Genomic DNA, 56,991 nt, shown 5'->3' with positions numbered 1-56,991 from the left:
ACGGAGGTCAGCCAGGCGGCGTTGCCCGCCTCGGCCTCCGCGCGGAGCAGTCCGCCCTCGGCGGTGATCCCCGCCGCGCGCAGGGTGGCGCCACCGCCGCTGGCCTGCGGGTTCGGGTCGGCCACGGCGTAGAGCACGCGGGTGACGCCGGCCTCGATCAGGGCCTGGGCGCAGGGGCCCGTGCGGCCGGTGTGGTTGCAGGGTTCGAGGGTGACGTACGCGGTGCCGCCGCGGGCCGCCGCGCCCGCCTGGCGCAGGGCGTGGACCTCGGCGTGCGGGCCGCCTGCCCGTTCGTGCCAGCCCTCGCCCACGACGGCGCCGGAGGGGTCGGTGATCACGCAGCCGACGACGGGGTTGGGGCTGGTGGAGCCGAGGCCGCGGGCGGCGAGCTCGATGGCACGCCTCATGGCGGGCACGTCGGTGCCGTGTACTGCGTTCGCGTCGGCGTGGTTCGCCACCGGGTCCTCCTGCCTCATCGGGCACGGACTCCGGGGCCTGTCGGGATACGACAGATGAAGCGGGTGAGCACACGCGGGAACGCCGAGGCCGGGAACACGGTCCGTCTGACACGTGTCCCTTGGGGAAACGCCGATGGACCGCCGACGGCGGCGTACCGGTGACTGGCCCGCCGCGCACTGCCTCCCATCCGGACTTTAACCGTCGGTCCAGGAATTTCACCTGGTCAACCGGCCGCTGGATGCGGACGGGTCGCGGACTATACCGCCGGTTCGGAATTACACCGACCCCGGAGTGCGCTGCTACTGGTACTACGGCCAGTGTGCCACGGGGGATCGGGGGCCATGCGGGTGAAGCGCTGTGGCCTGGGTCACAAACCAGCCGTTCTTGAGCGGCGCAGTCGCGCCACCCGCACCCGTGGACACCCCCGCACCCGGCTTTGGTCCAGACCTATTGACGGGTTGGTCTAGTCCTCTTAACGTTCCCTTCATCTTCCCCGGGGAGCCGGCCTGCCGACGTGCGCACGTCACGGGCCAACCAGCGCCACGTTCCTGCTCGTTGCCGCACGTTGTGTCCTGCCATCCTCCCCTCCCCAGGAGGCACCATGCCGTCCCCCACACGTACGAGAGCCCTGCTCCTGGCATCCGGCGCCGCGATCGCCGGACTGCTGGTCGGCGGGCTCTCGACGGGCGTCTCCCACGCCGCCGACAACGAGGGCTGTCGCCCCGACGGTCTCTACAAGACCGCAGGCGTGGACGTCCCGTACTGCTCGGTCTACGACTCCGAAGGCCGCGAGAAGATGGGCGCCGACCACCAGCGCCGCGTCATCGGCTACTTCACCGGCTGGCGTACGGGCAAGGACGGCACCCCCGCCTACCTCGCCGGCAACGTCCCGTGGTCCAAGGTCACCCACCTGAACTACGCCTTCGCCCACGTCGGGGCCGACAACAAGATCTCGGTCGGCGCGGACAACGCGAACAACGCCGCCACCGGGATGACCTGGCCCGGCGTGGCCGGCGCGGAGATGGACCCGGCCCTCCCCTACAAGGGCCACTTCAACCTCCTGAACAAATTCAAGAAGCAGTACCCGAACGTCAAGACGCTCATCTCCGTGGGCGGCTGGGCGGAGACCGGCGGGTACTTCGGCGACGACGGCAACCGCGTCGCCTCGGGCGGCTTCTACTCGATGGCCACCAACGCCGACGGCTCCGTCAACCAGGCGGGCATCGACACCTTCGCGGACTCCTCGGTGGAGTTCATCCGCACGTACGGTTTCAACGGCGTCGACATCGACTACGAGTACCCCACCACCATGAAGGACGCGGGCAACCCGCTGGACTGGCAGCTGTCCAACGCCCGCCGGGCCGGTCTCGTCAAGGGCTACGCGGCCCTGATGAAGTCGCTGCGCGAGAGGCTCGACCGCGCGGGCGCCGCCGACGGCAGGCACTACCTGCTCTCCGTCGCCGCCCCCTCCTCCGGCTACCTGCTGCGGGGCATGGAGACCTTCCAGATGCAGCAGTACCTGGACTACGTCAACATCATGTCCTACGACCTGCACGGCGCCTGGAACGAGTACGTCGGCCCCAACGCCTCGCTCTTCGACGACGGCAAGGACGGCGAGCTGGCCGCCGCGAGCGTCTACTCCACCTCCCAGTACGGCGGCACCGGCTACCTGAACACCGACTGGGCCTACCACTACTTCCGCGGGTCCATGCCGTCGGGCCGGATCAACATCGGCCTGCCGTACTACACCCGCGGCTTCAAGAACGTGCAGGGCGGCACGGACGGCCTGTGGGGCAGGGCCCCGGCCACCACCTGCCCGGCCGGCGCGGGCCTGACCAAGTGCGGTGACGGCGCGGTCGGCATCGACAACCTCTGGCACGACCTGGACACCAACGGCGTCGAGTCCCCGGCGGGCTCCAACCCGATGTGGCACGCGAAGAACCTGGAGAAGGGCGTCGTAGGCGACTACGTCACGAAGTACGGCTTCCCCGCGAACACCACGCTGACCGGCACCTACGCCCGCAAGTACGACTCCACCCTGGTGGCGCCGTGGCTGTGGAACGCGCAGAAGAAGGTCTTCCTGTCGACGGAGGACGAGCAGTCCGTCGCCGCCAAGGCCGACTACGTGGTGGACAAGGGCATCGGCGGCACGATGGTGTGGGAGCTCGCGGGCGACTACTCCTACAACGCGGCCAAGGGCCAGTACGAGATGGGCGACACCCTCACCTCCCTGATGTACGACAAGTTCAAGGCGGCCACCCCGTACGGCGCGAAGAAGGCGGGCGCCGCCCTGCCGGCGCAGGCGGTCGACATCAAGACGGAGTTCACCGAGTTCAAGCTGGGCGACTCCAACTACCCGATCACCCCGAAGCTCAAGATCACCAACAACACGAAGAGCACGCTGCCCGGCGGCACGGAGTTCCAGTTCGACTACGGGACCTCAGCCCCGGCCAACGCCTCGGACCAGTCCGGCTTCGGCACGAAGGTGATCTCCACCGGTCACAGCGGAAGCAACGTCGGCGGCCTGAAGGGGGACTTCCAGCGGGTCTCCCTGAAGCTGCCGGCCTGGCAGACGCTGGCCCCCGGCGCCTCGGTCGACCTGGCGTTCAACTACTACCTGCCGGTGTCCACCCCCTCCAACTGGACGGTGAACATCTCCGGCACCACGTACGCCCTGGCCGGCGACCTGGCGCGCGGCACGACGGTCGTGGAACCGGGCACCACCACGCCTCCCACCACCCCGCCGACCACTCCCCCGACGACGCCGCCGACCACTCCCCCGACCACTCCTCCGGGCGGGACCTGCGCGAGCCCTGCGTACGTGGCGGGCACGGTCTACAACAGCGGCAGCCTCGTCTCCCACAAGGGCCACACCTGGAAGGCCCAGTGGTGGACGCAGAACGAGGAGCCCGGCACCACCGGCGACTGGGGCGTCTGGAAGGACCAGGGAGCCTGCTGATCCCCCCGCGTGACACGTGAGGACCCGGTGGCCCGGCGGCCACCGGGTCCTCGCACGTTCCCGCCGTTTTCCCCGGCGCGGGGTGTCACGTTCCGGCGGGCCGGACTGTCACCTGGGGGAGAGCACTCCCGACGGAAGGAACCGCACACCATGAGCACCATCGTCGTCACCGGCGGCACCGGCACCCTGGGCACCCCGCTCGCCGCCCGGCTGCGGGAGGCGGGCCACGAGGTCCGGGTCCTGAGCCGGCACTCGGAGCACTACCCGGTCGACCTGCGCGACGGCCGCGGGCTGGACGCGGCCCTCGCGGGCGCGGAGGTGCTCGTGCACTGCGCGAGCAGCCCGCGCGGGGGCGACGAGGAGGCCGCCCGGCACCTGATCGGGGCGGCCCGCCGGGCCGGGACCGTCCGCAACCTCGTGTACATCTCGATCGTCGGGGTGGACGTGGTCCCCTTCGGCTACTACCGGACCAAACTGGCGGTGGAACGCCTGCTGGAGGGGTCCGGGCTGGGCGTCACGATCCTGCGCACCACCCAGTTCCACGACCTGGTGGCCCAGGTGGTGACCACCGCCGCGAAGCTGCCGGTGGTGCTGCTGCCCCGGGGTGTACGGGTCCAGCCGATCGCCGTCGGGGAGGTCGCGGACCGGCTGGCGGAGCTCGCGACACCGCGGCCCTCGGGCCGGGTCCCGGACATGGGCGGGCCCGAGGTCCGCCCCCTGACGGACTGGGCCCGGACCTGCCTCGCGGCGACGGGGAGCCGGCGACCGGTGGTGGGCGTCCCGCTCGCGGGCCGGACGTACGCCGCCTTCGTGCGCGGCGGGCACCTGGCCCCGGCCCGTGCTGTGGGCCGGGGCACGTTCGAGGAGTTCCTGCGACGGCGGACGGCGGCCCGGGGCTGAGGGCCCCGGGGAGGCGGTGAACGGGTCCGCCGGTCCTCCGTCCGTGGGAAGCGGGGCCGCCGCCGGGTGTCCACCGGGGTGCGGGCCCCGCACCCCGGATACGTTGCGCGCGCAGTCGGCAGGCGGGCCGCGGCAGAGCGGTGCCCGCGGAGCAGCGCACGGGAGTGGAAGACAGACATGGCGAATCCCCGGATCAGGACGGCCGCGCGCCTGGGCCTGTGTGCCGTCGTCGCGGCCGTCTGGCAGTTGGTGCCGTTGCAGGCCGAGGCGAAGCCGTCGCACGAGCTGCTGGTTCCGGGGAAGTACCCGACGATCCAGGCCGCGGTCGACGCCGCCCGGCCCGGGGACCGGATCAGTGTCCGGCCGGGTGTCTACCGGGAGCAGGTGGTGATCGGCAAGGACGTGTCGATCACCGGTTCGGGCGCCGGGAAGACGACGATCCTGGCTCCGCGGACCCTGGTCCCCGGCGAGGACGGCGGCACGTCGATCGTGGAGGTCCACGGCGGCGCCTCCGTGGCACTGTCCCGGCTCGCCGTCAGCGGGCCGGGCTCCGGGACCTGCGACGACGGCGCGCTCGGCTCCGGCATCCGGGTCCTGGGCGGTGCCCGGCTCGACCTCGGCCACGCCCGCGTCAGCCACATCACGGACACGCCCGCGGCGGCCTGCGCCCACAGCGCGGTGGCCGTCTTCGTGGGGGACCTGCCGACCGGGACGGGTTCGGTGTCGATCCACGACAGCGAGATCTCCGACTACCAGGGCTCGGCCGTCACCGTCCTCAACGCGGGTTCGAGCGCCACGGTCACCGACAGCACCGTCACCGGACACCCGCGGCTGTCGGCCGACGGGATCGGGTTCGTCGCGGGCGCGGCCGGGCGCGTCACCCGGAACACCATCAGCGGCAACGACTGCCGGGAACCGGACCCGTTCTGCGGCCCGGACTTCTTCGGCGAGACCCAGCACGCGGGCGTCGTCACCACGACGCCGGGCACGGTGGTCGAGCACAACCGGCTCGTGGGCAACCACATCGGGATCTACGCCGTCGGCGGATCGGACACCATCGGGCACAACGACATCGTGCGGAGTTCGTACTTCGGCACGGCCCTGCAGGACGGCTCCTTCACGGTCCGCGACGACCGGATCGACGGCGGTGTCGGCGGCGTCGCGGTGGTCGCCGCTTCGGCCGACACGAAGGCCGTGCTCGACGGGGTGCGCATCGGGCGGACGTCCGGGGCTCCGGTCCGCACCTTCGAGTGCTGCGGCTTCACCGCCACGGTCACCGTGCGGCCGTAGCGGGGTCGGGCCGTGACCCGTCAGGGGCCGAAGAGGACCGACTGGGCCGCTTCGCGGGCGGCCAGGCGGGCGCCCTCCAGGACGGCCGGGTCGCCGAGGGCGGTGGCGCGGACCTCGGTCGGTACGGGGGTGAGGGTGGCGAGGCGGCGCTCGACGCGGGCGGCCAGGGCCTCGCCGCCCGCGTGGCCGAGTCCGCCGCCGAGTACCACGCAGCCGGGGTCGAGGATCGCGGCGACGGCCGCTGCCCCGAGCGCCAGCCGCTCCGCGAGCGCGTCCAGGAAGGCCTCCCCGGCGGCCCCGGCGACGGCCTCCTCGGCCGGCCCCCGGAAGCCGTGCCCGCGCGCGAGGGCGCCGACCGCCGACCGGCCCGCCAGGGCGTGGAAGCCGCCGGCGCATGCGGTGGCGGAGGGCAGCCCGGCCGTGCCGGGGACCGGGAGGAAGCCGATCTCACCGGCCCCGCCGGAGGCGCCCCGGCGCAGCCGCCCGTCGAGGACCACGGCGGCGCCCACGCCGTCGCCGAGCCACAGCAGTACGAAGGAGTCCAGGTCCCGGGCGGCCCCGGCGCGCTGCTCGGCCAGGGCCGCCAGGTTGGTCTCGTTCTCGACCGCCACCGTGGCGGGCAGCCGCCGCCGCAGGGCGGCGACCAGGTCCCGGTGCCAGGCGGGCAGGGCGCCGGTGCCGCGCAGCTCGCCGCCGCCCGGGGCGACCAGGCCGGGGGCCCCCACGACCACGGTGTGCAGCGCCCCGGCGCCCGTCCGCGCGGTCAGGGCCTCCAGCCGGTCCACGGCCTCCTCCACCGCGTCGACGGGCAGGGCGGTCCGGCCCAGCGGGCGGCCCAGCAGGTCGGTGACCACGGCGGTCGCGCTGTCGGTCCGCACGTCCAGGGCGGCGAGGTGGGCCCGGCGGGCGACGATCCCGTAGAGGCGGGCGTTGGGGCCGCGGCGCTGTTCGCCGGACTCCCCCACGACCTCGATCAGCCCGGCCTCGGTGAGCCGTTCGACGAGGTCGGCCACGGAGGGGCGGGACAGTCCGGTGAGCTGCTTGAGCCGGCTCGCCGTCAGCGGGCCCTCCTCCTGGAGGAGTTCGAGGGCGAGGCGGTCGTTGATGGCCCGGGCGGTGCTCGGGGAGGCGGGGGACTTCGCGGCGGCGGGGGTCAGCACCTTGGCAGGGGTCACGGCGCCCATCTTAGGGAGGGGGAAACCATTAACTATCAGGCAGGGTCCCTGATAGTTTACCCCCATGACACGGCCCAGAACCGGGGAACCCGGCCCCAGCCCGGCGCGCCTGCGCCATGCCCGCTTCGCCATCGCCGCGGTCTTCTGCGCCCACGGCGCCGTCACCGGATCCTTCGCCACCCGCATCCCCTGGATCCAGCAGCACGCCGGTCTCAGCGCGGGCACCCTGGGCCTGGCCCTCGCCTTCCCCGCGCTCGGCGCCGCCCTCGCGATGCCGCTGGCCGGCCGGATCAACCACCGGTTCGGCGCCCGCAACGCCCTGCGCGGCCTGCTGGCGCTGTGGACCCTGTCCCTGATCCTGCCCAGCCTGGCCCCGGACTTCGCCGTGCTGTGCTGCGTGCTGTTCGTCTACGGAGCCACCTCGGGCATGGCCGACGTCGCCATGAACGCGCTCGGCGTGGAGACCGAGAACCGTCTCGGCCGCTCGATCATGTCCTCGCTGCACGGCATGTGGAGCGTGGGCGCCCTGCTCGGCTCGGCGGCCGGGACGGTCGCGGCGCACGCGGGGGCCGACGCCCGGCTGCACCACCTGATCGCCGCGCTCGCCCTGACGGCGGCCGGGCTGCTGGCCGTACGGGGCGTGCTGGACCTGCGCGGCGACGAGGACGCGCAGGCCCCCGCGCACTTCGCGCTGCCGCCGAGGTCCGCCCTGCTGATCGGGCTCGTCGGATTCTGCGCGGTCTTCGCCGAGGGCGCGAGCCTGGACTGGTCGGGCGTGTACCTGCGGGACGTGCTGCACACCGACGCGGGCCTGGCCGCCGCCTCGACGACCGCGTTCGCGCTGACCATGGCCCTGGCCCGGCTGGCCGGGGACCGGGTGGTGGACCGGTTCGGGGCGGTGCGCACGGTCCGGGCGGGCGGCGTCCTGGCCACCGCGGGCGGGCTGCTGGTGGTGACGGTCCGCCATCCGGCAGCGGCCCTGGGCGGCTTCGGGCTGATCGGGCTCGGCATCGCGGTGGTGGTGCCCCTGGCGTTCGCGGCGGCGGCGCGCAGCGGGCCGGCCCCGGCGCAGGCCATCGCGGGGGTCGCGACGATCACGTACACCTCGGGGCTGGTCGCGCCGTCGGCGATCGGCGCGGTGGCGGACGCGACCTCGCTCGTGGTCTCCTTCGCACTGGTCACACTGCTCGCGTTCGCCCTGATCGCGGGCGCGGCCGTACTGCGCGGCAGCAAGGCCCCGGGGGCGGCCGGAGCAGCGAACCAGGACGAACCCGCCTCTATGCGGCCGTAATATAACGGCTGGTCGTCACGTCGTACCGGCGCGCCGGCCACGATGTTCGACGACCCGGCGGAACGGAAGTGGTGGGAGATGGGCTTCGGCGTGCGCTGGACCCTGCACGGAGACGGGCGGACCCCCGCCCCCGGCGCGGTGGTGCGGCCGGACGAGCGGCTGTCGTGGCCGCGGACCGCCGGGCTCGGCGCCCAGCACGTCGTGGCGATGTTCGGCGCCAGTTTCGTCGCGCCGGTCCTCATGGGCCTGGACCCGAATCTGGCGATCATGATGTCGGGCATCGCGACCGTCATCTTCCTGCTCGCCACGCGCGGCCGGGTGCCCTCCTACCTGGGCTGCTCGCTCTCCTTCGTCGGCGTCGCCGCCGCGATCCGGGCGGGCGGCGGCGACAGCGCGGTCGTCACGGGCGCGGTGTTCGTGGTCGGCGTGGCGCTGTTCCTGGCGGGTCTGGCCGTCCAGCGCTTCGGCGCGCGGATCATCCACGCGGCGATGCCGCCGGTGGTGACGGGCGCGGTCGTGATGCTGATCGGCTTCAACCTGGCGCCGGTGACGGCCTCGACGTACTGGCCGCAGGACCAGTGGACCGCACTGCTGACCATGCTGTTCACGGGCATGGCCGTGGTCTGCCTGCGCGGCTTCTGGTCGCGGATCGCCATCTTCCTGGGCCTGGTCTTCGGGTACGCGATCTCCTGGATCTTCGACCTGGTCTTCGGGATGATCCACTCGACGACGGGCGGCCCCGAGGCGGTGGACCACTGGCGCCTGGACCTCTCGGGCGTCGGCGAGGCCGCCTGGATCGGGCTCCCGTCCTTCCACGCCCCGCAGTTCGAGTGGTCGGCGATCCTCATCGCGCTGCCGGTGGTGATCGCGCTGATCGCCGAGAACGCCGGTCACATCAAGGCCGTCGGCGAGATGACCGGCGACCCGCTCGACGACAAGCTCGGCACCGCCATCGCCGCCGACGGCGCCGCGTCCATGCTCTCCACGGCGGTCGGCGGCCCCCCGAACACCACGTACTCCGAGAACATCGGCGTCATGGCCGCCACCCGCGTGTACTCCACGGCGGCCTACTGGGCGGCGGCCGGCTTCGCCCTGCTCTTCGGCCTGTGCCCGAAGTTCGGCGCGGTCGTCGCCGCGATCCCGGGCGGGGTGCTCGGCGGCATCACCGTCATCCTCTACGGCATGATCGGCCTGCTCGGCGCGCAGATCTGGATCAACGGCGGGGTGGACCTGCGCAACCCGCTGAACCTGGTGCCGGCCGCGGCGGGCATCATCATCGGCATCGGCGGCGTCAAGCTGCAGTTCACCGAGACCTTCGAGCTCGGCGGCATCGCGCTCGGCACGATCGTGGTGATCACCGGCTACCACGCGCTGCGCCACTTCGCCCCGGCGCACCTCAAGCAGGAGCCCCTCCTCGACTCGGGCACCTCCGCCTACGACGACGGCCGGGACGGTCCGGACACGCCGCGTTGACGCCCGCTTCGCCCGAACCGGCGAAGCGTACGGCCAAGTTCCCCGCGCGCGGCGTCCCGGCTGCGACGCTGCCTGGCATGGAAGCGGTACTCGCGCGGATGCGCGCCCTCGACGAGCGGCTCCCCGCGCAGGACGGCGTGGCCGTCTTCAACCGGGTGTACCTGACGGTCACCCAGGCCCTCCACCACCGGATCGGCCACGGCGGTTTCCCCGCGCCCCGCCGGGCGGAGACGCTCGGCGTGCGGTTCGCGGAGCGGTACCTGACGGCGGTGGAGACGGACGGGCGGGCACCGGCCTGCTGGCGCCCGCTGCTCCAGTACCGCCGCCACCCGGGCGTGCGGCCGCTGCAGCACGCGCTGGCCGGGATCAACGCCCACATCGGGCACGACCTGGCCCTGGCGGTGGTCTCCTCCTGCCACTCCCTGGACTGCCCGCCCGCGGCCCTCGAAGCCGACTTCCACCGGGTCGGCGAGACCCTGGTCTCGCTGGAGGAACGCATCCGGGAGGACCTGATGCCGGGCCCGGACCTGCTGGAGGTCGCCGACCCGCTGACGCACCTGATCGGCTCCTGGAGCCTGGAGCGCGCGCGGGCCGGGGCCTGGGCGGCGGCCCGTCTGCTGTGGGCCCTGCGGCACGCCCCCGACCTGGCCGAGGAGTTCACCGAGTCCCTCGACTCCGGCGTCGGCCTGGTCGGCCGCTGCCTGCTCACGCCCTCGCCCCTGAAACCCCGTGCGATCCCGGCATGCAGGTCCTAGCCTCGGCGGATGACCAGCTTCGCCACGCACCGCCTCCGGGTGCACGACGCCGGCAGCCCGCCGTACCGGAGGCTGTCGGCGCTGCGCACCTGCCTGACGGAGTTCGCCCCGTACGGCTTCTACGCCACCTACCACCACCTGTGCCGCAGCGCCGGGATCCCGCGCGACCTGGACGAGGACCCCGGGTCGCTGGTGCGGGCGGTGGAGGAGCTCGACGAGGCGCGGCGGCTGTGGCTGGCGGAGCTCGCCTCCTGGCGGACCGGGCGGCGGGCGCAGAAGCGGGCCGGGGTGCGCCGGCCGGACCCGCCGCCGCCGTCGCAGGGGCTGTTCTGGCCGGACCCCGGATTCCATCCCGGCGGCCGGCTCGTCGAGGTGATGCCCGCCGTGATGCGCGGCCGGCCGGACCCCGAAGGCCACCAGGGCCGGGACGGCGCGTGCCCCGTGTGCGGGGCCGGCCGGGGAACGGTGGAATGGGACGGGGACGGGTACGGGAGGTACACCCTGTGCGCGGGGTGCGGCCTCGGGCTGGGCCGCAGGCCGCCCGGCCTGCCGGACGTGCGGGAGCGCGTCGAGGTGCGCTCCGCGTTCCGTCTCCGCCTGCACCTGATCTGGACGCGGGCGGAGGAGGAGGACCGGCGGCGGACATGAGAACGGGCCGCCGCCGCGCTCGTGCGCGGGGGCGGCCCGTGGCCTTGGTTCCCGGGGAGGATCAGTCCTCGGGGAGTTCGACCGGGGCGATCTCGTCGTAGACGTCGCCGGGGCCGGGGTTGCTCTCGTCGGTGGAGCCGCCCAGGTGGTGCATGACGCCCCAGACCGCGTTCAGGGCGGTCTGGACGGCGCCCTCGGCCCAGCCGGCCGTCCAGGAGATGTCGTCGCCCGCGAGGAAGATGCCGCGCTTGTCCTCGGGGAGGCGGTCCTGCATGAAGTGGGTGAACAGGCGCCGCTGGTAGCGGTAGTGGCCCGGCAGGTTCGCCTTGAACGCGCCCATGAAGTAGGGCTCGTTCTCCCAGGACACGGTCACCGGGTTGCCGATGATGTGGCGGCGGATGTCGACCTTGGGGTAGATCTCGCCGAGGGACTTCAGCATGACCTCCATCCGCTCGTTCGCGGACAGCGGCAGCCACTTGAGGCTGTCGTCGCACCAGGTGTACGAGAGGCAGATGACGGCCGGCTGGTCCGGGCCGTTGTCCAGCAGGTAGGTGCCGCGGGTCATGCGGTCGGTGAGGGTCATCGACATGACGTCGCGGCCCGTCTCCTCGTCCTTGTCCAGCCAGAACGGCCGGTCGACGGGGATGAAGAGCTTGCTGGACTCCATGTAGTGGGTGCGCTCGATCGCCGTCCAGTGGTCGATCGGGAACAGCGTGTCATCGCACTCGATCTTGGACAGGAGCATCCAGGACTGGGCGGTGAAGATCGCGGCGCGGTAGGTGCGGATGTCGCCGGACGCGTCGGTGACCGTGATGCGGTTGCCGGCGGTGCGGTGCAGGCGGGTCACCGCCGGGCGCGGGGCGCCCCCGTGCAGGGAGGACAGGGAGGTGCCCTGGGCCCAGTGCAGGATCTTCTCGGGCTCGCGCTCCCACAGCCGCAGCGGCAGCTGCTGCGAGCCGCCGACGATGCCGCGGTGGTGGTCGTCCGCCTCGGTGTAGACGACGCGCAGGATCTCCAGGATGGAGTTCGGGAAGTCGGTGTCCCAGCCGCCGGTGCCGAAGCCGACCTGGCCGAAGATCTCGCGCTTGCGGAAGGACTGGAAGGCCTCGGACTTGCAGAGGAAGCCGTAGAAGGTCTCGTCGTCGAGCTTCTCGACGAGCTTCGCCCAGATCTCGCGGATGCGCGGGACGTCCCGCTCGCGCATCGCGGTGTTCATGTCGGAGAAGTCCGCGCCCTCGTCCAGGCAGGCGTTCCACGCGGCGGACACGTCGCGGTAGACCTGCGGGAGGTCGGCGATGGTCTCGGCGTAGTGGGTCTCGCCCTTGAGGTCGACGACCGTGGAGGGGGTGGACTCGGCGAGCGGGTTCGGGAAGGGCTCCGTGACCAGACCGACGAGGTCGATGTAGTGCTGGAGGGCGGTGGAGGACGGCGGGAAGCGCATGGCGCCCATCTCCGCGGTCAGACCCTCGGTGCCCGCGCCCTCGAAGCCGACGGTGCGCAGCCGGCCGCCGATCTGGTCGGCCTCGTAGACGACGGGCTTGAGGCCCATCTTCATCAGCTCGTAGGCGGAGATGATGCCGGACAGACCGCCGCCGATCACGGCGACCTCGGTGCCGTGCTCGGTCGCCGGTATCTGACCGAGGCCCGCCGGGTGGGCGAGGAAGTCGTCGTACGCGTACGGGAAGTCCGGCCCGAACATGGTGATCGGGGGCTGACCGTCGCTGTGCGGGACGGCGGTGGTGGGCACCGTGGACGTCATGGGGGTACGTCTCCTTGCGGGGTGGGGCAGGGGCGGCGGGACTGGCGGCGGGGCGGGCTCAGACGAGGGAGGCGTAGAGCCCGGGGCGGCGGTCGCGCAGGTACGGGTTGGTCTCGCGCGAGGCCCGGAGGAGCTCGGGGTCGGCCTCGCCGAACACCATCTCCTCGCCGCGCCCGGCCCGGGTGCGGGTGACCCCGTCGGGACTGGCGAGGCAGCTGAGGCCGACGAACTCGAACTCGCCCTCGGGGCCGGTCCGGTTGACGTACGCGATGTACATCTGGTTCTCGAAGGCGCGGACGGGCACCAGCTGCTCGGCCACGAACTGGAACGGGTGCATCTGGGCGGTCGGGACCAGGAGGAGGTCGGTCCCGGCCAGCCCGTGGGCCCGTACGTTCTCGGGGAACTCCACGTCGTAGCAGATCATGATGCCGATGCGCAGGCCGTTCAGGTCCGCCTGGACGACGGGGGTGTCACCGGGGGTGAAGGCGTCCTGCTCGAAGCAGCCGAAGAGGTGGGTCTTGCGGTAGTTGGCGAGCGCGGCCCCGTCGGGGCCGATGAGCTGCGCCGAGTTGAAGACCGCGCCGTCCGCCTTCTCGGGGTAGCCGTACAGGACGGCGATCCCGTGGCGGCGGGCGATCTCGCCGATGGCGACGGCGGACGGGCCGTCGGCCGCTTCGGCGAGGCCGGGGACGTCCTGGAGGTCCAGCGCGTAGCCGGTCAGGAACATCTCCGAGGTCACGAGGAGCCCGGCCCCGCCCTGTGCGGCGCGCGCCGCGGCCTCGTCCAGCCGCTTCAGGTTCTCGGCGGTGTCGCCGAGCCGTCCGGAGCTCTGGAGGAGTGCGGTGCGCAGCGGGGGCATGGGCGTACCTCTGTGACAGATGGGGCGGGGGTCGTAAAACGGTACGTTCGGGCGTTCGACCGGGACAAGCCGTGAGCGTTGCGCTGGGCGCATCGATTCGTTGCGCGTTCTGCGGGGTGTGCGGCGATTCGTTGCGCCGCTGCCTCAGGAGGCCGCCCCGAAGGCCGGATGGGCGCGCAGGCGCCGGACGTACGCCCGCAGGTGCGGGCCGGCCGCGGGCAGGACGGCGGGGTCCAGCAGGGCCACCCACAGGTCCGCGTCGGCGACGGTCGGACGGTCTCCCAGAGCGTACGGGCGGACGGCGAGCCGGTGCTCCAGCAGGTCCAGGGCGGCGGACCGCCCTGCGTGCGGGGCGTCCGGGTCGAGCAGGGCGCGGACGGCCGAGGAGAAGGCCGGCGGGGCGGGCGGGGCCAGGTCGGGGCGGCCGGCGAGGCGGACGGCGAGGTCGTCGAGGATGTCGGGGGTGTGGTTGCTGACGACCCGGCCGCTCCAGGTGTCGCAGAGGGCGGGCACGGCGAGGGTGCCGTCGTAGTGGTGCCCGGCGGCCTCGTAGGCGCGGCGCAGGGCGGCGTTCGAGGCGGGCGCGGCGAGCACGGTGGTCCCGACGGAGTCGGCGAGGCCGAGCAGGGCGACCGCGGTGCGGACGCGCCGGGACCGCGGACAGGCTTCGGCGAGGTAGAGGTGGTACCGGTGCGGCACCGGGAGGAACCCGGACCCGATCCGGCCGCGGGGAGCGGGGACGGGGGCGGTGCGGGGCATGACGGTCGGAACCACGGTGGCCCTCCGGGGGTGTGGACGGATGCGTTTCCCCTGGCCGGGGGGTGGGGGGATACGGGGCGGCGCCTCCGCCCGGCCAGGCGGAGGCCCCTTGGACGACGGCCCGACGGGCCGCCCCTGGCGGGGGCGGGACGGTGGGCACGAGCCGCCCGCACCCGAGCCGGGACGGGCCCGGACGGCCCAGCCGGGACTGCCCGCCCCTGGCGGGGGGGGCGGGAAGGCGACCACGAGCAGCCCGCACCCGGCCGGGACCGGCGGGCCCGACCCGTGGCGGCCGACGAGGGATCCCGGCCGGGCGGGACCGGCCGAGCCCCGAGGCGCCCGCCGCTGGCAGGGCACAGCCGGTCCGGGGGCCGCGCCGCCTCCGGGCCGGACGGTCCGACCGGCAGGGGCCGGGCGGTGGCGCGGGCCGGCACGAGCGGGCGGGGCGTACGGGCGCCGCACCGGCCCTGAGGGGCGGCGGGCCGTGAGGACGTGCCGCGGTGGCGTGCCCGCGGGGCCGGGGTCAGCGCCGGGTGGCGCTGCTGACGCGGAGGAGGTCGATGTGCAGGCGTCGGGTCAGCCACCAGCGGCGCGGGCCGGACCGGGGCGTCTGTACCGGTGTCACGGAAATCGACCTGCCCCCCGCTGCCCCCGGGGCTTACCCTGCCCCTGGCCGTCGCTGTCCCCCGCAGTCTCGTGGCGCCGTGCGGGGCCGTCAAGGAGGCGGTCAGCAGCGGCCGTTGGACACCCCCCGTGGAAGGACCCCCGCACCCGATGCCCACCGAGCACCCCGCCGCCGCCCTGGACAACCCGGTGTGGGCGGCTCTGACCGGCCCCCACCGGGCCTTCGCCGAGACCGCCCCCGGCGGGCTGGCCGCCCGCTACCTGCCGGCCGCGAACCCGTTCGCCGCGCTGGCCGACCCCGCCGACCCCGCCGCCTGGGCCGACCTGGCCGCGCTGATCGGCCCCGACCAGCCGGTGTGGCTGACCGGACTGCCGACCCCGCCGCCCGACTGGACCACGGTGCGGGTCATCCCGGGCGTACAGCTGGACGGCCGGGGCATCCGGGCAGAGGCCGCTGCGGAGGCCGTACGGCTCGGGCCGGACGACGTCGCCGAGATGACGGGGCTGGTCGAGCTGACGGAGCCGGGCCCGTTCCTGCCCCGCACCGTCGAGCTGGGCACGTACCTCGGGATCCGGCACGAGGGCCGGCTCGTCGCGATGGCCGGGGAACGCATGCACCCGCCGGGCTGGACGGAGATCAGCGCCGTCTGCACCCACCCCGACCACCGGGGCAAGGGCCTCGCGGGCCGGCTGGTCCGCGCCGTCGCCGCGGAGATCCGGGGCCGTGGGGAAACGCCGTTCCTGCACGCGGCCGCCGAGAACACCAACGCCATCCGGCTGTACGAGTCGATGGGGTTCACCCTGCGCCGCGAGCCGGTCTTCATCGGCCTGCGCACCCCGGCGGCGGCCGACGGACGCCGGGGGTGACACGGCTTAACACGGGGTTCATTGAGTGCCGCCGGAGTCTCCCGTAGCGTCGGTGGAACGGGAGCACGGACGGAGGGGGAAGGCCGTGGCGGTGAACACGTGGCAGATCAGCGGTCGTCCCGCCCTCCGTCCGGCTCCCGTGCTCGCCCCGCGCCGGCCGGTGCGCCTGTACGCGCGCACCCACGTCGACCTCCAGCGGGTCTGCTCCTCCCTCTGTCGTCCCTGATCGCGTCCTTGGCCGCCGCGGCGCCCCGCCCACGGCCGCCGCACGCCCGATCAGGAAGGCAGTTCCGCCGTGCCCGCATCCGACCCCGCCCCGCTCCACCTGGCCGTGGCCCTCGAAGGGGCCGGCTGGCATCCGGCCGCCTGGCGCGAACCCGGCGCCCGGCCAGGCGAGTTGACCACCGCCCGCTACTGGGCGGACCTGGTCGCCGAGGCCGAGGCCGGCCTGCTGGACTTCGTCACCTTCGAGGACGCGCTCGGCCTGCAGTCCACCGACCCGGCCGAGGCCGACGGCCGTACCGACCTGGTCCGGGGCCGGCTCGACGCGGTGCTGGTCGCCGCCCGGGTCGCGCCGCTGACCCGGCACATCGGGCTGGTGCCGAGCGTGACCGCCACGCACACCGAGCCCTTCCACGTCTCGAAGGCCGTGGCCACCCTGGACCACGTCAGCCGCGGCCGGGCCGGACTGCGCGTACAGATCTCCGAACGCCCGGACGAGGCGCGCCACTTCGGCCGCCGCACCGCACCGGAGCCGGCCGGCGTCCTGTGGGCCGAGGCGGCCGACCACGTCGAGGTGACGCGGCGGCTGTGGGACAGCTGGGAGGACGACGCCGAGATCCGGGACGTGGCCACGGGCCGCTTCGTGGACCGGGAACGGCTGCACCACATCGACTTCGAGGGACCCCACTTCAGTGTCCGCGGCCCCTCGATCACCCCCCGTCCCCCGCAGGGACAGCCGCCGGTGAGCGCCCTGGCGGCCGACTCCTCGGCCTACCCGCTGCTCGCCCGGACCGCCGACCTCGGGTACGTGACCGCCCGGGACGCCGGACAGGCCCGCGCCGCCGTGGCCGGGATCCGGGCCGCCCAGGAGGCGGCCGGCCGGGCCGGGCGGCCCCTGCACGTGTTCGGGGAGCTGACCGTCTTCCTCGACGCGCGCCCCGGGGCGGCGACCCGGCGGCTCCAGCGGCTGGACTCCGTCCACGGTGCGGCGTACACGGGCGACGCCCTGCTGTTCGCGGGTACGCCCGGCGATCTCGCCGACCTGCTGCTGGACTGGCGGCGGGCCGGGCTGAGCGGCTTCCGGCTGCGGCCCGGGGTGCTGGCGCACGACCTGCCGGCGATCACCCGCGGCCTGGTGCCGGAACTGCAGCGGCGGGGCGCCTTCCGGCGCTCCTACGGGGCCGCCTCGCTGCGCGGCCTGCTCGGACTCCCCCGCCCCGCGAACCGCTACGCCCGGCCCGCCGCCTGACCGCGCCCCGCCGCGGCCCCGCCGGGCCGGGGCGGCGCGACCGCACGACGCGCGGGCCACCGCGCGGAGACCACCACCACGGAGGCCACCGCCGCAGAGGCCACCACGTACGGGCCACCACGTACCGGCCACGACCCGGAGGACACGTACCACCATGGGCAAACCCCTCAAGCAGATCCATCTGGCCGCGCACTTCCCCGGGGTCAACAACACCACCGTGTGGAGTCACCCGGAGGCCGGCAGCCACATCGACTTCGACTCCTTCGTCCACTTCGCGCGGACCGCCGAGCGCGCCCGCTTCGACTTCCTCTTCCTCGCCGAGGGACTGCGGCTGCGCGAACACGGCGGCCGGATCTACGACCTGGACGTGGTCGGCCGGCCCGACACCTTCACGGTGCTCTCCGCCCTCGCCGCCGTGACCGGGCACCTGGGCCTGACCGGCACCATCAACTCCACCTTCAACGAGCCCTACGAGGTGGCCCGCCAGTTCGCCACCCTCGACCACCTGTCGGGCGGCCGGGCCGCCTGGAACGTGGTGACGTCCTGGGACGCCTTCACCGGCGAGAACTTCCGGCGCGGCGGCTTCCTGCCGCGCGAGGAACGCTACGGGCGGGCACGCGAGTTCCTGGCCACCGCCCACGAACTGTTCGACTCCTGGGACGGGGGAGAGATCCTCGCCGACCCGGCGTCGGGGGTCTTCCTGCGGGACGCGGGCGCGGGCGCCTTCGTCCACCGGGGCGAACAGTTCGACATCTCGGGGCGGTTCAACGTGCCGCGCAGCCCCCAGGGCCGCCCGGTGATCTTCCAGGCGGGCGATTCGGACGAGGGCCGGGAGTTCGCCGCGGCCGACGCCGACGCCATCTTCAGCCGGTACGCCACGCTGGAGGAGGGCCGGGCCTTCTACTCCGACGTCAAGGGCCGGCTCGCCCGGTACGGCCGCACCCCGGACCGGCTGAAGATCCTGCCCGCGGCCACCTTCGTCCTCGGTGACACCGACGCCGACGCCCGGGAACTGGCCCGCGAGGTACGCCTCGCACAGGTCAGCGGGGCCACGGCGATCACCTACCTGGAGCACGTCTGGAACCGTGACCTGTCCGCGTACGACCCGGACGGTCCGCTCCCCGAGATCGATCCCGTCCCCGGGGAGAACACCGTGGCGAGCGGCCGGGCCAGTGTGCGGATGTTCCGCGATCCGCAGGCCACCGCCCGGGAGTGGCGGGAGCTGGCCGCCGCCCGGAAGCTGTCGATCCGGGAGCTGGTGATCGAGACGACCGGACGGCAGACCTTCATCGGCTCGCCCGCCACCGTCGCCACCGCGATCGACGACCTGGTCCAGCAGGACGCGGCCGACGGTTTCATCCTCGTCCCGCACCTGACGCCCGGCGGCCTGGACGGCTTCGCCGACACCGTCGTCCCGCTGCTCCAGGAGCGGGGGGTCTTCCGGCGCGAGTACTCCGGCCCCACCCTGCGCGACCACCTGGGCCTGGCCGCGCCGCGGATCCCGGCCCCCACCGGCCCCTGAGGAGGAGCACCGTGTCCCGTACCCCCCTCGGGGTCCTCGACCTCGTCCCCGTCCCGTCCGGCTCCACCGCCGCCGAGGCGCTGCACCACACGGTCGCCCTCGCCCGGCAGGCCGAGCGGCTCGGCTACGCCCGCTACTGGTTCGCCGAGCACCACCTGAACCCGGGGGTCGCCGGGACCTCGCCCGCCGTCCTGCTGGCGCTGACCGCCTCGGCCACCTCCACGATCCGGATCGGGTCGGGGGCCGTGCAGCTGGGCCACCGCACCGCGCTGTCGACGGTGGAGGAGTTCGGGCTGATCGACGCCCTGCACCCGGGCCGCCTCGACCTGGGCCTGGGCCGCTCGGCCGGCCGGCCGCCGCGGCCCGCGCCGGACGCGGCCCCGCCCTTCGAGGGGTGGACGCCGGGCGGGCTGCGGATACCGCCCCGGTTCTCCTTCGCCCACCTCCTCGGGCACCCGCGCGTGGCCCTCCAGCAGCGGTTGCTGAACCTGCCGGGGGCCCGCCCGCAGGACTACGCCGAGCAGGTGGGCGACGTACTGGCCCTGCTGCGCGGCGAGTACCGCTCCCCGGAGGGGGTGGAGGCGCACGCCGTCCCCGGTGAGGGGGCCGACGTCCAGGTGTGGATCCTGGGCAGCAGCGGCGGGCAGAGCGCGGAGGCGGCCGGCGCGAACGGGCTGCGCTTCGCCGCGAACTACCACGTGAGCCCGGCGAGCGTGCTGGAGGCGGCGGAGGCCTACCGGGCCGCCTTCAAGCCGTCCGCCGCGCTGGACCGGCCGTACCTGACGGTGTCCGCGGACGTGGTGGTGGCCCCGGACGACGCCGAGGCCCGGGAGCTGGCCGCCGGGTACGCCCCCTGGGTGCGCAGCATCCGTACGGCCGAGGGCGCGATCCCCTTCCCCTCGCCGCGGGAGGCTCGGGAGCTGGTGGCCGGGTGGTCGGCGGCCGATCACGCGCTGGTCGCCGACCGGGTGGAGACCCAGTTCACGGGGTCGCCGGCGACCGTCGCGGACCACCTGGAGCGGCTGCGGGAGGCCACCGGCGCGGACGAGCTGCTGATCACGACGATCACGCACGCGCCCGCCGACCGGGTGCGCTCGTACCGGCTGCTGGCCGAGGAGTGGGCCCGGCGCCCTTGACCGGTGCCGGACGGAGACGGTCCGCGCCGCCGGGTTTCGCGGGGCCGCTCCCGGTCAGACGCGGGAGGAGCCACGAAACCTACGGAAGGGAACTGCCGTGAACGACGTCTCCCGTCTGCCCGGCGCCGCGCACCACCACTGGCAGTGGCAGGCACGGGCCGCCTGCCGGGGCCTGGGCCCGGGCAGGTTCTTCCACCCCGCCGGAGAGCGGGGCGATGAGCGCGAAGACCGGGACGAGGCCGCGAAGCGGGTGTGCCAGGGCTGTCCGGTGCGGGCGGCCTGCCTGGAGCACGCGCTGCGCACCCGGGAGCCCTTCGGGGTGTGGGGCGGGCTGACGGAGGAGGAGCGGCGGCGGCTGCTGTCCGGCGCCGCCGCCCGGACCGTGTCGGTGTAGCACCGGGCCCGTTACCGGCGCGCCTCCTCCCAGGCCCGGGCGAACAGTTCGTGCGGGGGCATCGGGGCCAGCAGCCGCAGCGTCATCGCGTACAGGTTCCTGCTCCCGGCCCACGCCAGGTGGCCGGCCAGTTTGGCCTTCTCCAGCGGAAGGTGCGGGGCCTTCAGGTCCGCCCAGTCGCCGGGGAGGAACGCGGTGCGGCCCGCGCGGGCCCGCTTGCCGCTCTCCACGGCCCCCGCCGCGACGAGTTCGGCCTGGGCCGCCTTGTGCCGGGCGGCCGTCCAGCCGTTCCAGCGCCTGACGGCCCGGTCGGTGGGCCGGGCGAGCGCGAGCAGCTGGAGGCGGAGGGCGGCGGCGTCCGCGCCGACGCCGAGGGTCCGGGCGACCTCGGCCACCAGGTCGGGGGCGCTGAGCGAGGGGTCGGTCTCGTAGCCGCCCTCGGGCACGGGGGTGTCCGCGGCACGGGCGGCGAGCCGGTCGAGTCCGTCCAGGAGCCGGACGGTGCGCGGCAGGTCGTCGAGGATCCAGGCCGGTGCCCGGGCTCCGCACGTCGCGGCGGCCCGTTCCGCTCCGCCCGGGGCGGTGAGGGCGGCGGCCCGCAGGAAGGTCGCGCCCGAGGGGGCCGCGACCAGCAGGGTCCCGTCGTCGTACACGGTGTCGGGTACGGCGCCCTCCTCCATCGGCGTCGGGCCGGGCAGGACCGTCCCCCGGTACGGGGCGAAGGCCGGGTCGGCGCTCACCGCGCGCCCCAGGCCGGGCAGCAGTCCGAGGGGAATCAGTGCTCCGGGGCCCGCGAGCTGTTCCCGCAGCCGGCGGTGCAGGAGCAGGGCCCCGTGGCGGGCGGGATCCCCGACGGGGCGTTCGGTCAGCGCCCAGGCGATCACGGAGGCGGCCGTCCGGTGGGCGGGCTCCGAGGGGGCCACCCAGCGGCCGGCGGTGCCGTCCGGTGCGGCGTACCGCAGTTCCAGGACGCTGCGGCGGCCCCGGGTGAGGAGGAAGCCGTCCTCGCCGAAGGGGTCGCCCTGCGGGGCGCGTCCGGCGGGCAGGCTCCGGGCCCAGCTCTCGTGCAGGCCCAGCTCGGCCTCCAGGGCGGAGGCCAGTTCCTCGTCGGTGGGCTCCTCGGCGCCGAGGAGCCCGTTCCAGGCGGCGGCCATCCTTTCGGCGGCGGCGGTGGTCCCGGCGGGTTCCCACAGTTCGGCGGGGTCCTGCGGGAGGCCGGCGGCGAGGACCGCCCGGCGTCCGGCCGGGCCCAGTGCCCGGCGGAGCCCGTCGTAGGTGGAGACCATGGCCTTGGTCGCCTTGTACGGGGGCCCGCCCAGCAGGCGCTGGTGCTCGTCGTGGCGGTCGCGGCCCGGGAACCCGGCGAGGACCAGGGCCGCGACGGGGCCGCGTACGCCGGTGAGCCGGGCGAAGGTCTCGCGGGCGGCGGGGGACGCCTTCAGCGGTCCCCGCTCGGCGAGCAGTTCCAGCAGCCGGGGCAGGCGGGCGGTGTCGTCCGCGTCGACGGTGGGGGTCTCGCAGTCCTCGGCGCCGTCGGGCGCGGGGTCGGCGGCCCGCTGGAGGAACCATTCCCCGCCGCCGTCGGCGGCGGCCGAGGAGAGGGGGTGCCCGGCGGAGCGGACGGCGGCCAGGGCCTCCGGGGCCGCGCGGCCGGTGCGCCAGGTGCCGCCCGGTTCTGCGAAGGGCTGTCCGCTCCAGGTCTCCAGCAGGGCCGCGAGGGCCGCGCGCTCCCCGTCGGGGGTGGTGGCGGCGCAGGCCCGCCAGGCGACGGCGCCGATCCGGCCCACGAGCGGCTGCCAGGGCGCGTGGTCGGCGGGCAGGGCCAGCAGGCGGGCCTCCTCGTCGATCTCCCCGCGCAGGTGGTGGCCGTCGGCGGCGACGGCGGTGAGCAGGGCGGGCTGCGGCTGGGGCTCGGGGCTGCCGTGGTAGCGGCGCTGGTCGGGCAGCAGTCCGTACAGGGCGGGGGTGAGTTCGGTGTCGGGCACTTCGGTGCGCAGCGACACGGCCGGTTCGGCGCGCAGGAGGCCGACGCGGCGGGACAGGGCCCGGCGGCGGCGCAGGACGTCGGCGGCGCGGTGGGCGGCGCGGGCGACGCCTTCGGCGATCCGCGGTTCGAGCGCACCGGGGAGCGCGGGGGCCGGGTCGCCGCGCAGGGCGGCGTCGAGGAGGTCCCGTACGGCGGGGCCGGCGACGGCGCGCAGGGCGCGTGAGGAGGTTTCGTCGCGGGGGGTCAGGAAGTGCCAGAACGCGGGCGGCGGGACGGGGCCCGCGCCGTCGCCGAAGCCGGGGGTGCGGCGGCGGTCGGAGCCGGGGAAGCCGTGGACCTGCCAGAGCAGGGAGTTGTCCTCGGCGGAGTGGCAGCGGACGGTCTCCTGGCCCGCGAGGACCGCGTCCTCGCCGCCCTCGGGCATGCGCAGGATCGCCCAGGGCCGGCGGCCCAGGCGGCGGCTGCGGTAGGAGGCGGTGCGGCCGTCGGTGCCCTGGAGGAGGAACTCGCGGGGCGAGGGGCCGGCGTAGGGGGTGTGGTGGAGGACGCGGAAGCCGACGAGGCGGCCGTCCTGTCCGAGCGGGGAGGCGGGGGCGTCCGGGGGCAGCGCGGCGAGGGACTGCACGTCCCCGAAGAGCCGGGTGCCGGGCGGGGGTTCGGCGGCGGTGTGGAAGGCGGGCGGGGTGCGGTCGGTGCCGCGTTCCCCGGTGGCGGGGTCGACGCGGGTCCAGCTGCCCCAGGAGCAGAAGGTGTCGGCGCTCCAGAAGCGGTGGCCGTCGCTCATCTGGACGTCCTGGGAACCGATGCCCTCGCGTCCGCCGGCGCTCAGGACGCTCTGGCCGTCGTGGCGGCCGGTGCCGTCGGGGGTGGCGAACTGGTAGCCGAGGCCGCCCTGGATCATGCCGCCGTAGCGGCGCATGCCGTACGTCTGCTCGGGCTCGAAGACCTCCTCGGGGCGGTCGGTCCAGAAGGCCCGGTCGGGGAAGCCGCTCTTGGGGGCGGTGCTCCAGGCGACGAGGAACCGTCCGCCGATGTGGTGCACGGTGAGCGCGGGCGCCGCGGCCCCGGCCGGGGCGCCCCCTTCCGTACCGGGCACCCGGAAGGTGCAGGCGCCGCGCCGGCCGGCGTGGTCGACGGCGAAGGCGCGGTCCGGGCCGTAGACGGTGAGGACGGGCCAGGTGCTGGTCACCCCGACGACCCGGTCGGGGCCGCCCAGCTCGGCGACGGCCTCCTCCAGGGCGGGCCAGCCGTACTCCTCGGGCAGCCCCGCGCGCAGGGCACGGCCGAGGGGGCCGGTGAGGTCCAGGGCGGCCAGCGCCTCCTCGATGCCGTCCAGGGCGCGGGCGGTGGGGCGGTCCAGCAGTCCGTGGAGCTCGTCGACGGCCTCGTCGGCGGCGGCGAGGCCGCCGCCGCGCAGGGCGTCGAGGAGGGCTTCGACCCGGCCGTGCACCTCGGCGGCGATGCCCGCGTTGCGCGGGAGGCGGGTGATGGCGCTGCCGGCGGTGCGCAGGGCCTGGTGGACGGTGCCCTCCAGGCGGGGGCCGAAGACGGGGTCCGCGGCCAGGGCCTTGAGGTCGCGCCGGGAGCCGCCGTCCCAGAACACCAGCTCGACGGCGGGGCCGGGGTCCTCGACGGCGATGCCCTCGGCGAGGCAGGCGTCGAGCAGGTCGGCGTCGAGGCCGGGGTAGCGGTAGCGGTCCTCGTGCAGGCGCAGCGGGGCGGCGGCGCGCAGCCGGGGTGCCCAGCGGGTCAGCAGCTCGAAGAGTTCGGCGGGCATGGGCTGGCGCATGACGCCGCTGCCGGAGCGGCCGTGGCCGAAGCGGTGGGTGTAGCGCGCGAACCAGCCGCCGGGGCCGCCCTCGGGGACGATCCGCCCGGCCGCGGCGGCGTCGGCGGCCCCGCAGGCCAGGAGCAGCCGCAGCCAGGCGCTCGCGTCGCCGCGGCTCTCGGGGAACAGGTCGAGGAGCAGGGCGGCGGTGTCGTCGGCCGGGGGGTGCGCGGTCAGCAGCGGGGTGGCGGCGTCGAGCAGCCGGTCCGGGACGTCCTTGCCGGGGCCGGCGGCGAGCAGGGTGCCCAGCAGGCGGGCCTCCTCGGCGGTGTCGGCTCCGGCGGCGCGGACGGACAGCCGCAGGCGGCGGGCCAGGTCGGCGGGGGGTTCCCCGGGCGAGGCGGCCCACGCCTCCAGGAAGCGTACGAACTCCTCGTGCGCGGCCCGGGGGCCCAGGGTGGCGGCGAGCCAGGTCTGGTGGGTCCCGATGGCGGTGGCGGGGAGGGCGCCGGCGCGGGCGAAGAGCAGGGTGTTGGCCCGGTGCCAGTCGGGGTCGACGGGGAGCCGGTGGGTCTGCTCGGCCTTGCGGGCGAGGGCGTGGGCACGGGCGGCGGAGCGCCGGTGCCAGGGGATCAGCCGGTGCCCGACGGTGTCCCAGAACCAGGGCAGGTGGGCGGGTTCCAGGGCCCGGACCCGCCGCTCCAGGCCGTCCACGTACCGGCCGGGCTTCTCGTAGGCGGTGTGGAGGGTGGAGAGGGCCTCCGCGAAGAGCGCGGCGGCCTCCGCGGCCCGGGCGGGATCGTGGGCCGCGGCCCAGTCCGGGTAGACGGTCGAGCGGTGCGGATCGGCCGGCGACAGGATCTGGATCTTCATGCGCCGATCCTGGCACGCCCCTGTGACAGCCCCGGCCCCGTCCTTTCCCGCTGCGGGTAAGGACCTCGTGCCCCGCCCCCGCAGCCCGCACGGGGAGGCTGAGCCGAAGGGGCGCGCCCCTGAGAGCACGGCATCAGCGCCCCGGAGGCGAAGCCTCCCCTAAACAGAGGTGAAGCGGCGCAGCAGCGGGGAGAGGACCAGGACCGACTTGGTGCGTTCCACGAAGGGCTCGCCCGCGATGCGCTCCAGCACCCGCTCGAAGTGGCGCATGTCGGAGGCGAAGACCTGGACGAGGGCGTCCGCGTCGCCGGTGACGGTCGACGCGGACACCACCTCGGGGTACCGCTCCAGCCCTCGCCGGATGTCGTCCGGCGAGGTGTTGTGGCGGCAGTAGATCTCGATGAAGCCCTCGGTCTCCCAGCCCATGGCCGCCGGGTCCACGCGGACGGTGAACCCGGTGATGGCACCTTCGGCGCGCAGCCGGTCGACGCGCCGCTTGACGGCGGGGGCGGAGAGGCCGACCTCGGAGCCGATGTCCGCGTAGGAACGGCGGGCGTCCTCGGCGAGGGCGTGCACGATGCGTTCGTCGAGATCGTTCAGTCGCACTGCGGGTGGATCACTTTTCTGCTGTGGCCACTTCTTCCGTGGCCAGGCGGGAGCGGCGGATGCCGTAGGTGAAGTACACCACGAGGCCGACGGCCATCCAGACACCGAAGACGATCCACGTGGCCATATCGAGGCTGAACATCATGAAGCCGCAGGCGAGGAAGCCCAGGATCGGCGTGACGGGGAAGAGCGCCACCTTGAAGGTGCGCGGCATGTCCGGCTTGGTACGGCGCAGGATGATCACGGCGACGTTGACCAGGCCGAAGGCGAAGAGGGTGCCGATGCTGGTGGCGTCGGCGAGCTTGCCCAGCGGGATGAAGGCCGCGAGGACGCCGCAGAACAGGGAGACGAGGACGACGTTGGCGCGGGGGGCGCCGGTCTTCTCGTCGACCTTGGCGAAGACCTTGGGGACGAGGCCGTCGCGGGACATCGCGAAGAGGATGCGGGTCTGGCCGTAGAGAACGGCGAAGACGACGGAGAAGATCGCGATCACGGCGCCGGCGGCGAGGACGACGCCCCAGAAGCTGTGGCCGGTGACGTCGGTCATGATCTGGGCGAGCGCGGCCTCGGTGCCCGCGAAGTCCTGCCACGGCAGGGCGCCGACGGCGACGAAGGCGACCAGGACGTAGAGAACGGTGACGATGCCCAGCGACAGCATGATCGCGCGCGGCAGGTCCTTCTTCGGGTTCTTGGCTTCCTCACCGGCGGTGGAAGCGGCGTCGAAGCCGATGTACGAGAAGAAGAGGGTGGAGGCGCCGGCGGCGATGCCGCTCATGCCCAGCGGGGCGAGCGGGGTGTAGTTGCCGGCCTTGATGCCCATGACGCCGATGCCGATGAAGAGCAGCAGCGTGACGATCTTCACCGCGACCATGATCGAGTTGACCGTGGCGCTCTCCTTGGCGCCGCGCATCAGGAAGACCATGGAGAGCAGGACGACGACCAGCGCCGGCAGGTTGATGAACCCGCCCTCGCCCAGCGGTGCGGAGACCGCCCCGGGGATGGTGACCCCGATGGTCCCGTCGAGGAGCTCGTTGAGGTACTGGCCCCAGCCGACGGCCACGGCCGCGACGGAGACGGCGTACTCCAGGACGAGGCACCAGCCGCAGATCCAGGCTATGAGCTCGCCCATGGTGGCGTAGGCGTACGAGTACGAGGAGCCGGAGACCGGCACGGAGCCGGCCAGCTCCGCGTAGGACAGGGCCGAGAACAGCGCGGTCAGGCCCGCGATGATGAAGGAGATCGTGACGGCCGGGCCGGCCTTGGGGGCGGCGGTGCCGAGGACGACGAAGATGCCGGTGCCCAGGGTGGCGCCGATGCTGATCATCGTCAGCTGCCACATGGTGAGCGAGCGGCGCAGCGTGCCGCCCTCGCCCTGGCCGCCCTCGGCGACCAGGCGCTCCACCGGCTTGCGGCGGAGCAGGGGGTGCGCGGGCTTGCTGGGCTCGGACGTGAGCGGTGGCGCCTGGCCGTGGTCGAGCACGAAGGGACTCCTTTGACACTGCGGATGGGGACTGTCAGGCGTCGGCCGCAGCGGTCCGGAGCAGTTGTCAGGCAGGGATGAACCCTGTCTGGGCATGGGGGGACCGCCGAGCAGGCGGTCCGCGCCACTCCACGTACAGCGAGTGAGCCTACGAGCTGAGTGATACCGCCCGTAATGCACCATCCTTGCACATTGGCGAACGATCATTGCGCGGATCTGTCCGGGATGGCCGTTTGTTGCGCACAGATGATCGATCACTGCGCAGCCCTCCCTCGACCCCCTTTCTTGACACGGCGTCAGACATGCCGCAGCGTGCCCCGTGGTTCCCCCTGTCCGACGATCGGAGGCGAAGAGTGAAGCCGACGCAGACGGAGTCCGACGAGCGGTGGCTGGATCCCGGACCGTTCCTGCGCGGGGTCGCCTGGCTGCACGAGGGGCGCCCCGTGCGCGCCGACCCGGCCGACACGATGCGACTGCCCTGGGACACCGGAGAGCGCGCCACCCTTCCCATAGGGGTGCGGCTGGAGTTCACCGCCGGGTCCGCGCACGCCGTGGAGATCCGCTACCGGGCCACCGTGCCGGGCCCCACCGACGCGCTGCGCGACCTCGCGCACGGCTTCGCCCTGTGGAACCGCCACGGCCGGATCACCGAGGTCTTCACCGAGCCCGCCGCCGAGTCCGTCGTACGCGTCCCGCTGCCCTGCGGCGGCGGCCCCTTCACCCTGCACCCGCCCGAGGCCCAGTCCCCCGCGGTCCTGGGCCTGCGCGGGATCGGCGGCCCCCTCGCACCCGCCCCCCGGAACCCGCGCTGGGTGGTGCACGGCGACTCCATCACCGAGGGCTGGTGGTCCACCCGGCCCGCCCACGGCTGGCCCGCCGTCGCGGGCCGGGCACTGGGCTGGGACACGGTCAACCTCGGCTACGCGGGAGCGGCCCGCGGGGAACTCGCCACCGCCGAGCAGCTCGCCGCCCTCCCCGCCGACGTCCTCACCCTCGCCTTCGGCACGAACTGCTGGTCCCGGGTGCCCTTCACCGCCCCCCTCCTCTACGAGACCACCCGCACGTTCCTCGACCTGATCCGCCAGGGCCATCCCCGCACCCCCCTGCTGCTGCTCTCCCCGGTGCTGCGCCCCGACGCCGAACGCACCCCCAACCGCCTCGGCGCGACCCTGGGCGCCCTGCGGGACGCCATGGAACGGGCCACCCGCGACCGGATCGCCGCCGGGGACGGCCGGCTCGTCCTGCTGCCGGGCCGTGACCTGCTGGGACCCGAGCACCTCGCGGACGGACTGCACCCCGACGACGAGGGACACCGGATCCTCGGCCTCGCTGTGGCCACGGCCGCCCGGCGGGCCGGGTTCGACGGCGTGTGAGTGAAACAGGTCATAGCCGTCCCGCTGAACGGAACGCTCCCGCCGCCCCGTGTCCTGCACAAGTTGCCGATCCTCCGGTGACGGACTCGGCGGACACCACACGTGGGAGAGAACGACATGGGCATCAAGCGCGGAACTTCCCTGGCGGCGGTCGCAGTCGTCGTCACCCTCGCGGCGACGGCCTGCGGCGGGTACGACAAGGCGGCCGACGCGACCAAGCCGGCCGGTGCCGTCGCCGACGCCCAGGCGCCCGCCGCCGACCCCTACGGCAACGACAAGCCCGCCCAGGACGCGGCGGCCACCGGGGCCAAGGCCGGCGGGCAGCTGGCGATCGCCTCCACCGACCAGCTGGGCTCGGTCCTCACCGACAGGGCGGGCTTCACCCTCTACCGCTTCGACAAGGACACCGCCAAGCCGCCCGCCTCCAACTGCGAGGGCGACTGCGCCAAGGCCTGGCCCGCGGTCCCGGCGGGCGACGCGACCGCCGCCGCGGGCATGGACCCCGCCGTGCTGGGCGAGGTGGTCCGCAAGGACGGCAGCAAGCAGCTGACGGTGGCCGGCTGGCCCGCGTACCGCTTCGCCAAGGACACCAAGGCGGGCGACCTGAACGGGCAGGGTGTCGGCGGCACCTGGTTCGCCCTGGCCGCCGACGGCAAGAAGGCCGCGAAGCCCGCCGCGGGGGCCGGAGCGGGGACGGGAGCGGGCGCGGGCGCCGGCCAGGCCGCGGGCGCCCTGAGCGTGGCCAAGGACCCCAAGCTCGGCGAGCACATCGTCGACGGCAACGGCATGACCGTCTACCGCTTCAAGCCCGACACCGCCTGGCCGATGGTCTCCAAGTGCGAGGGCGACTGCGTCGCCAAGTGGCCGGTCGTCCCGCCGGTCGACAAGGCCAACGCCAAGGGCATCGTCGAGAAGAACTACCTGGTCCTCGACCGGCCCGACGGCAAGAAGCAGCAGACCGTGAACTGCTGGCCCGTCTACACCTTCACCGGTGACAAGAAGGCCGGCGACACCAACGGCCAGGGCGTGGGCGGCACCTGGTACGCCGTCGCCCCCGACGGCAAGCTCATCACGGTCCAGTAGCCCCCGCCCCTCGCCACGCCCCCCACTCCCGATCCGCGCGGTCCCCGCCCCCCTCCCCCCGGGCGGGGGCCGCGCGCCGTTTCCCGGGACGGCCCCGTTGCCTAGAGTGAGCTCCATGCTGCGCGTACTGGCCGTCGACGACGAGAAGCCGCTCCTGGAGGAACTCCTCTACTTGCTGCGCTCCGACCCCCGCGTCAGCAGCGCGGAGGGCGCCTCCGACGCCACCGGAGCGCTGCGCCGGATCACCCGGGCGCTGGAGAGCGGACCGGACGGACCCGACGGCATCGACGTGGTGTTCCTGGACATCCAGATGGCCGGACTGACCGGACTGGACATCGCCCGGCTGCTGACCGGGTTCGCCCGTCCCCCGCTGATCGTGTTCGTCACCGCCCACGAGGGCTTCGCCGTCCAGGCCTTCGACCTCAAGGCCGTCGACTACGTCCTCAAGCCGGTCCGTCCCGAACGGCTGGCGGAGGCGGTCCGGCGGGCCCGCGCCCTGCTGGGCCGGCCGGACGGGGCGGAGCCGGAGGCGGCCGCTGCCGGGGGCGGGGCCGGAGCAGCCGCCGGGGCCGCCGAGCGCGCCCCGGAGCAGATCGCGGTCGAACTGGGCGGCGTCACGCGGTTCGTGGCGATCGCGGACATCGCGTACGTGGAGGCCCAGGGCGACTACGCCCGGCTGCACACCGACGAGGGCAGCCACCTGGTGCGGATCCCGCTGTCCACCCTGGAGGAGCGCTGGGCGGCCCGCGGGTTCGTCCGGATCCACCGGCGCCACCTGGTCGCCCTGGCCAGGATCGACGAACTGCGCATGGACGCCGGGACCACGAGCGTGCGGGTGGGCCCGGCGGAACTCCAGGTCAGCCGCCGCCACGCACGCGAACTGCGGGACCTCCTCATGCGCCAGGCCACGGGCTGACCCGCTCCGGCCCGGCACCCGTACCGACCGCCACCCCCGCCCCCGGGCCCCGACCCGATGCGCGGGCCCGCCCGACCGCCCGACCGCCCGCCCGGCCGCCCGACCCCCGGCCGCCCGCCGCGCGGCGCGTGCCGGTCCGCCGCCGTCGGGGACCGCCCGGCGTACCGATGCGCCGTTCGTCGCGCCACGGTGGGCGTACGGCGATCCGCCGGGCCCGTCGGTCGCAGCGCCCGCCGATCCGCCCGCCCGTGGCGCGGGCCGCGCGTATCGTGGATCTTCCGGCCCGGGAGGAGCGAGATGTCCGAGATCCAGGCGCTGTTGGACGCGCTGACCGGACTGCCCCGGACCCGTGCCGCCGGGCCCGCCGAGGCCGAGGCGCTGCTCGCCCGGCTGCGCAGCGCGGCCGCCCGCTGGGCGGAGGTCCTGTACGAGGCGCAGGAGGGCACCCGCGGGCAGTTGCCGCCCCGGGTGGAGGCGGCCCTGACCCTTGCCTTCCGGCGCGCGGAGGAGTCGTACGTGGAGCTGGAGATCGCCCTGCGCGACTGCGCGCGGCACCACGATCCGGCGCTCTGACCAGCGAGCCGCACCCCCGCCGGAACCCCCGCGCGGGTGCCCGGTTCGTGCCTGTCGCCGGGGACGGACGGCTGCGTAGACTCCGGAGACTTCCCTCCCCTCCCCCTCGAAGGACCTCCGGTGAACCAGACGTACGCGCTGACCGCGGTCACCGTCGTCGTCCTGGTCACCGTCCTCGTCGGGGCGCTCGGCCTGCGGATATCGCGGACCACCTCCGACTTCTACGTCGCCTCCCGCACCGTGGGCCCCCGCCTCAACGCGGCCGCCATCAGCGGGGAGTACCTCTCCGCCGCCTCCTTCCTCGGGGTGGCCGGGCTGGTGCTGCTCCAGGGGCCGGAGATGCTCTGGTACCCCGTCGGTTACACCGCCGGCTACCTGGTGCTGCTGGTGCTGGTCGCGGCCCCGCTGCGGCGCTCGGGCGCGTACACGCTGCCCGACTTCGCCGAGGCGCGGCTCCAGTCGCGGGCGGTGCGGCGGATCGCGGTGCTGTTCGTGCTGGGCGTGGGCTGGCTGTACCTGCTGCCGCAGTTGCAGGGGGCCGGGCTGACGCTGGCGGTGCTGACCGGGGCCCCGCACTGGGTGGGCGGGGTGGTCGTGGCCTTCGTGGTCACGGCGGCCGTCGCCGCGGGCGGCATGCGCAGCATCACCTTCGTGCAGGCGTTCCAGTACTGGCTCAAACTCACCGCACTGCTGGTGCCGGCCTTCTTCCTGATCGCCGCCTGGGCCGGGGACGGCGCTCCGCGCGCCTCCTTCGACGCCCCGGCCGTCTTCCGCGAGCACACCGCCGTCACCTTGGGCGAGGACGTACGCCTCTCGGTGGGCGCGCCGCTCACCGTGACGGTGACGGGCCGGGTGGACGGCGCCGACCACGCCGGGGTCCCGGTGACCCTGGACAGCGGCCGGCACTCCGTCGCGGCCCGCACCCGCCTGGAGTTCGCCCCCGGCAGCGTGGTCCCGGACTCGCACTCCGGCCCCGGCCCGGACGCTCCCGGCTGGTCGAAGGCGCTGTCCGGCGGGGAGCACCGGCTGTACGCCACCTACGGGCTGATCCTGGCCACCTTCCTCGGCACCATGGGCCTGCCGCACGTGGCGGTGCGCTTCTACACCAGCCCCCACGGGCGGGCCGCCCGCCGCACCACGCTCGTCGTGCTGGGCCTGCTCGGGGTGTTCTACCTGCTGCCCCAGGTGTACGGGGCGCTGGGCCGGATCTACGCACCGGAGCTGGCGCTGACCGGGGACGCGGACGCCGCGGTGCTCGTGCTCCCGGAACGGGTGCTGGGCGGGCTGCTCGGGGACCTGCTGGGGGCGCTGCTGGCCGGGGGCGCGTTCGCCGCGTTCCTGTCGACGGCCTCGGGGCTGACCATGGCGGTGGCCGGGGTGCTGCACCAGGACGTGCTGCCCCGGCGCGGGGTGGGGACGTTCCGGCTCGCCGTGGCGGTGGCGATGGCGGTGCCGCTCGCGGGCGGGATCATGGCCACCGACGTGCCGGTCGCCGACGCCGTCGGGCTGGCCTTCGCCGTCTCCGCGTCCTCCTTCTGCCCGTTGCTGGTCCTCGGCATCTGGTGGCGCGGGCTGACCCCGCCCGGAGCCGTGGCCGGGCTGCTCACCGGGGGCGGTGCGGCGCTGGGCGCGGTGGTGGCCACCCGGTCCGGGCTGGTCCCGGCGGGCTGGGCGCACGCGCTGCTGGCCTGGCCCGCGGTGTGGTCGGTGCCGCTGGGCTTCCTGACGATGGTGGCGGTGTCGCTGGCGACCCGGTCCCGGATCCCGGCGGGGGCGGCCGCCGCGCTGGCCCGGCTGCACCTGCCCGAGGACGTGGCCGGTGAGCGGGCCGCGGGGCGCGCCCGGTGACCGGGGCGGCGCTCGTGGTGGCGGTGCTGGTGGGCGCGGCCCCGCTGCTGGGGCTGGGCTGGGCCGCGGGCCGGTGGCACGCCGGGCGCGCGGAGCGGGCCGCCGGGCCGGACCTGGGCACCCCGGTGGAGCGGGCCACCTTCCACACCCTGCACACCGCTTCGCTGGCCGCTCCCCCGCTGCGGGCGGGGCTCACCGAGGACGCCGCCCGCAAGGCCGCCCGGCGGCTGCGCTCGCTGCTGGGCACCGAGGCGCTGTGCCTGACCGACCGCGAGGCCGTGCTGGCGTGGGACGGGCCGGGCGCCGACCACCACCAGCGGCGGGCGATGGCGCGGGTGGCGGTGATGCTGGAGTCGGGGCGCAGCCAGAGCGTGCGCACCGAGTGCCAGCGGCCCGGCTGCCCTTTGAAGTGGGCGGTGTTCGCGCCGCTGACGGGCGAGGACGGGCTGCTGGGGGCGCTGGTCGCCTACGGGTCGCGGGAGTCGGCGGTGCTGGTGCGGGCCGCGACGGAGGTGGCGCGCTGGGTCTCCGTACAGCTGGAGCTGTCGGAGCTGGACCGGGCGCGGACGCGGCTGATGGAGGCGGAGATCAAGGCGTTGCGGGCGCAGATCTCCCCGCACTTCATCTTCAACTCGCTGGCCGCGATCGCCTCGTTCGTGCGGACCGATCCGGAGCGGGCGCGGGAACTGCTGCTGGAGTTCGCGGACTTCACCCGCTACTCCTTCCGCCGGCACGGCGAGTTCACCACCCTGGCCGAGGAGTTGCGTTCGATCGAGCGGTACCTGGCGCTGGCCGGGGCCCGGTTCGGGGACCGGCTGAAGGTGACCTTGCAGGTGGCGCCCGAGGTGCTGCCGGTGGCGCTGCCGTTCCTGTGCCTGCAGCCGCTGGTGGAGAACGCCGTCAAGCACGGGGTGGAGGACTCCACCGGGGAGTGCCGGATCACCATCGCCGCCCGGGACGCCGGCGCGGAGGCGGTGCTGACCATCGAGGACAACGGCGTCGGGATGGACCCGGCGCTGCTGCGCCGGATCCTGGCCGGGGAGCGCCCGGGGTCCTCCTCGGGGATCGGGCTGACCAACGTCGACGAGCGGATGCGCCAGGTCTACGGGGACGCGCACGGGCTCGTCATCGAGACGGGCGTCGGCGCCGGCATGAAGATCACCGTCCGGATTCCCAAGTACCGTGCGGGCGTGCACACTTCGGGCCCGGGAGGCGGTGGAGGGGGAGCCGAGGGGGCCGGGCCGTGGCATCCCGCGGACGGGCCGTCCTGACGGGAGCCGCGGCCTGACGGGAGGCGCGGCCCGGCCCGAGGCGCGGCCCGGCCCGAAGGGCGGCCGCCGTCCGGGGGCGGGCGGTCACTCTCCCCGTCCGCCGCCGGAGGTGTCGCACAGCGCGCGGTCGACGAGGTCGCTGCCGGCCTCGTGCTGCCGGAGCGTTGCGTCGGGGTCGTTGAAGCTGGTGGACATGGAGACGGTGACGGTGCGGGCGCCGTCGTCGGTGGCGCCGTTCAGGGTGATGTAGCCGGCTTCGCCCCCTTCGTGGCTCCAGTAGCCGCCGCCGCAGGTCAGGGGGCGGCTGACCAGGCCGAGGCCGTAGCGTCCACCGGGCCAGAACGCCTCGACCCGCTTGTCGACCGGGACGGTGTCCCGCATCTCGGCCAGGCGCGCCGCGGACAGCAGCCTGCCGCCCAGCAGTCCGCGGAAGAAGCGGTTGACGTCCTCCGTGGTGGAGACGTAGCCGCCGAGGTCGGGGACGATCTGTTCGGTGACGTCGGTCCGTTCGCCGGAGCCGAAGACCTGGTAGCCGTCGGCGTGCGGGCGGCGGAGGGTGGGCGTGGTGCCCGGCAGGTAGGTGTGGTCCATGCCGAGCGGTTTCAGGATCCGGCTGCCCACCTCCTCCTGCCAGGGGCGGCCGGCGGTCTTTTCGACGATCATGCCGAGGACGACGTAGCCGGTGTTGGAGTAGCCCCAGCCGGTGCCGGGCTCGAAGTCCGGGTGGTGCTCCATCGCCCGGGCGACGATCTGTTCGGGGGTGTGGGTGTCGTAGCGGTGCCGGTAGTACTCCTGCGGGGCGTCGAAGCCGGGAAGGTCGTCGTGGAGGCCGCTGGTGTTCTGCAGGAGCCGGCGCACGGTGATCTTCCGTGCGTCGTTTCCGTTGCCGTCGACCACACCGGGCAGCCGGCGCTCCACCGTGTCGTCCAGTGACAGCTTGCCCTCGTCGGCCAACTGCAGGACCACGGTGGCCATGAGCGCCTTGCCGGTGCTGGCCATCCGGAAGTAGCCGTCGCGGGGCACCGGGCCGTTCGTGCCCGCCACGGCGACGCCGGCGGTGGCGACCAGGTCCCGGCCGGAGGCGGTGGTCACCCGCGCCTGGACGCCGGTGACCCCCAGCGCCCGGATGGCATCGGTGTCCCGGCGCAGGTCCTCCTGCCGGTAGCCGGGCGCGGACGCGCCGCCCGAGGGCTGGACGGCCAGGGCCACGCCCGCCGCGACGAGTGCGGCCGCCACGACGGCCGGCCGTCCTCGGCCGGTCCGGCGGCGACGCTGCTGGGACGGGGGCTGCTGCGGCGCGGGGGCCGGGGTCGTGGATCTCATGAACGCCACGCTAGGTAACCGCCGGGTCGCGCGTCGGTACCCCGGACGGCCGTTCGAAACCTACAGGTGGCTGTAGTGCCGCGGGGGCGCCCGGCACGTACCGTGGCGCGTCCGAGGGCCGCTCCCGGTCCCGTACGACGGGCGGAGGGAACCGGTGCACACCGTGATCGACAAGGCCCGGGCACGGCTGCGCCGGACCGGGCCCGGCGGACGCTACCTGCTCGGCACCCTGGTGACGGCGACGGTGACGCTCGTGGCGGCGCCGCTGCTGTGCGTACCGTCGCTGGCGGCCCTCTGGGCGGATCGTCACCGCCGGCGCGCCGGGGCGCTGCTGGGCCGACCGGTGGAGCCGCGTGCGCGCGCCCTGCGCCGCGACCTCGCGTGGCTCGTGACCCAGGTGGCCACCGGCCTGCCCGCGGGCGCGTTCGCCGTGCTGTGCCTGGGCAACCTGCTCCTCACCCTCGTCGTCACCGTGGGGTGGTGGGCCTTTCCCGCCTCGGATCCGCCGAGGCCGCTGCTGCTCGATGTCCCCGTCGACGGCTGGGCCCCCGCGCTGACGGTCAACCTGGCGCAGTTCCTGCTCCTCGGGGCGCTGGCGGTCGTCGTCCTGCCGGCGCTCGCCCGGGTGCACGCGCGGTGCTGCCTGGCCGTCCTGGCACCGTCTCCCGCGCAGCGGCTGGCCGCGCGCGTCACCGAGCTCACCCGGACGCGCGCGGACGTCCTGCAGGCGCACGGCGCGGAACTCCGCCGGATCGAACGGGACCTGCACGACGGCACCCAGGCCCGCCTGGTGGCCATCGCCATCCGGCTCGCCGTGGCCGGGGAAGTCCTTCCCCGGGACCCCGAGGCGGCCGCCCGGCTCGTCCGGCAGGCCCACGCCGAGACCGAGGAGGCCATGACCGAGCTGCGCTCCGTCATCCGCACCATCTACCCACCGGTCCTGGCCGACCTGGGCCTCGTCGGCGCGCTCGGCACCCTGGCCGCCAGGGCCGGCGTGCCGACGCGCATCGACGTCGGCGAGCTCGGCCAGGTCCCCGCGGCGGTCGAAGCGGTCGCCTACTTCGCCGTCACCGAGGCGCTGGCGAACACCGCCCGGCACGGCCGGGCCGCCGGGGCCGTCGTCCGCGTCACCCGCGACGGCGGGATGCTGTCCGCGGAGATCACCGACGACGGGACCGGCGGGGCGGACGCGTCCCGGGGCAGCGGCCTGGACGGAATCCGCCGCCGCGCGGCCGCCCTGGACGGCACCATGAGGATCAGCAGCCCGCCGGGCGGGCCGACCGCCATCACCGTGGAGCTGCCGTGCGCGTAGTCATCGCCGAGGACAACGTCCTGCTGGCCTCCGGACTCGAACTCCTGCTGGGCTCCCAGGGCTTCGAGGTCGCCGCGATCACGGACGACGCCGCCGGTTTCCTCGCCGCCGTCGAGACCCACCGCCCGGACGTCACCATCGTCGACGTGCGGCTGCCCCCGGCCTTCCGCGACGAGGGCATCCGCGCCGCCCTGCGGGCCCGCCGCGACCGCCCCGGACTTCCCGTCCTGGTCCTGTCCCAGTACGTGGAGCAGGAATACGCCGGCCGCCTCCTCTCCGACCCCCGCGGCGGCATCGGCTATCTGCTCAAGGACCGGGTGAGCCGGATCGCGGAGTTCACCGACGCGCTGCGCCGCGTGGCCGCCGGCGGCACGGCCATGGACCCCGAGGTCATCGCCCGGCTCCTCGCCGTCCGCGGCGATCCCGTCGACGCGCTCACCCCCCGCGAGCGCGAGGTCCTGGCCCTGATGGCCGAGGGGCACGACAACGCCACCATCGCCCGGCGGCTGTTCGTCACCGACAACGCCGTCCACAAACACATCGGCGGCGTCTTCCTCAAACTCGGCCTGTCGGCCGGCGACAGCGGCCACCGTCGGGTGCGCGCCGTCCTGGCCCACCTCCGTCGCCACGGCGGCGCCGGACCCGGTCCCGGCTGAGTACGGGACCGGTGGGCGGCGGAGCGCGGCCGGACCGGCGGCCCCGCGGGACGCGACGCCGCCGGTCCGGGTACGCCGGTGGCCCCGGCCGCCCGGGTGGGGCGGGCCGGGGCCACCGGGACGGGGACTAGCTCCAGCTGGCGTGCAGCGGCTTGCCCTCGGCGTAGCCCGCCGCGGACTGGATGCCGACGACCGCCTTCTCCTCGAACTCCGCGAGGGAGCCGGCACCGGCGTAGGTGCAGGAGGAGCGGACACCCGCGATGATCGAGTCGATCAGGTCCTCCACGCCCGGCCGCGTCGGGTCGAGGAACATGCGCGAGGTGGAGATGCCCTCCTCGAACAGCGCCTTGCGGGCGCGGTCGTAGGCCGACTCCTCGGAGGTCCGGTTGCGCACGGCGCGCGCCGAGGCCATGCCGAAGGACTCCTTGTACAAGCGGCCGTCGGCCGACTGCTGGAGGTCGCCCGGGGACTCGTACGTACCGGCGAACCAGGAACCGATCATGACGTTGGAGGCACCGGCGGCGAGCGCCATGGCCACGTCGCGGGGGTGGCGGACGCCGCCGTCGGCCCACACGTGCTTGCCGTACTTCTTCGCCTCGGCCGCGCACTCCAGCACCGCGGAGAACTGCGGACGGCCCACGCCGGTCATCATGCGGGTGGTGCACATGGCGCCGGGGCCCACACCGACCTTGATGATGTCGGCGCCGGCGTCGATGAGGTCCTTGACGCCCTCGGCGGCGACGATGTTGCCGGCCACGATGGGGACCTGCGGGTCCAGCGCGCGCACGGCCTTGATCGCGTTGATCATCGACTCCTGGTGGCCGTGGGCCGTGTCGATGACGATCGTGTCGACGCCCGCGTCGAGCAGCTGCTTGGCCTTGGCCACGAAGTCGCCGTTGATGCCGACGGCGGCGGCGATGCGCAGCTTGCCGTTGGCGTCGGTGGCCGGGGTGTACAGGGTGGCGCGCAGGGCGCCCTTGCGGGTGAGGATGCCGACGAGGCGGCCGTCCTTGTCGACGGCGGGGGCCAGCTTGCGGTGGCCGGCGTCGAGCTGGTTGAAGGCGTCGCGCGGGTCCATGCCGGCGTCGATGAGCAGCAGCTCCTTCGACATGACCTCGGAGAGCTGGGTGAAGCGGTCGACGCCGCTCAGGTCGTGGTCGGTGACGACGCCGACCGGGCGGCCCTCGGAGTCCACGACGACGCCCGCGCCGTGCGCCCGCTTGGGCAGCAGGGACAGCGCGTCGGCGACGGTCTGGGTGGGCGCCAGGGTGATCGGCGTGTCGAGCACGAGGTGGCGGGTCTTCACCCAGGAGATGACGTCGGTGACGACCTCGATCGGGATGTCCTGGGGGATGACGACGATTCCGCCGCGGCGCGCCACGGTCTCCGCCATCCGGCGGCCCGCGATGGCGGTCATGTTCGCCACGACGAGCGGAATGGTCGTGCCGGTGCCGTCGGGCGAGGAGAGGTCGACGCCCTGGCGGGAGCCGACCGCGGAGCGGCTCGGCACCATGAACACATCGTCGTACGTCAGGTCGTACGGCGGCTTCAGGTCATTGAGGAAACGCACGTGCTGAACTTCCCAGTCGATCGGAGGTACCTCGACGGGTCAGCCGAGGAAACGCACGTACTTCATTCTCCCATGTCCGGGGGTTCATGCCGCCCCGGCCGAACGTCCAGGACATACCGGGCCGCGTGGTCGGTTCCTACGGGACCTTGGTCCCGGGGCCCCGGAAGGAGGCCGTCCGGTGCAGGGGCCGGAGGCCTCCGGTGAGGGGTGTGGCGGGGGCCCCGTGGCGCAGTGCGGTGAACTCGGCGGCGATGGACAGGGCCGTCTCCTCGGGGGTGCGCCCGCCCAGGTCCAGGCCGATCGGCGATCTGAGCCGGGCCAGCTCGGCCTCGGTCACCCCCTCGGCGCGCAGCCGGGCGGCCCGCTCGGTGTGGGTGCGGCGCGAGCCCATGGCGCCGACGTAGGCCAGCGGCAGCCGCAGGGCCAGCGCGAGGACGGGTACGTCGAACTTGGCGTCGTGGGTCAGTACGCACACGGCCGTACGGGTGTCCAGGCGCCCGGCGGCGTGCTCCGCGGCGAGGTGCCGGTGGGGCCAGTCCACGACCACCTCGTCGGCGCCGGGGAAACGCTGCGGGGTGGCGAAGACGGGCCGGGCGTCGCACACGGTGACCCGGTGCCCGAGGAAGGCCCCCATCCGAGCCAGGGCGGAGGCGAAGTCGACGGCCCCGTAGACGATCAGCCGGGGCGGTTCGGCGGCGGATTCGACGAGGAGGGTCAGCGGCTCCCCGCACAGCCCGCCGGCGGTGCCCAGTTCGGCGGTGCCGGTGCGCCCGGCGAGCAGCAGGGCCCGTACGCGTTCGGCCGCGGCCCGGTCCAGGGCCGCGCCGCCGCTGAGGCCGCCCACGCAGGTGCCGTCGGCGTGGACGGCCAGGGCCTGCCCGGACTGTCCGGGCGGGCCGCTGACGACGCGGGCGAGGGCGACCCTGGCCCCGTCGGCGGCGGCGTCGAGCACCGAGCCGAGCACGGGCCGTACGGGGTCCTGGCCGCGCACCGGGGTGACCAGCACGTCCAGGATCCCGCCGCAGGTCAGCCCTACCGCGAAGGCGTCGTCGTCGCTGTAGCCGAAGCGGTGCACGCCGCCCTGCCCGGAGGCGATGGCCTCCAGGCACAGCTCGTGCACGGCCGACTCCACGCAGCCTCCGGAGAGGGAGCCGAGAGCGGTGCCGGCGGCGTCCACGGCCAGGGAGGCGCCCGGTCCGCGCGGCGCGCTGCCGCTGACGGAGACCACGGTGGCCAGCGCGAACTCGCGGCGCTCCGCGCACCAGGTCCGCAGGGCCGCGGCGATGTCGAGCATCAGCGGATGACGGCTCTGCGCGGCGACTGCCCGGGGATCAGGGGTCGCGGGGGCAGTACGGCGGGCGGTCTGGCGGCCGGTGCGCCCGTGTAGCGGGCGGGGGCGGTCGTCAGGGGCACGGGGTCGGGGTGCCGGCCGCCGGTGCTGAGCAGCCGGGCGGCGTGGGCGACGCTCGCGAGCGTGGCGTGGTGGTGCCAGCCACGGAAGGAGCGGCCCTCGAAGTCCCGGATGCCGACGGGTTCGCAGGTCTCGGTGAAGTCCAGGGTCACCCGGTCGGTGAGTTTGGCGAGCAGGAAGAGCTGGGCGAGGGGCCGGTCCCCGATGTTGGTGATCCAGAACTCGGAGGGCAGCAGGGCGGCTTCGGTCCAGGCTCCCACGAGCAGCAGCGGGGTGGGCGGTGCGGGCACGGGCCGGTCCTCGGCGGGGGTGGCGAGGATGGGGGCCGAGGTCAGCAGGGTCACCGCTCCCTCGGCGCGGCCGTGCCGGGTCCATTCGACGACCCGGCGCTGGGAGCGCAGCGAGTCGATGAGCTCGCGGGCGGGCGCGGTGTGCGGCCCGGGCTTGTGGCGGCCCGCGCCGCCGAAGGAGACGGGCAGGGAGCCGTCGACCTTGAGGACGAAGGGGATGTCCTGGAGGGCGAAGGCCTCGATGGTCTGGGGCAGGTCGGTGTTGGAGACCTCCATGACGACCGGGCGGCGCTGGAGCTGCCAGGTCGCGGCCATGCGCTGGACGGCGTGGACGGCGTCCTGGGCGGGGGTGAGGGAGCGTGCGGTGTCGGGGATGCCGGCCCTGCGGCGGCGCAGCAGTTCGCTGGTCCAGGGCCCGGGGAGGGTGAGGGTCCATTCGACGGGGAAGCTGGCCTCGCTGGAGGCGAGCCAGATCCCGCCCGCCTGCTGGCAGTTGGCGGTGCGGCCGAGCTGGGGGACGAACTGGCGGCCGACTCCGACGGAGCGGTCGCCGGCCTTCTCGATGACCATGGGCTGTACGACCCAGGCCAGCGGACGCTGGGCGGTGCGTTCCAGGTGCTGGGCGAGCGAGCGGCGTACGGGGGTCCAGTCCCAGGGGGACTTGCTGATGAACTGCTGGAGGCTCTGCTCGACGGAACTGGCCCCTGTTCCGGCGATGTTACGGATTGTTTTCTTCCCGGTGGTCCGCACCAGACCGTTCAGATAAACGCGGGCCCAGTTTCGCTGGTCCCGCCGGGGTAAGGATTCGAAGAAAAGCGAGATCAGTACGTCGATCAAATCGGAGATTTCCTTGATGGAATCCTCCGGCAGGACTACCCGAGCCATCTGGTGCCTCCCCCGCGACCAGCTAGATCCTTTACCCTACTTGACCGGCCAGAACGGCCGTAGGTCCGGGCGGCTACTTCCTGAGGTCGCCGGCAGATTCGAGCCGCTCTTCCTCTACCACGAGCGGGATGGGGATCTGGTTCGCCGCATAGTAGAGCGCGATCAGAAAGTGTGCGACGAGAGTGAGGGGTGCCGAGAAGAAGGACAGAAGGACGGTCAAGGGGTAGGCGACCGCGCCCAGTCCGAATCGCACCCGGGTGGCCCGGGCACCCTCTTTGTCGACCTTTTCGTGGAAGAGGTGGCCGACCTGGGTGACGTACCACCAGAAGCCCAGGAAGGCGAGAGCGTACACGACGGTCCACGAACTGTAGAGGATCGCGGCCACGTTGGCCGATTCCCCGTCCGTGAGGTGCTCGGCGAGGACGTTGGTCGTGTACGGAATCACCGACACCACCATCAGCACCAGGAGATTCAGGAACAACAGCGGCCGGTCGACCCGCTTGAGGTGACTGAAGATCGTGTGGTGATTCACCCACATCACACCGATGATGAGGAAACTCACGAGATATGCGGCGTAATGCGGCCATTGCTCCAGGAGTCCGTGCCACAGGGCCGCGCCCTGCTCTTCCGGAACCTTTAACTCCAGCACCAGAATGGTGATCACGATGGCGAACACGCCATCACTGAACGCCTCCACCCGGTTGGTTTCCTGCTCCATGACCCGCGGCCTCCCCTTCACCGAATCATTCACGTGTGCGGGGAGGGCCCACGCCCTGCACCCTCCCCGCACACGCTACCCAGGAAAGGGCCGTCAGCCGCCGAATCCGGCGGTCTGGCGCCAGATCCGGCCATCGCGGACCACCAGCGTCCCGAACGCGTGCTCCGGCTCGCCGTTCAGGTTCATGATCGCCCGATAGAAGATGGTGTCCTCCGTCTCGATGTACTCCTGCAGTTCGACCAGCGTGGGCTTCACCGTGAGATATCCGGTGAACGTCTCGCGAACGGCCTCGATGCCGACCGAGGCCCCCTCGAAGCGCAGCAGGACGGCGTCCTCCGTGTAGTTCTTCATCACCGCCTCGATGTCCAGCGCGGCCAGCGCCTCCATCTGGCGGACGAAGACGGGGTGCAGCGTGGCGATGTCGTACTTGGCCATGTTCGACTCCCTTTCCTGACATCCGGCTGACAGCGGGTCGGCCGGCACGGGTACGTGGTGACGGATGTGCTGGAGACGGATCTGCTGGTGACGGACGGGTCGGTGACCGACCGGTCGGTGACGGGCGGGTCAGTGACGGACGGGCGGGTCGCGGACGGCCGGTCGCGCTCAGCCGGTGGCGGCCGGCGCGAGCGGCAGGCGGACGACCATCCGGGTCTCGCCCGGACGGGAGCGGGCCGCGATCGACCCGTGGTGGCGCTGGGTCACGATCCGGTAGCTGAGGTGCAGCCCCAGGCCCGTGCCCTTGCCCACGTCCTTGGTGGTGTAGAAGGGCTCGAAGATCCGCGGCAGGACGTCCTCGGGGATCCCCCGCCCGGTGTCGGTGATCTCCACGACCATGCAGACCCCCTCGGCGCGGGCCCGCAGCGTGAGCACGCCCGCGCCCTCCATCGCCTCGGCGGCGTTGTCGACCAGGTTGGTCCACACCTGGTTCAGCTCGCCGGGATAGCCCGTGAGATCGGGCAGCTCCGGGTCGTAGGCGCGCACGATGGTGATGCCCGCCAGCTTGGACCGCAGCACGACCAGGGTGTTCTCCAGGCCGTCGGTGACCGCGAACCGCTGCTCGGGGGCCCGGTCGAGGTTGGCGTAGTCCCGGGTGGCGGCCACCAGCTGGGAGATCCGGGGGCCCGCGGCACGCAGTTCGGCGGCCAGCGAGCGGGCCTCCAGCAGCGCCGCAAGGTGGTCCAGGGCGGCGGGCAGCGCGGTGTCGCCGACCTCCTCCAGCCGCGCCGGCAGCCAGTCCGGCTCCAGTCCCAGGTCGGCGGCCCCCGAACCGAGCAGGCCGGGACGTTCGGCGCCGGCCGCCGCGGCCCAGTCGGCGATCTCCTCCTCGGCGTCCGCCTGGGCGAGCGGATCGGTGGTCCCGGGCGGCGGGAGCTTGTCGAGTTCCCCGGCGAGGCGGTCCAGTACGGAGCGCTCCGCGCCCGTGGCGGCCGCGCCCCACGCGTACGCGGTCCCGGTCAGCCGCTCCAGGGCGGGCTCCAGTTCCTGCGCGGCCCGCGCCACGGCGGCGGCCGGGTTGTTCAGCTCGTGCGCGAGCCCCGCGGCGAGGGTGCCCAACGCCTCCACCGTTGCGCGCTTGCGCGCCTGGACCTCGGAGGACTTGATCCGCCACGCCAGGACGGGCAGCAGCACGGCCGCCACTCCGTGGCAGCGGGTCAGCATCTCGAAGAACACCGGCTTGGGGTAGGCCACGACGGTCGTCGCCGGCCCGCTGGCGGCCGCGGTGGCCACGTAGGAGCCCTCCGTCAGCAGGGGCAGCTCCCCGGTGAAGCGGTGGGCGGCGGAGGGTTTGCCGTCGTGCTCCTCGGCGGCGGCCCCGCCCTCCTCGGTGGAGTGCCGGGTCAGGACCTCCTCCCGGCCGTCGACGACCTTGGTGACCACGAGCCCGCCGGAGAGCAGGACGTGGAAGCCGGTCGCCTCGTCCCCGTCGTGGAAGAGGACCTCCCCGTCGCCGAGGACCCGCGGTTCGGAGACCGAGACGAGCCAGTCCAGCTGTTCCCCGGTGAGCCCCGCGAAGATCTCCAGCCCGTACAGGGCGGACCTCAGCTCCGTGGCGTCCATCGCCGCTCCGGTCACACCGTGCTCCCCTCTGCCCTGGTGCGGGAGGCCAGCCGCAGGGTCGTGAACAGGGCCAGCGCGCACACTCCGGCGACGGCGGCCATGAAGCCGACCGAGGTGCGGTGCAGGCCGTGGATGTTGGTCAGCAGTCCGGCGAGGACCGCCGGGACGCTCATGGCGAGGTACGCGAACACGTAGACGGCGGCGGTCAGTTCGCCGCGGTGCTCGGGCTCGGCGAGCGCGCTGAGCGCACGGAAGGAGCCGAGGAAGGCGGCCCCCCAGCCGCTGCCGAGGACGGCGGTGGCGACGAGGAACACGGCCGGCGAGCCCAGGCCCAGCGCGAGCAGCACCAGGGCGAGGCCCAGGAGCAGCCCGATCAGGCCCAGCACGGCGGTGCGCAGCGCCTCGGTGCGGCCCAACAGCAGCTGGGCCGCGGTGGCCGCGCCCGCGAGCAGGGCCACCGTGGCGCCTCCGGCCAGGTAGTTGGTGCTGTGGAGCAGGGAGAGGGCCAGGTGCGGGCCCAGCGACAGGTAGAACCCGCCGACCGTCCACACGGCGACCACGGTCAGCACCAGCACCGCGAACCGCCCGCGCGCGGCGGCGGGCACCCTGATCCGGTGCGGCACCACCCGGAGCCGGCCGCCCGCCCCGGGAGCGCTCTCGGCCATGCGCGCCACGCCGACCAGGGTGATCGCGAAGGCCCCGACCAGCAGCAGGTAGCTGAGCACGGTGGGCGCGGGCGCGTACTGGACGAGGAGCCCCGCCCCGAGCCCGCCGAGGCCGATGCCGACGGTCGGTCCCGCGCTGTTGACCTGGGCGCCCAGCGCGGGCCGCGAGCGCGGGCTGAGTTCCAGCAGGGCCGCGCCCATCGCCCCGGTGGCCAGGCCCACCGCCAGCCCCTGGACGGCGCGGGCGGCGAGCAGCAGGCCCAGTCCCCCGGCCCCGGCGAACAGGCCCATGGAGACGATCGCCAGGACCAGTGCGGCTCCGAGGACCGGCCGGCGGCCCACGGTGTCCGAGAGGGAGCCGAACAGCAGCAGTCCGGCGAGCACGGTGACGGCGTAGGCGGCGAAGACCACCGTGACCGTCCCCGAGGACAGGCCCCACCTCTCCTGGTAGAGCACGTAGAGGGCGGAGGGCACGGAGGAGGAGAGCATCAGCAGGACGAGGACGGTGCCCACCACCCAGAAGCCCGACGGTCTGGCCGCGCCGCCCGGGGCGGCCGCGCCGGCGGCCCGGTGGTCCACCGTGCCTCCTGTGGTCGTCGTCTCGGCCGGTTCGGCCATGGCGTCTACTCCCCTCCTCCTGGTGCCCGGCGGGCGGTCAGGCGGTGATCCGGGCCGCCCTCGCCAGCGCGCGGGCGGTGAGCACGCCCGCGAGGTGGCCCAGGTATTCGGCCGAGGTGCCGCGCCCGGGGACGAACAGCTCCCGGGGCTCGGCGCGGAAGGCCGCGAGCACCGCCTCCGTCGTGTACGGGCCGCCGCGCAGCCGGTCCTCGACCCCGCGCAGGCGCAGGGCGCGGGGGGTGGCTCCGGTGACGGCGATCCGCGGCCCGTCGGCGGTGATCCGTACGCAGGCCGCGCACAGCGGGTAGCGGGTGGCCCGGTCGGCGGCCTTCTCGAAGGCGGCGGCCGGGCCGGCGGCGGGCACCAGCAGGGCGGTGAGCACCGATCCGGCGGGCACCCCGCCGGCGGTGAACTCCTCGGCGCCCACCCGGGTGCGCCCGCCGGGGCCGGCCAGTTCCACCTCGGCGCCGGCGGCGAGGGCGGCGACCGGCAGGTCGGTCGGCCGGCCCGGGACCGCCAGGTTGCCGCCGGCGGTGCCGAGGTTGCGGACCTGGGGGTCGCCGTTGGCGCGGGCCGCGGCGGCCAGCTCCGGCGCCCGCTCCCGCACCAGGGGGTGCGCGGCGAGTTCGGCGAGGGTGGTCAGGGCCCCGACGCGCAGGGTCCCGTCGGCGCCGGAGATCCCCCGCAGCTCCTCCAGGTGGCGTACGTCGACCAGCAGCCGGGCCCGGTCGGTCCCGGCGCGCAGGCCGGGCAGCAGGCTCTGGCCGCCCGCCAGTACCCGGGCGCCGGGCCCGGCGAGCAGGTCCAGGGCCTCGTCGAGGCGCAGGGGGCGGACGTAGTCGAATTCGGTGAGGATCACTGCGTCTCTCCCTGCAGGCGGCGCCACACCTTCTCGGGGGTGAGCGGCATGTCGATGTGCCGGACGCCCAGGTCGGAGAGGGCGTCGACGACCGCGTTGACCACCGCGGCGGCGGGCGGCACGGTGGCGATCTCGCCGGCCCCCTTGGCGCCGAGCGGGTTGTGCGGGGAGGGCGTGACGGTGCGGTCGAGGGCGAAGAAGGGGACGTCGGCGGCGCGCGGCAGGGCGTAGTGGTTCAGGTCGGAGCTGATCAGGACGCCGTTCTCGTCGTACTCGGCCGCCTCCATCAGCGCCTGGCCGAGGCCGTGCACGATGCTGCCCTCGATCTGGCCGTCGACGATCTTCGGATTGCCGATGTTGCCGGCGTCGTCGACGGCGGTGTACGCCACCACCTCGGTCTCCCCGGTGAGTTCGTCGACCTCGACGACGGCGACGTGCGTGCCGAAGGGGTAGTTGAAGTCCGGCGGGTCGAAGTGCGTGGTCTCGTCGAGGGCCGGCTCGATCTCCGGGGGCAGTCCCCAGCCGTACCACATGGCCATGGCCAGTTCGGAGAAGGTCTTGGTGTTCGCGGGGTTGCCGTCCTCGTGGACGGCGCCGCCCCGGTAGACGACCTTGTCCTCGGGGACGCCCAGGAAGACGGCTCCGGCCCTGACCAGTTTGGCCTTGATCTTGCGGGCGGTGAGGGCGACGGCGGGGGCGGCCATGCTGTAGGAGCGCGAGCCGTAGGTGCCCTGCCCGTAGGGGGCCTTGAGGGTGTCCCCCTCGTACACCTGGACCTGGGAGGGGTCGATGCCCAGCTCGTCGGCGGCGACCATAGCGAAGACGGTGTGGTGGCTCTGGCCGGTGGAGGCGGAGCCGACGGTGACGGCCACCTCGCCGGTGGGGTGGACGCGGATGTTCGCGCTCTCCCAGGTGCCGCCGAGCATGCCCTCCTTGGACATCCGGGTGGAGGGGCCGACCCCGCAGATCGCGACGTAGGTGGCGATGCCGACGCCGAGCCGCTTGCCGCGGGTACGGGCCTCGGCCTTGCGGGCGGGCATGCCGGCGTAGCCGGACAGTTCGATGGCCCGGTCGAAGTTCGGCAGGTAGTTCCCGGAGTCGTAGGTCCAGCCCAGACCGTTGTCGTACGGGAACTCCTCCTTCGGCACCAGGTTCCTGCGCCGGACCTCCGCCGGGTCCATGCCGATCTCCCCGGCGTAGCGGTCGACGAGGCGTTCCATCAGGAAGGCGGCCTCCGCGCGCCCGCTGCCGCGCTGGGCGCCGAGCGAGACGGTGTTGGTGAAGGCGGCGTAGACCTCGCAGAAGGCGGCGTCGACGGCGTACATGCCGGTGATGGAGCGGCCCATCAGGGCGGTGGCGACGCCGGGGCCGATGGTGGAGGGGTAGGCGCCGAGGTTGGCGTAGCTGGTGCAGCGCACGGCGGTGATGCGGCCGTCGCGGGTGCCGGCGAGGGTGACGTGCTGGCGGTGGTCACGGCCCTGGACGGTGGAGTTCATCAGCCCGGTGCGGGTGTCCACCCATTTCACGGGCCGGCCGAGCGCCTTCGACAGGAGCAGGACGAGCGCCATGTCGGGGTAGAGGTAGCCCTTGGTGCCGAAGCTGCCGCCGACGGTGGGGGCGATCACCCGGAGCTTGTTGAAGGGGATGCCGAGGACCAGGGCGGAGAGCAGGAAGCGGTGGTTGTGCGGGCCCTGGGTGGTGGCGTAGAGGGTGTACTCGCCGGTGGTGGCGTCGTAGTCGCCGACCGCGCCGCGCGGCTCGATGGGGCTGTTGATGGTGCGCTGGTTGACCAGGTCGAGCTCCACCGTGACCTCGGCTCCGGCGATGGCCGCGTCGGTGCGGTCCTTGTCGCCGCAGGTCCAGTACGCGTTCAGGTTCCCGGGGACGGCCTCGTGCAGCTGGGGTGCGCCTTCGGCGAGGGCCGCGTCGGCGCGGGTGACCACGGGCAGCGGCTCGTACTCGACGGAGATCGCGGCCAGCGCGGCGGCGGCCTGGCGCGGGGTCTCGGCGACGACCACGGCGATGGGGTCGCCGACGTGGCGGACGGCGTCGCCGGTGAGGACGGGGCGGGCGCCGGGCAGTCCGTAGGGGTGGGGCGGGAAGTGGCTCTCGACCCCTCCGGGGATCCAGATGCACGGCAGCGGCATCACGTCGGTGAAGTCGGCGGCGGTGGCGACCTTGAGGACGCCGGGCATCTGTTCGGCGGCCTTGGTGTCGATGGAGAGGAGCTTCGCGTGGGCCACCGGGCTGCCGAGGATCGCCATGTGGGCGGTGCCCGGCAGGTCGATGTCCGCGACGTACGTGGCCTCACCGCGCAGCAGCCGCGGGTCCTCGCGGGCGTCCATCGGCTGGCCGAGGACGGCGTGCTCCGCGGGCTCGGCGGCGGTCGCGGGCGCGTCGTCCATCACGTCCGTGGCTCCGTCGGCGGCGGTGGCGTCCCGCACCGCGGTGGTGTCCTCGACGGCTGCGGTGTCCTCAACGGCTGTGGCGTCCCGCACGGTTGCGGCCCCGTCGGCTGTGGCCCCGCCGGCTGTGGCGGTCTCCCCCGGCACTGCGGTCATCTCCCTCAGCCCTCCCGTCCGGGCACGCCGGCCTCGGCGGCGGGGGCGCAGGCGCGCTGTACCCCGCGGACCACGCTGTGGTAGCCGGTGCAGCGGCACAGGTTGCCGGTGAGCCACTCGCGGATCTCGGGCTCGGTGGGCGCCTCTCCGCCGGCGCTGGTCTCGACGAGCTCGCCGAGGGCCATGACCATGCCGGGGGTGCAGAAGCCGCACTGGGTGCCGTGCTCCTGGCGCAGGGCCTCCTGGAGGCCGGTCAGCTCTCCGCCCCGCTCGGACACGCCCTCGATGGTGGTGACCTCCGAGCCGGCGGCCGCGGCGGTGAGGATCAGGCAGCTCTTGACCGACCTGCCGTCGAGCCGGACCACGCAGGTCCCGCACTGGCCGGTGTCGCAGCCGACCTTGGTGCCGGTGAGCCCGAGTCCGTCGCGGAGCCGCTCCACGAGGAGTTCGTTGGGCTGCGCCGCGAACCGCTCCGGTCTTCCGTTCACGTTCAGGTTCAGGTTCAGATCCATGCGAGCGCCTGCGCTTCCGTGAGCGACCGGTTGTAGAGGGGACCGCCGGGCTGCTGGAGAATTCCTCCGGAGTGCAGCGGGCCGGTGTCGACGGGCACGAATCCGAGGTCCGCGATGATTCCCGCGACGATTTCCTTCGCCTTCGCGTCGTCGCCCGCCGTGAAATGGGCCAGGCGCTCGGACGGCTGTCGTCCGGGGGCGGTCCCGGCGACGGCGAGGGTCTCGAAGTACATGGTGTTCAGGGATTTCACGATCCGGGCGCCGGGGTACCACTCGGCGACCAGTTCGCTGGAGCCGCGGCCCGCCGGGTCGGCGGCCCCGGGGCCGTCGAAGGCGTTGGTGGCGTCCACCAGCACCTTGTCCTGCACGACGTGCGGGGGCAGCAGCCCCCGCACGGTGGCGAAGGGCACCATCAGCACCAGGAGGTCGGCCTGCCCGGCCGCCTGGACGGGGTGTCCCGCCGCGGCGCCGGGTCCGAGCTCGGCCAGCAGCGGGGCGAGCGACCGCGGCCCGCGCGCGTTGGCGAGGACGACCTGGTGGCCCGCCGCCACGAGGATCCTGGCGAGGGTCGAGCCGATCCGCCCGGTGCCGATGATGCCTGTCCGCATGGGGACTCCTCGATCGGGGGTCCGGCCGGGTGGACCTCAGTCCATCCCGATCCAGACCGACTTGGTCTGCGTGTAGCTCTCCAGGGATTCCGGTCCGCACTCGCGTCCGTAGCCGGAGGCCTTGTAGCCGCCGTAGGGCACGGAGGGGTCGTACTGGTTGTAGCAATTCACCCAGACCGTGCCCGCCTTGATCTGCGAGGCGACCCGGTGGGCCCGCCGCAGGTCCTTGGTGTGGACCCCTGCGGCGAGGCCGTACGCGCTGTCGTTGGCGATGCGTACGGCGTCTTCCTCGGTGTCGAAGGGGATGATCGACAGGACGGGTCCGAAGATCTCCTCCTGGGCGATCCGCATGGAGTTGTCGACCCCGGTGAAGACGGTCGGCAGGAAGTACAGGCCCCTGCTGGAGGCACCCTCGGGGGTCCAGCCGGCGCCTCCGGTGCGCAGTACCGCGCCTTCCTTCTCGCCGATCTCGATGTAGGAGCTGACCTTGTCGAACTGGCCCTGGTGGGCCAGTGGTCCGAAGAGGGTCCCGGGGTCGCGCGGGTCCCCGGGCCTGAGGCCGGCGGCCCGGCGCACCAGGCGTTCGACCATCTCGTCGTGGATGGGGCGGTGCAGCAGCAGCCGGGAGCCGGCGGTGCAGATCTCGCCCTTGTTGTAGTAGATGCCGAAGAAGGCGAGTTCCTCGGCGGCGTCGAGGTCGGCGTCGGCGAAGACGATGTTGGCGGACTTGCCGCCGAGTTCCATCGTCACCTTCTTCAGGGTGCCGGCCGACTTGCGGATGATCGACTGGCCGACCGCGGTGGAGCCGGTGAAGGCGATCTTGTCGATGCCGGGGTGGTCCGTGAGGGTCTCCCCCAGTTCCACGCCGGGACCGGTGATGACGTTCAGCACCCCGTCGGGGATCTCCGCCTCCTGGAAGAGTTCGGCGATCTTCAGGGCGGTGAGCGGGGTGGCCGGGGAGGGCTTGTGGACGACGGTGTTCCCCGCCGCGAGGGCGGGGGCGATCTTCGTCATCGACAGCAGGAGCGGGAAGTTGAAGGGGGTGATGGCGCAGACGACGCCCAGCGGTTCGCGCAGCGTGTACGCGAGCTGTCCGCCCGCCGGGGCCCGGGAGGACCCGTCGACGCGGGTGACCGCGCCGGCGTAGTAGTGCATCAGCTGGGCGGCCATGGGGGCGTCGACGGTGCTGGAGAAGGCGAACGGCTTGCCCATGTCCACCGTCTCCAGCAGGGCGATCTCCTCCAGGTCCCGCTCGATCAGTTCGCCGACGCGGTTCAGCCGCAGCGCGCGCTCCTGGGCGGAGAGCCGGCTCCAGGGACCTTCCTCGTAGGCCGTGCGCGCCGCGGTGACGGCGGCGTCGGCGTCGGCCGCGGAGGCCTGGGCCACCGGAACGATCTCCTGTCCGTCGATCGGGCTGACGTCCGGTTCGGTACGGCCGTCCCGGGCGGGGATCCATCTGCCGCCGATGAACAGCTTCCCGGGGTTGGCCAGAGGTCGGTCGCTGAGCACGCGCTGGGTCATGGCTGCACCTTCCGGTGTCGCGGGGGCTAGCCCTGGTCGAGCTGCTTCAGGAACGTCTCGGCGAGGGCCTTGGAGGAGTACGGGTTCTGGCCGGTGGTGAGCCTGCGGTCCACCACCACGTGCGAGTCCCAGATCGCTTCGGCCTTCTCGTAGCGGGCGCCGAGCCTGGTGAGTTCGGCCTCCAGGATCAGCGGGAGCCGGCCGGCCATGTTGGTGACCAGTTCCTCGGCGTGCGAGAAGGCGGTCATCCGGTAGCCCTCGAACGGCCAGCGGCCCTCGCCGTCGCGCAGGGACAGGAGCGCGGTGTGGCCGTGGCAGACCGTGGCGAGCGGCTTGTCCCGCTCGATGGCCCAGCGCAGCAGCTGGGCGAGTTCGTCGGACTTGGGCAGGTCGCCGATGGCCCCGTGGCCGCCGCTGACGTAGATGCCGTCGTAGTCGGCGATGTCCTTCTCGCCGAGGGATTCCAGGGCGATGGGGTGCTGGAGCCCAGGGGTCTGCCCGATGACGCGGACGTACTCGGCGGCGTTGGCCGCGTCCTCGTCCGGGGAGCCTTCGGGCCGGACCCACCGCAGGAAGCCGGGGTCGATGCTGGTCGGGTCGACCGTGGGTGCCGCGCCCCCGATCGTCGCCACGTCCACGGTGTGGCCGGCGGCCCGGAAGAGGGTATAGGGAACGACGAATTCCTCTGCCCAGAATCCCGAGGGGTGCTGTTCCCCGTCCAGGAGATGAAGCGTGGCCTTTGCCGTCATGACGACGAGAATCTTCATGATTCTCTCCTTGTTCTGGATTCGCTGCCGATTCAACACGCCCCCTTCCAGGGGCGTAAGGGGTGGACCTCAGGCCCGCGATACTTCGTCACGTGCGTCCAACGCCGAGAGGATCGCGCGGAATTCACCGACCAGGGGGTGGTCGGGAAGGGCTTCCGCGAATATGCGCTCCCCGTACAGGGAGGCCATTTGTGGCACGTACGGGAGAATTCCGGCCAGCGGAGCCCCGTAGACCTCCTCGGCCCGTCGGCGGACGGTCTCCCGGTCGACTCCCTCGGGGGCCATGCTCAGTACGAGGGCCCGCCGGCAGGCCAGCCGTCCGACCAGGGCGATGGTCTCCTCGACCCCGGAGAGGTCGACGCGGTCCGCCCGCGCCATGATCAGGACGATGTCGGCGCTGCCCATGGCGGTCACCGACTCGTTGTTCAGTCCGGCGTGCGTGTCGAGCAGCAGCACGTCGAGCGCGAACCGCTGCGCCAGCCGGTCGAAGCCCTCCGGGAGCAGCCCCACGTCGTACCCGGTGGTCATCAGCTCCCGCAGGGACGCCGTGCCGGACCGGGCCGGTACGACGTACAGCCCGGGCAGGACGGTGCGGCGGGCCGCGGCCTCGATCTCGCAGCGGCCCAGGAGGTAGTCGGCCAGCGAGCCCGGACCCGGTCCGATCCCGAACAGCAGGTCGAGGGTCGGCGACTGGAGGTCGGTGTCGACCGCCCCCACCCGCAGTCCCCCGGCGGCCAGCAGGACCGCGAGGTTGGCCAGCACCGAGGACTTCCCGGTGCCGCCGCGGTGCGAGTGCACCACGATGGTCCGGGTCATCACGCCACCACCCGGTAGCCGTCGCCGGCCACGTGCGGCCCCCGCGCCGCACGTGGCCGGTGCAGGGCCAGCATGGTCACGTCGTCGTGCTGTTCGGCGGTCCCGGTGTGGCGGCGCACGGCCAGGTCCATCCGGTCCACCACGTCCCGGCCGCTCGCCGGGGGGCCGGCGAGCAGTTCCAGCATCCGTTCGTCGCCGAGGAAACTGCCTTCGGGGCAGCGGGCCTCGGGTACTCCGTCGGTGAAAACGAACAGGGTGTCGCCGGGGTCCAGCTGGGCGTAGCCCAGGGTGTAGACGCAGTCCGGCAGCACGCCGACGGCCGGTCCCGTCACGTCGAGGGGCCGTGGCAGGGCGCCCTCGCCGGAGAGCAGCAGCGGCGGGTTGTGGCCGCCGTTGATGTAGACGAGGCTTCCGGTGAGCGGGTCCAGGACGCCGAAGAAGAGGGTGGCGAAGTAGCCCTGGCGCAGGTGGTTGCGGGTGAGGTAGCCGTTGGTGGCGGTGACCGCGTTGAGCAGCGGGGTGGCGCCGACGACCGGGGTGCGGCGGCTGCCGCCGGTGCGGCCGGCCGCCATCAGGTGCTGGAGTCCGCTGTTCTCGGCGGTGTGGCGCAGCAGGGAGCGGATCAGGGCCATGAAGAGGGCGGCGCCGACGCCCTTGTCGCAGACGTCGGCGACGACGACGGCGAGGCGCCGGCCCCGGGAGAGTTCGAAGACGTCGTAGAAGTCCCCGGCCACCTGGCGGGCGGGGCGGAAGCGCACGTCGATCTCCCAGCCCTCGGGAACGGGCAGTGATTCGGGCAGGAAGCCGGCCTGGATCTCGCGGCCGATCTCCAGTTCCTTCTCGTATCCCATGAGTTCGGCGCGGGCGTCGGCCTCGCGCAGGGTGCGGCCCAGTCCGGCCCGCTCGGAGCAGCTGTGCAGGCGGGCGCCGACGAGGGCGGGCAGGAAGGGCGGGACGAGGTAGTCGTGGCCGATGCTGACGTGCCGCTCCAGTGCGGCGAAGGCCGTGACGGTCCAGACGACCACGATGGGGGCGCCGGCCCAGCGGCGCAGCCGGCGTACGGCGCTGCGCACCGCTTCCCCGTCGGCCTCGGCGGGGGCGAGCAGCACGTCGGCGAGGGGCAGTGCCTCCAGTCGGCCGAGCAGCAGTTCGGACAGCGTGCGGGTGACGAGTTCCGCGTCCATCAGCCGGAGTGCTTCGAGCAGGTCGGCGGGTGGCGGCGGGTCCGCGTCCAGGATGATCACGGTGGTGGAGGGCATGCGTCCGTCCCCTCGGCCTTGACGGTCAGCGTGCTGATGTTGCGGCCGTCCCTGCGGGCGTAGGCGTACGTGTCCACGCTGGTCAGGGCCAGGTGGATGCCGAGGCCGCCGACCCGCCGCCGTTCCGGGGGGATCCCGGGGGCGGGGGGCAGGCGGCCTTCGACCGGGTCGAACGCGGGGGCGGTGTCCTCGATGACGATCCGCACCCCGTCGGGACCGCAGCGGCCGCGGACGGTGATCCGTCCGTCGCCGCCCCGGTACCCGTGCATCACGATGTTCGTGGCCAGCTCGTCCACCGCCAGCCGGATCCGGTACGTGGCCCCTTTGCCGAGGCCCGCCCGGCCGGCCAGCAGCAGGACGAACGCGGCGATCTCGCCCAGTGCCCCCACGGTCGCGGGCACCTCCAGTACGGCGGGCTTCCTCGCCAGTCCGACCATCTCACTCACCGCGCGGTCGGCCGTGCCGCTCAGCCATCGGACAGCTGGATGCTGCGGTCGAGGCCCGCCGTGCGGATGGTCCGGGAGACGGGCTCGATGGCGCCGACCACCTTGATGGTGACGCCGGAGCCCACCTTCTGCTGGGCGAAGACCAGGGAGCGCAGCCCGGCGCTGGCCATGTAGCCGACCCCCGCCATCCTGATCTCGACGGTGCCGGTGCCGTGACCGGCGGCCTTCTCGATCGTCTGGTGGAAGTCGGGGGCGGTCTTGGCGTCCAGCTCGCCCGTCAGTTCGATCACGGTGGTGTCGCCCTCGATGCTCAGGGACACGGAAAGCGGCATGTCAGGTCTCCTTCGGTCGGGCGGCTCAGTCGTCCCGGGGGTCGGGGTCGTTCGCGCGGCCGACCAGGATCACGACCGAGCGCGGGCCGATCAGGTACTTGCCGGCGTTGTCCAGCTCCTGTTCGGTCCCCGGGGTGCGGATGTCGTACGGCGCCTCGGCGCCGGTGTCGGCGAACAGGTGCCAGCTGCGGCCGCCGGGCAGCGCGGGCAGTTCGAGGTCGTGCGGCTCCCAGTGGGAGTTCATGGCCACGTAGACCACGTCCTCGTCACCGGCGCCGCAGCGGGCCACCGCCAGCAGCCGGCTCTCCGCCGACCAGTCGGGCTGCCAGGCCCGCTCCCCGTGCCAGCTGATGTCCGGCAGGCCCAGGCTGTCGCGCAGCCGGCCGGTGGGGTGCGAGGTGGAGCGCAGCTCGCGGTGGTGCTTGCGGAAGCCGATCATCTCCCGGGTGAACCGCAGCAGTTCGGCGTTCCCGTCGACCTGGTCCCAGTCGAACCAGGAGAGCTCGTTGTCCTGGCAGTAGGTGTTGTTGTTGCCCAGCTGGGTCCGCGCGACCTCGTCCCCGGCCAGCAGCATCGGGATGCCCTGGCTGGTGAAGAGGATCGCGAGGGCGTTCTTCATCTGGCGCAGCCGCAGCGCGGACACCTCGGGGTCGTCGGTGGGCCCTTCGGCGCCGCAGTTCCAGCTGGCGTTGTCGTTGCCGCCGTCGTTGTTGCCCTCGCCGTTGGCCTCGTTGTGCTTGTCGTTGTACGAGACCAGGTCGGCCAGGGTGAAGCCGTCGTGTGCCGTCAGGAAGTTGACGGAGGCCGAGGTCCCGCGGCTGGAGTAGAGGTCGGGCGAGCCCGCGATCCGGGTCGCCAGCTCTCCGGTGACCCCGGGGTCGCCCTTGAGGAAGCTGCGCACGGTGTCCCGGTACTTGCCGTTCCACTCCGCCCAGCGGCCGTAGGCCGGGAAGTTGCCGACCTCGTAGAGGCCGCCCGCGTCCCAGGCCTCGGCGATGAGCTTGGTGTGCCGCAGGACCGGGTCGAAGGCGAGCAGTTCCAGCAGCGGCGGGTTGGGCAGCGGGGTGCCGTCCGCGGACCGGCCGAGGATGGCGGCGAGGTCGAAGCGGAAGCCGTCGATGTGGTAGTCGGCGACCCAGTGGCGCAGGCAGTCGAGCACGAAGTTGCGCACGACGGGGTGGTTGCAGTTGACCGTGTTGCCCGTGCCGCTGAAGTTGAAGTAGTACCCCTCCGGCGTGAGCATGTAGTACGTGGCGTTGTCGAGGCCCTTGAAGGAGATGGTCGGGCCCAGCTCGTTGCCCTCGGCGGTGTGGTTGAAGACGACGTCGAGGATGACCTCGATGCCGGCCGCGTGCAGGTCCTTGATCAGGGTGCGGAACTCGTCGCCCTGCATCCCGTAGCGTCCGGTGGCCGCGTAGCCGGCCTTCGGCGCGAAGAAGGAGACGGTGTTGTAGCCCCAGTAGTCGTAGAGCCTCTCGCCGGTCTCCGGGTTCGTCCGCGGGTTGTCGCTCTCGTCGAACTCGAAGACGGGCAGCAGCTCGATGCAGTTGATCCCGAGCTCCTTCAGGTACGGGATCTTCTCGCGCAGGCCCGCGAAGGTGCCGGGGGCGGTGACCCCCGAGGAGGGATGGCGGGTGAAGCCGCGCACGTGGGCCTCGTAGACGACGAGGTCCTCGGCGGGGATC

The 56,991-nt window shown here is 73.8% G+C and carries 49 protein-coding genes and 1 riboswitch (2 of these 50 cut by a window edge); of the genes, 21 read left to right on the top strand and 28 right to left on the bottom strand.

The window, feature by feature from the left end:
- Positions 1–476, bottom strand: partial view of a bifunctional diaminohydroxyphosphoribosylaminopyrimidine deaminase/5-amino-6-(5-phosphoribosylamino)uracil reductase RibD gene (gene ribD, locus ACZ5D2_RS04665; RefSeq protein WP_468927160.1) — the start only. The gene continues 664 nt to the left of window position 1, outside the view; 476 of the gene's 1,140 nt are visible here — the first part of the coding sequence; the start codon lies at positions 474–476; its stop codon lies off the left edge, out of view.
- 152 nt (positions 477–628) lie between these two features.
- A riboswitch (FMN riboswitch) is annotated at positions 629–758 on the bottom strand.
- Between the two features lie 302 nt (positions 759–1,060).
- Here ribD and ACZ5D2_RS04660 point away from each other — a divergent pair.
- The 3 genes from ACZ5D2_RS04660 to ACZ5D2_RS04650 all read left to right on the top strand — a co-directional run bounded on the left by ACZ5D2_RS04660 (position 1,061) and on the right by ACZ5D2_RS04650 (position 5,608).
- Entirely contained in the window at positions 1,061–3,418 is a 2,358-nt protein-coding gene (locus tag ACZ5D2_RS04660) for a chitinase C-terminal domain-containing protein (protein WP_468927157.1), read from the top strand.
- Between the two features lie 150 nt (positions 3,419–3,568).
- On the top strand, positions 3,569–4,318 hold the full coding sequence (locus tag ACZ5D2_RS04655; RefSeq protein WP_468927154.1) for an SDR family oxidoreductase: 750 nt from the start codon (positions 3,569–3,571) through the stop codon (positions 4,316–4,318).
- A gap of 177 nt (positions 4,319–4,495) precedes the next feature.
- Positions 4,496–5,608, top strand: a complete 1,113-nt coding sequence (locus ACZ5D2_RS04650; protein WP_468927151.1) for a right-handed parallel beta-helix repeat-containing protein — start codon at positions 4,496–4,498, stop codon at positions 5,606–5,608.
- A gap of 20 nt (positions 5,609–5,628) precedes the next feature.
- Here the strand turns inward: ACZ5D2_RS04650 and ACZ5D2_RS04645 are convergent, their stop codons facing one another.
- Positions 5,629–6,792 carry an ROK family transcriptional regulator gene (locus ACZ5D2_RS04645; protein WP_371679524.1) on the bottom strand — a complete coding sequence of 388 codons (1,164 nt, stop codon included), beginning with the start codon at positions 6,790–6,792 and terminating at the stop codon, positions 5,629–5,631.
- Between the two features lie 55 nt (positions 6,793–6,847).
- On the opposite strand from ACZ5D2_RS04645, the gene ACZ5D2_RS04640 reads away from it, so the two are divergent.
- The 4 genes from ACZ5D2_RS04640 to ACZ5D2_RS04625 all read left to right on the top strand — a co-directional run bounded on the left by ACZ5D2_RS04640 (position 6,848) and on the right by ACZ5D2_RS04625 (position 10,950).
- Entirely contained in the window at positions 6,848–8,074 is a 1,227-nt protein-coding gene (locus tag ACZ5D2_RS04640) for an MFS transporter (protein WP_371679523.1), read from the top strand.
- Between the two features lie 78 nt (positions 8,075–8,152).
- Positions 8,153–9,547 (top strand): uracil-xanthine permease family protein, encoded by a 1,395-nt coding sequence (locus tag ACZ5D2_RS04635; protein WP_468927243.1) that lies wholly within the window; start codon positions 8,153–8,155, stop codon positions 9,545–9,547.
- A 77-nt stretch (positions 9,548–9,624) separates the two neighbouring features.
- The gene (locus ACZ5D2_RS04630) at positions 9,625–10,302 is read left to right on the top strand and encodes a DUF5995 family protein (RefSeq protein ID WP_371679522.1); all 678 of its coding nucleotides are present in this window, start codon (positions 9,625–9,627) and stop codon (positions 10,300–10,302) included.
- 9 nt (positions 10,303–10,311) lie between these two features.
- Positions 10,312–10,950 (top strand): hypothetical protein, encoded by a 639-nt coding sequence (locus tag ACZ5D2_RS04625; RefSeq protein ID WP_468927146.1) that lies wholly within the window; start codon positions 10,312–10,314, stop codon positions 10,948–10,950.
- A gap of 61 nt (positions 10,951–11,011) precedes the next feature.
- On the opposite strand, the gene ACZ5D2_RS04620 is transcribed toward ACZ5D2_RS04625, so the two are convergent.
- The 4 genes from ACZ5D2_RS04620 to ACZ5D2_RS04605 form a co-directional block, all read right to left on the bottom strand.
- On the bottom strand, positions 11,012–12,709 hold the full coding sequence (locus ACZ5D2_RS04620) for a flavin monoamine oxidase family protein (protein ID WP_371679518.1): 1,698 nt from the start codon (positions 12,707–12,709) through the stop codon (positions 11,012–11,014).
- Between the two features lie 58 nt (positions 12,710–12,767).
- The gene (locus ACZ5D2_RS04615) at positions 12,768–13,568 is read right to left on the bottom strand and encodes a carbon-nitrogen hydrolase family protein (protein ID WP_371679517.1); all 801 of its coding nucleotides are present in this window, start codon (positions 13,566–13,568) and stop codon (positions 12,768–12,770) included.
- A gap of 144 nt (positions 13,569–13,712) precedes the next feature.
- The gene (locus tag ACZ5D2_RS04610) at positions 13,713–14,327 is read right to left on the bottom strand and encodes a glutathione S-transferase family protein (protein ID WP_468927141.1); all 615 of its coding nucleotides are present in this window, start codon (positions 14,325–14,327) and stop codon (positions 13,713–13,715) included.
- Between the two features lie 523 nt (positions 14,328–14,850).
- Positions 14,851–14,952 carry a putative leader peptide gene (locus tag ACZ5D2_RS04605; protein ID WP_371679515.1) on the bottom strand — a complete coding sequence of 34 codons (102 nt, stop codon included), beginning with the start codon at positions 14,950–14,952 and terminating at the stop codon, positions 14,851–14,853.
- Between the two features lie 149 nt (positions 14,953–15,101).
- On the opposite strand from ACZ5D2_RS04605, the gene ACZ5D2_RS04600 reads away from it, so the two are divergent.
- The 6 genes from ACZ5D2_RS04600 to ACZ5D2_RS04575 all read left to right on the top strand — a co-directional run bounded on the left by ACZ5D2_RS04600 (position 15,102) and on the right by ACZ5D2_RS04575 (position 20,341).
- A complete protein-coding gene (locus tag ACZ5D2_RS04600) occupies positions 15,102–15,818 on the top strand; it encodes a GNAT family N-acetyltransferase (protein WP_468927138.1) in 717 nt (238 codons plus the stop codon).
- Positions 15,819–15,903: 85 nt separating this feature from the next.
- On the top strand, positions 15,904–16,044 hold the full coding sequence (locus ACZ5D2_RS04595) for a hypothetical protein (RefSeq protein ID WP_371679513.1): 141 nt from the start codon (positions 15,904–15,906) through the stop codon (positions 16,042–16,044).
- A 69-nt stretch (positions 16,045–16,113) separates the two neighbouring features.
- Positions 16,114–17,289 (top strand): LLM class flavin-dependent oxidoreductase, encoded by a 1,176-nt coding sequence (locus ACZ5D2_RS04590; protein ID WP_371679512.1) that lies wholly within the window; start codon positions 16,114–16,116, stop codon positions 17,287–17,289.
- Positions 17,290–17,443: 154 nt separating this feature from the next.
- A complete protein-coding gene (locus tag ACZ5D2_RS04585; RefSeq protein ID WP_468927134.1) occupies positions 17,444–18,811 on the top strand; it encodes an NtaA/DmoA family FMN-dependent monooxygenase in 1,368 nt (455 codons plus the stop codon).
- A gap of 11 nt (positions 18,812–18,822) precedes the next feature.
- On the top strand, positions 18,823–19,947 hold the full coding sequence (locus ACZ5D2_RS04580; RefSeq protein WP_371679510.1) for an LLM class flavin-dependent oxidoreductase: 1,125 nt from the start codon (positions 18,823–18,825) through the stop codon (positions 19,945–19,947).
- 97 nt (positions 19,948–20,044) lie between these two features.
- Positions 20,045–20,341: a WhiB family transcriptional regulator gene (locus tag ACZ5D2_RS04575; protein WP_371679509.1), complete on the top strand. Its 297-nt coding sequence runs from the start codon at positions 20,045–20,047 to the stop codon at positions 20,339–20,341.
- Positions 20,342–20,352: 11 nt separating this feature from the next.
- On the opposite strand, the gene ACZ5D2_RS04570 is transcribed toward ACZ5D2_RS04575, so the two are convergent.
- The 3 genes from ACZ5D2_RS04570 to ACZ5D2_RS04560 all read right to left on the bottom strand — a co-directional run bounded on the left by ACZ5D2_RS04570 (position 20,353) and on the right by ACZ5D2_RS04560 (position 27,055).
- Entirely contained in the window at positions 20,353–24,969 is a 4,617-nt protein-coding gene (locus ACZ5D2_RS04570; RefSeq protein WP_468927129.1) for a hypothetical protein, read from the bottom strand.
- A 159-nt stretch (positions 24,970–25,128) separates the two neighbouring features.
- The gene (locus ACZ5D2_RS04565; RefSeq protein WP_030234152.1) at positions 25,129–25,575 is read right to left on the bottom strand and encodes an Lrp/AsnC family transcriptional regulator; all 447 of its coding nucleotides are present in this window, start codon (positions 25,573–25,575) and stop codon (positions 25,129–25,131) included.
- A 10-nt stretch (positions 25,576–25,585) separates the two neighbouring features.
- On the bottom strand, positions 25,586–27,055 hold the full coding sequence (locus ACZ5D2_RS04560; RefSeq protein ID WP_468927125.1) for an amino acid permease: 1,470 nt from the start codon (positions 27,053–27,055) through the stop codon (positions 25,586–25,588).
- 353 nt (positions 27,056–27,408) lie between these two features.
- On the opposite strand from ACZ5D2_RS04560, the gene ACZ5D2_RS04555 reads away from it, so the two are divergent.
- From ACZ5D2_RS04555 to ACZ5D2_RS04530, 6 genes are all read left to right on the top strand, one after another.
- Positions 27,409–28,428, top strand: coding sequence for a GDSL-type esterase/lipase family protein (locus tag ACZ5D2_RS04555; RefSeq protein ID WP_468927122.1), 1,020 nt, complete (start codon positions 27,409–27,411; stop codon positions 28,426–28,428).
- A 117-nt stretch (positions 28,429–28,545) separates the two neighbouring features.
- Complete coding sequence (locus tag ACZ5D2_RS04550) at positions 28,546–29,511, top strand: SCO0930 family lipoprotein (protein ID WP_468927240.1); 966 nt, start codon at positions 28,546–28,548, stop codon at positions 29,509–29,511.
- A gap of 115 nt (positions 29,512–29,626) precedes the next feature.
- Positions 29,627–30,427 carry a LytR/AlgR family response regulator transcription factor gene (locus ACZ5D2_RS04545; protein ID WP_371679505.1) on the top strand — a complete coding sequence of 267 codons (801 nt, stop codon included), beginning with the start codon at positions 29,627–29,629 and terminating at the stop codon, positions 30,425–30,427.
- Positions 30,428–30,724: 297 nt separating this feature from the next.
- Positions 30,725–31,000 carry a hypothetical protein gene (locus ACZ5D2_RS04540; protein ID WP_371679504.1) on the top strand — a complete coding sequence of 92 codons (276 nt, stop codon included), beginning with the start codon at positions 30,725–30,727 and terminating at the stop codon, positions 30,998–31,000.
- Positions 31,001–31,120: 120 nt separating this feature from the next.
- Positions 31,121–32,848, top strand: a complete 1,728-nt coding sequence (locus ACZ5D2_RS04535) for a sodium/solute symporter (RefSeq protein WP_468927118.1) — start codon at positions 31,121–31,123, stop codon at positions 32,846–32,848.
- On the top strand, positions 32,845–34,119 hold the full coding sequence (locus tag ACZ5D2_RS04530) for a sensor histidine kinase (RefSeq protein ID WP_371679502.1): 1,275 nt from the start codon (positions 32,845–32,847) through the stop codon (positions 34,117–34,119). The genes ACZ5D2_RS04535 and ACZ5D2_RS04530 overlap by 4 nt, the downstream gene beginning before the upstream one ends.
- Positions 34,120–34,203: 84 nt before the next feature.
- On the opposite strand, the gene ACZ5D2_RS04525 is transcribed toward ACZ5D2_RS04530, so the two are convergent.
- The gene (locus ACZ5D2_RS04525) at positions 34,204–35,442 is read right to left on the bottom strand and encodes a serine hydrolase domain-containing protein (protein WP_371679501.1); all 1,239 of its coding nucleotides are present in this window, start codon (positions 35,440–35,442) and stop codon (positions 34,204–34,206) included.
- Positions 35,443–35,596: 154 nt separating this feature from the next.
- Between ACZ5D2_RS04525 and ACZ5D2_RS04520 the strand changes: the two genes are divergently transcribed.
- The gene (locus ACZ5D2_RS04520) at positions 35,597–36,754 is read left to right on the top strand and encodes a sensor histidine kinase (protein WP_371679500.1); all 1,158 of its coding nucleotides are present in this window, start codon (positions 35,597–35,599) and stop codon (positions 36,752–36,754) included.
- Complete coding sequence (locus tag ACZ5D2_RS04515) at positions 36,745–37,410, top strand: response regulator (RefSeq protein ID WP_371679499.1); 666 nt, start codon at positions 36,745–36,747, stop codon at positions 37,408–37,410. Before ACZ5D2_RS04520 ends, ACZ5D2_RS04515 begins: the two co-directional genes overlap by 10 nt.
- Positions 37,411–37,537: 127 nt before the next feature.
- Here ACZ5D2_RS04515 and ACZ5D2_RS04510 read toward each other — a convergent pair whose 3' ends face one another.
- The 18 genes from ACZ5D2_RS04510 to glgX form a co-directional block, all read right to left on the bottom strand.
- Positions 37,538–38,980 (bottom strand): GuaB1 family IMP dehydrogenase-related protein, encoded by a 1,443-nt coding sequence (locus ACZ5D2_RS04510; protein ID WP_371679497.1) that lies wholly within the window; start codon positions 38,978–38,980, stop codon positions 37,538–37,540.
- Between the two features lie 136 nt (positions 38,981–39,116).
- Positions 39,117–40,274 carry an XdhC family protein gene (locus ACZ5D2_RS04505; protein ID WP_371679496.1) on the bottom strand — a complete coding sequence of 386 codons (1,158 nt, stop codon included), beginning with the start codon at positions 40,272–40,274 and terminating at the stop codon, positions 39,117–39,119.
- Positions 40,274–41,566 (bottom strand): IS701 family transposase, encoded by a 1,293-nt coding sequence (locus ACZ5D2_RS04500; protein WP_371679495.1) that lies wholly within the window; start codon positions 41,564–41,566, stop codon positions 40,274–40,276. Before ACZ5D2_RS04500 ends, ACZ5D2_RS04505 begins: the two co-directional genes overlap by 1 nt.
- A 73-nt stretch (positions 41,567–41,639) precedes the next feature.
- Positions 41,640–42,284: a TMEM175 family protein gene (locus ACZ5D2_RS04495; protein ID WP_371679494.1), complete on the bottom strand. Its 645-nt coding sequence runs from the start codon at positions 42,282–42,284 to the stop codon at positions 41,640–41,642.
- A gap of 93 nt (positions 42,285–42,377) precedes the next feature.
- A complete protein-coding gene (locus ACZ5D2_RS04490; RefSeq protein WP_030234121.1) occupies positions 42,378–42,719 on the bottom strand; it encodes a nuclear transport factor 2 family protein in 342 nt (113 codons plus the stop codon).
- A gap of 168 nt (positions 42,720–42,887) precedes the next feature.
- Positions 42,888–44,357: an ATP-binding protein gene (locus ACZ5D2_RS04485; protein WP_371679493.1), complete on the bottom strand. Its 1,470-nt coding sequence runs from the start codon at positions 44,355–44,357 to the stop codon at positions 42,888–42,890.
- Positions 44,354–45,625: an MFS transporter gene (locus ACZ5D2_RS04480; RefSeq protein ID WP_371679492.1), complete on the bottom strand. Its 1,272-nt coding sequence runs from the start codon at positions 45,623–45,625 to the stop codon at positions 44,354–44,356. The genes ACZ5D2_RS04485 and ACZ5D2_RS04480 overlap by 4 nt, the downstream gene beginning before the upstream one ends.
- 37 nt (positions 45,626–45,662) lie before the next feature.
- Positions 45,663–46,484 carry an FAD binding domain-containing protein gene (locus ACZ5D2_RS04475; protein WP_371679491.1) on the bottom strand — a complete coding sequence of 274 codons (822 nt, stop codon included), beginning with the start codon at positions 46,482–46,484 and terminating at the stop codon, positions 45,663–45,665.
- On the bottom strand, positions 46,481–49,045 hold the full coding sequence (locus ACZ5D2_RS04470) for a xanthine dehydrogenase family protein molybdopterin-binding subunit (RefSeq protein ID WP_371679490.1): 2,565 nt from the start codon (positions 49,043–49,045) through the stop codon (positions 46,481–46,483). The genes ACZ5D2_RS04475 and ACZ5D2_RS04470 overlap by 4 nt, the downstream gene beginning before the upstream one ends.
- 5 nt (positions 49,046–49,050) lie before the next feature.
- Positions 49,051–49,557, bottom strand: a complete 507-nt coding sequence (locus tag ACZ5D2_RS04465) for a (2Fe-2S)-binding protein (protein ID WP_371679489.1) — start codon at positions 49,555–49,557, stop codon at positions 49,051–49,053.
- Positions 49,548–50,165: an NADPH-dependent F420 reductase gene (locus ACZ5D2_RS04460; RefSeq protein ID WP_371679488.1), complete on the bottom strand. Its 618-nt coding sequence runs from the start codon at positions 50,163–50,165 to the stop codon at positions 49,548–49,550. Before ACZ5D2_RS04460 ends, ACZ5D2_RS04465 begins: the two co-directional genes overlap by 10 nt.
- Positions 50,166–50,201: 36 nt before the next feature.
- Positions 50,202–51,686 carry an aldehyde dehydrogenase family protein gene (locus ACZ5D2_RS04455; protein WP_371679487.1) on the bottom strand — a complete coding sequence of 495 codons (1,485 nt, stop codon included), beginning with the start codon at positions 51,684–51,686 and terminating at the stop codon, positions 50,202–50,204.
- Between the two features lie 26 nt (positions 51,687–51,712).
- A complete protein-coding gene (locus tag ACZ5D2_RS04450; RefSeq protein WP_371679486.1) occupies positions 51,713–52,453 on the bottom strand; it encodes a type 1 glutamine amidotransferase domain-containing protein in 741 nt (246 codons plus the stop codon).
- A 69-nt stretch (positions 52,454–52,522) separates the two neighbouring features.
- The gene (locus tag ACZ5D2_RS04445) at positions 52,523–53,269 is read right to left on the bottom strand and encodes an AAA family ATPase (RefSeq protein ID WP_371679484.1); all 747 of its coding nucleotides are present in this window, start codon (positions 53,267–53,269) and stop codon (positions 52,523–52,525) included.
- Positions 53,269–54,528, bottom strand: a complete 1,260-nt coding sequence (locus ACZ5D2_RS04440; RefSeq protein WP_371679483.1) for a PP2C family protein-serine/threonine phosphatase — start codon at positions 54,526–54,528, stop codon at positions 53,269–53,271. Before ACZ5D2_RS04440 ends, ACZ5D2_RS04445 begins: the two co-directional genes overlap by 1 nt.
- Positions 54,510–54,965 carry an ATP-binding protein gene (locus ACZ5D2_RS04435; RefSeq protein WP_266841494.1) on the bottom strand — a complete coding sequence of 152 codons (456 nt, stop codon included), beginning with the start codon at positions 54,963–54,965 and terminating at the stop codon, positions 54,510–54,512. The genes ACZ5D2_RS04440 and ACZ5D2_RS04435 overlap by 19 nt, the downstream gene beginning before the upstream one ends.
- A 29-nt stretch (positions 54,966–54,994) precedes the next feature.
- Positions 54,995–55,306, bottom strand: coding sequence for an STAS domain-containing protein (locus ACZ5D2_RS04430; RefSeq protein WP_266837856.1), 312 nt, complete (start codon positions 55,304–55,306; stop codon positions 54,995–54,997).
- Between the two features lie 25 nt (positions 55,307–55,331).
- Positions 55,332–56,991: the 3' portion of a glycogen debranching protein GlgX gene (gene glgX / locus ACZ5D2_RS04425; protein ID WP_371679482.1), read on the bottom strand. It continues 485 nt past the right edge of the window; only the last 1,660 of its 2,145 coding nucleotides appear in the window; the start codon falls outside the window, past its right edge; its stop codon occupies positions 55,332–55,334.

The sequence above is a fragment of the Streptomyces sp. NPDC031479 genome, from assembly GCF_055581065.1.
The sequence above is the reverse complement of the archived record's forward strand: the minus strand, read 5'-3'. Positions and strand labels throughout refer to the sequence as shown.

Coding starts and splice junctions, on each gene's coding strand:
- ACZ5D2_RS04660 (WP_468927157.1), top strand. CDS start 1,061: ATGCCGTCCCCCACACGTACGAGAGCCCTGCTCCTGGCATCCGGCGCC.
- ACZ5D2_RS04655 (WP_468927154.1), top strand. CDS start 3,569: ATGAGCACCATCGTCGTCACCGGCGGCACCGGCACCCTGGGCACCCCG.
- ACZ5D2_RS04650 (WP_468927151.1), top strand. CDS start 4,496: ATGGCGAATCCCCGGATCAGGACGGCCGCGCGCCTGGGCCTGTGTGCC.
- ACZ5D2_RS04645 (WP_371679524.1), bottom strand. CDS start 6,792: ATGGGCGCCGTGACCCCTGCCAAGGTGCTGACCCCCGCCGCCGCGAAG.
- ACZ5D2_RS04640 (WP_371679523.1), top strand. CDS start 6,848: ATGACACGGCCCAGAACCGGGGAACCCGGCCCCAGCCCGGCGCGCCTG.
- ACZ5D2_RS04635 (WP_468927243.1), top strand. CDS start 8,153: ATGGGCTTCGGCGTGCGCTGGACCCTGCACGGAGACGGGCGGACCCCC.
- ACZ5D2_RS04630 (WP_371679522.1), top strand. CDS start 9,625: ATGGAAGCGGTACTCGCGCGGATGCGCGCCCTCGACGAGCGGCTCCCC.
- ACZ5D2_RS04625 (WP_468927146.1), top strand. CDS start 10,312: ATGACCAGCTTCGCCACGCACCGCCTCCGGGTGCACGACGCCGGCAGC.
- ACZ5D2_RS04620 (WP_371679518.1), bottom strand. CDS start 12,709: ATGACGTCCACGGTGCCCACCACCGCCGTCCCGCACAGCGACGGTCAG.
- ACZ5D2_RS04615 (WP_371679517.1), bottom strand. CDS start 13,568: ATGCCCCCGCTGCGCACCGCACTCCTCCAGAGCTCCGGACGGCTCGGC.
- ACZ5D2_RS04610 (WP_468927141.1), bottom strand. CDS start 14,327: ATGCCCCGCACCGCCCCCGTCCCCGCTCCCCGCGGCCGGATCGGGTCC.
- ACZ5D2_RS04600 (WP_468927138.1), top strand. CDS start 15,102: ATGCCCACCGAGCACCCCGCCGCCGCCCTGGACAACCCGGTGTGGGCG.
- ACZ5D2_RS04585 (WP_468927134.1), top strand. CDS start 17,444: ATGGGCAAACCCCTCAAGCAGATCCATCTGGCCGCGCACTTCCCCGGG.
- ACZ5D2_RS04570 (WP_468927129.1), bottom strand. CDS start 24,969: ATGAAGATCCAGATCCTGTCGCCGGCCGATCCGCACCGCTCGACCGTC.
- ACZ5D2_RS04550 (WP_468927240.1), top strand. CDS start 28,546: ATGGGCATCAAGCGCGGAACTTCCCTGGCGGCGGTCGCAGTCGTCGTC.
- ACZ5D2_RS04545 (WP_371679505.1), top strand. CDS start 29,627: ATGCTGCGCGTACTGGCCGTCGACGACGAGAAGCCGCTCCTGGAGGAA.
- ACZ5D2_RS04540 (WP_371679504.1), top strand. CDS start 30,725: ATGTCCGAGATCCAGGCGCTGTTGGACGCGCTGACCGGACTGCCCCGG.
- ACZ5D2_RS04525 (WP_371679501.1), bottom strand. CDS start 35,442: ATGAGATCCACGACCCCGGCCCCCGCGCCGCAGCAGCCCCCGTCCCAG.
- ACZ5D2_RS04505 (WP_371679496.1), bottom strand. CDS start 40,274: ATGCTCGACATCGCCGCGGCCCTGCGGACCTGGTGCGCGGAGCGCCGC.
- ACZ5D2_RS04500 (WP_371679495.1), bottom strand. CDS start 41,566: ATGGCTCGGGTAGTCCTGCCGGAGGATTCCATCAAGGAAATCTCCGAT.
- ACZ5D2_RS04495 (WP_371679494.1), bottom strand. CDS start 42,284: ATGGAGCAGGAAACCAACCGGGTGGAGGCGTTCAGTGATGGCGTGTTC.
- ACZ5D2_RS04490 (WP_030234121.1), bottom strand. CDS start 42,719: ATGGCCAAGTACGACATCGCCACGCTGCACCCCGTCTTCGTCCGCCAG.
- ACZ5D2_RS04480 (WP_371679492.1), bottom strand. CDS start 45,625: ATGGCCGAACCGGCCGAGACGACGACCACAGGAGGCACGGTGGACCAC.
- ACZ5D2_RS04470 (WP_371679490.1), bottom strand. CDS start 49,045: ATGACCGCAGTGCCGGGGGAGACCGCCACAGCCGGCGGGGCCACAGCC.
- ACZ5D2_RS04465 (WP_371679489.1), bottom strand. CDS start 49,557: ATGGATCTGAACCTGAACCTGAACGTGAACGGAAGACCGGAGCGGTTC.
- ACZ5D2_RS04460 (WP_371679488.1), bottom strand. CDS start 50,165: ATGCGGACAGGCATCATCGGCACCGGGCGGATCGGCTCGACCCTCGCC.
- ACZ5D2_RS04455 (WP_371679487.1), bottom strand. CDS start 51,686: ATGACCCAGCGCGTGCTCAGCGACCGACCTCTGGCCAACCCCGGGAAG.
- ACZ5D2_RS04450 (WP_371679486.1), bottom strand. CDS start 52,453: ATGAAGATTCTCGTCGTCATGACGGCAAAGGCCACGCTTCATCTCCTG.
- ACZ5D2_RS04445 (WP_371679484.1), bottom strand. CDS start 53,269: ATGACCCGGACCATCGTGGTGCACTCGCACCGCGGCGGCACCGGGAAG.
- ACZ5D2_RS04440 (WP_371679483.1), bottom strand. CDS start 54,528: ATGCCCTCCACCACCGTGATCATCCTGGACGCGGACCCGCCGCCACCC.
- ACZ5D2_RS04435 (WP_266841494.1), bottom strand. CDS start 54,965: ATGGTCGGACTGGCGAGGAAGCCCGCCGTACTGGAGGTGCCCGCGACC.
- ACZ5D2_RS04430 (WP_266837856.1), bottom strand. CDS start 55,306: ATGCCGCTTTCCGTGTCCCTGAGCATCGAGGGCGACACCACCGTGATC.